This window comes from Marinomonas maritima, from assembly GCF_024435075.2.
Taxonomy (GTDB): Bacteria; Pseudomonadota; Gammaproteobacteria; order Pseudomonadales; family Marinomonadaceae; genus Marinomonas; species Marinomonas maritima.
Genome location: NZ_JAMZEG020000002.1, coordinates 115,343 through 173,013 on the forward strand (window position 1 = coordinate 115,343; position 57,671 = coordinate 173,013).

51 protein-coding genes and 4 pseudogenes (2 of these 55 running past the window's edge) are annotated in these 57,671 nt (G+C 42.6%); 33 read left to right on the forward strand and 22 right to left on the reverse strand.

Annotation, left to right across the window (positions count from 1 at the left end; translation table 11 throughout):
* A protein-coding gene (locus M3I01_RS06615; RefSeq protein WP_255894984.1) for a 5'-nucleotidase, lipoprotein e(P4) family crosses the window boundary here: on the forward strand, window positions 1-280 show its final stretch. The gene continues 548 nt to the left of window position 1, outside the view; the window shows 280 of its 828 coding nt (coding positions 549-828); the start codon falls outside the window, past its left edge; its stop codon occupies window positions 278-280.
* Between the two features lie 143 nt (window positions 281-423).
* Here the strand turns inward: M3I01_RS06615 and argC are convergent, their stop codons facing one another.
* Window positions 424-1,362, reverse strand: a complete 939-nt coding sequence (gene argC / locus M3I01_RS06620; RefSeq protein ID WP_255894987.1) for an N-acetyl-gamma-glutamyl-phosphate reductase — start codon at window positions 1,360-1,362, stop codon at window positions 424-426.
* Window positions 1,363-1,631: 269 nt separating this feature from the next.
* Here argC and M3I01_RS06625 point away from each other — a divergent pair, with 269 nt between their 5' ends.
* Window positions 1,632-2,048 carry a Fis family transcriptional regulator gene (locus M3I01_RS06625; protein ID WP_255894988.1) on the forward strand — a complete coding sequence of 139 codons (417 nt, stop codon included), beginning with the start codon at window positions 1,632-1,634 and terminating at the stop codon, window positions 2,046-2,048.
* Here the strand turns inward: M3I01_RS06625 and M3I01_RS06630 are convergent.
* From M3I01_RS06630 to M3I01_RS06660, 6 genes and pseudogenes are all read right to left on the reverse strand, one after another.
* The gene (locus tag M3I01_RS06630; protein WP_255894990.1) at window positions 2,004-3,878 is read right to left on the reverse strand and encodes a cation:proton antiporter domain-containing protein; all 1,875 of its coding nucleotides are present in this window, start codon (window positions 3,876-3,878) and stop codon (window positions 2,004-2,006) included. The genes M3I01_RS06625 and M3I01_RS06630 overlap by 45 nt on opposite strands.
* Window positions 3,879-3,948: 70 nt before the next feature.
* A complete protein-coding gene (hemG, locus tag M3I01_RS06635; protein ID WP_255894991.1) occupies window positions 3,949-4,479 on the reverse strand; it encodes a menaquinone-dependent protoporphyrinogen IX dehydrogenase in 531 nt (176 codons plus the stop codon).
* Window positions 4,480-4,665: 186 nt separating this feature from the next.
* Window positions 4,666-5,643 carry a GTPase RsgA gene (rsgA, locus tag M3I01_RS06640; RefSeq protein ID WP_255894994.1) on the reverse strand — a complete coding sequence of 326 codons (978 nt, stop codon included), beginning with the start codon at window positions 5,641-5,643 and terminating at the stop codon, window positions 4,666-4,668.
* Between the two features lie 565 nt (window positions 5,644-6,208).
* Window positions 6,209-7,129, reverse strand: a pseudogene (locus M3I01_RS18570) (IS5 family transposase).
* 153 nt (window positions 7,130-7,282) lie between these two features.
* Window positions 7,283-7,735 (reverse strand): hypothetical protein, encoded by a 453-nt coding sequence (locus M3I01_RS06655; protein ID WP_255894997.1) that lies wholly within the window; start codon window positions 7,733-7,735, stop codon window positions 7,283-7,285.
* Window positions 7,725-8,438, reverse strand: a complete 714-nt coding sequence (locus M3I01_RS06660) for a hypothetical protein (RefSeq protein ID WP_255894998.1) — start codon at window positions 8,436-8,438, stop codon at window positions 7,725-7,727. The genes M3I01_RS06655 and M3I01_RS06660 overlap by 11 nt, the downstream gene beginning before the upstream one ends.
* Window positions 8,439-8,629: 191 nt before the next feature.
* On the opposite strand from M3I01_RS06660, the pseudogene M3I01_RS18600 reads away from it, so the two are divergent.
* Window positions 8,630-9,510: pseudogene (locus tag M3I01_RS18600) on the forward strand (IS30 family transposase).
* On the opposite strand, the gene aguA reads toward M3I01_RS18600, so the two are convergent.
* A complete protein-coding gene (gene aguA / locus M3I01_RS06675) occupies window positions 9,490-10,605 on the reverse strand; it encodes an agmatine deiminase (protein WP_275564987.1) in 1,116 nt (371 codons plus the stop codon). The pseudogene M3I01_RS18600 and the gene aguA overlap by 21 nt on opposite strands.
* A gap of 417 nt (window positions 10,606-11,022) precedes the next feature.
* Between aguA and M3I01_RS06680 the strand changes: the two genes are divergently transcribed.
* On the forward strand, window positions 11,023-11,292 hold the full coding sequence (locus M3I01_RS06680; protein ID WP_255894999.1) for a hypothetical protein: 270 nt from the start codon (window positions 11,023-11,025) through the stop codon (window positions 11,290-11,292).
* Window positions 11,293-11,376: 84 nt separating this feature from the next.
* Here M3I01_RS06680 and M3I01_RS06685 read toward each other — a convergent pair whose 3' ends face one another.
* Window positions 11,377-12,726, reverse strand: coding sequence for a sigma-54 interaction domain-containing protein (locus M3I01_RS06685; protein WP_255895001.1), 1,350 nt, complete (start codon window positions 12,724-12,726; stop codon window positions 11,377-11,379).
* 153 nt (window positions 12,727-12,879) lie between these two features.
* Between M3I01_RS06685 and M3I01_RS06690 the strand changes: the two genes are divergently transcribed.
* Window positions 12,880-13,347, forward strand: coding sequence for a hypothetical protein (locus M3I01_RS06690; RefSeq protein ID WP_255895002.1), 468 nt, complete (start codon window positions 12,880-12,882; stop codon window positions 13,345-13,347).
* Window positions 13,348-13,403: 56 nt separating this feature from the next.
* Here M3I01_RS06690 and M3I01_RS06695 read toward each other — a convergent pair whose 3' ends face one another.
* Together M3I01_RS06695 and hisA are read right to left on the reverse strand one after the other, a co-directional pair.
* Entirely contained in the window at window positions 13,404-14,198 is a 795-nt protein-coding gene (locus M3I01_RS06695) for a hypothetical protein (RefSeq protein WP_255895003.1), read from the reverse strand.
* 143 nt (window positions 14,199-14,341) lie between these two features.
* Window positions 14,342-15,103, reverse strand: a complete 762-nt coding sequence (hisA, locus tag M3I01_RS06700) for a phosphoribosylformimino-5-aminoimidazole carboxamide ribotide isomerase (RefSeq protein ID WP_255895005.1) — start codon at window positions 15,101-15,103, stop codon at window positions 14,342-14,344.
* A gap of 142 nt (window positions 15,104-15,245) precedes the next feature.
* Between hisA and arfB the strand changes: the two genes are divergently transcribed.
* The 10 genes from arfB to M3I01_RS06750 all read left to right on the forward strand — a co-directional run bounded on the left by arfB (window position 15,246) and on the right by M3I01_RS06750 (window position 23,470).
* Window positions 15,246-15,659 (forward strand): alternative ribosome rescue aminoacyl-tRNA hydrolase ArfB, encoded by a 414-nt coding sequence (gene arfB, locus M3I01_RS06705; protein ID WP_255895008.1) that lies wholly within the window; start codon window positions 15,246-15,248, stop codon window positions 15,657-15,659.
* A 104-nt stretch (window positions 15,660-15,763) separates the two neighbouring features.
* Entirely contained in the window at window positions 15,764-17,041 is a 1,278-nt protein-coding gene (locus tag M3I01_RS06710; RefSeq protein ID WP_255895009.1) for an O-acetylhomoserine aminocarboxypropyltransferase/cysteine synthase family protein, read from the forward strand.
* Window positions 17,042-17,233: 192 nt separating this feature from the next.
* Window positions 17,234-17,449, forward strand: coding sequence for a DUF1289 domain-containing protein (locus M3I01_RS06715; RefSeq protein WP_255895010.1), 216 nt, complete (start codon window positions 17,234-17,236; stop codon window positions 17,447-17,449).
* A 190-nt stretch (window positions 17,450-17,639) separates the two neighbouring features.
* Window positions 17,640-18,221, forward strand: coding sequence for a DedA family protein (locus M3I01_RS06720; RefSeq protein WP_255895011.1), 582 nt, complete (start codon window positions 17,640-17,642; stop codon window positions 18,219-18,221).
* Window positions 18,218-19,351 carry a D-alanine--D-alanine ligase gene (locus M3I01_RS06725; RefSeq protein ID WP_255895013.1) on the forward strand — a complete coding sequence of 378 codons (1,134 nt, stop codon included), beginning with the start codon at window positions 18,218-18,220 and terminating at the stop codon, window positions 19,349-19,351. Before M3I01_RS06720 ends, M3I01_RS06725 begins: the two co-directional genes overlap by 4 nt.
* Window positions 19,352-19,412: 61 nt before the next feature.
* Complete coding sequence (locus M3I01_RS06730; RefSeq protein WP_255895014.1) at window positions 19,413-19,967, forward strand: hypothetical protein; 555 nt, start codon at window positions 19,413-19,415, stop codon at window positions 19,965-19,967.
* Window positions 19,968-19,969: 2 nt separating this feature from the next.
* Window positions 19,970-20,701 carry an NRDE family protein gene (locus M3I01_RS06735; RefSeq protein ID WP_255895016.1) on the forward strand — a complete coding sequence of 244 codons (732 nt, stop codon included), beginning with the start codon at window positions 19,970-19,972 and terminating at the stop codon, window positions 20,699-20,701.
* A gap of 14 nt (window positions 20,702-20,715) precedes the next feature.
* Complete coding sequence (locus M3I01_RS06740) at window positions 20,716-21,156, forward strand: YHS domain-containing (seleno)protein (RefSeq protein ID WP_255895017.1); 441 nt, start codon at window positions 20,716-20,718, stop codon at window positions 21,154-21,156.
* Window positions 21,157-21,167: 11 nt separating this feature from the next.
* Window positions 21,168-21,632, forward strand: coding sequence for a hypothetical protein (locus M3I01_RS06745; RefSeq protein ID WP_255895018.1), 465 nt, complete (start codon window positions 21,168-21,170; stop codon window positions 21,630-21,632).
* A gap of 2 nt (window positions 21,633-21,634) precedes the next feature.
* Window positions 21,635-23,470, forward strand: a complete 1,836-nt coding sequence (locus M3I01_RS06750) for a lysophospholipid acyltransferase family protein (protein WP_255895019.1) — start codon at window positions 21,635-21,637, stop codon at window positions 23,468-23,470.
* Between the two features lie 45 nt (window positions 23,471-23,515).
* Here the strand turns inward: M3I01_RS06750 and M3I01_RS06755 are convergent, their stop codons facing one another.
* Window positions 23,516-24,421, reverse strand: a complete 906-nt coding sequence (locus M3I01_RS06755; RefSeq protein ID WP_255895020.1) for an alpha/beta fold hydrolase — start codon at window positions 24,419-24,421, stop codon at window positions 23,516-23,518.
* A 363-nt stretch (window positions 24,422-24,784) separates the two neighbouring features.
* Between M3I01_RS06755 and M3I01_RS06760 the strand changes: the two genes are divergently transcribed.
* The 5 genes from M3I01_RS06760 to M3I01_RS06780 are packed head-to-tail and all read left to right on the forward strand — an operon-like array spanning window position 24,785 to window position 31,119.
* Complete coding sequence (locus M3I01_RS06760; protein ID WP_275564988.1) at window positions 24,785-26,359, forward strand: cytochrome ubiquinol oxidase subunit I; 1,575 nt, start codon at window positions 24,785-24,787, stop codon at window positions 26,357-26,359.
* Window position 26,360: 1 nt separating this feature from the next.
* The gene (cydB, locus tag M3I01_RS06765; protein ID WP_255895021.1) at window positions 26,361-27,497 is read left to right on the forward strand and encodes a cytochrome d ubiquinol oxidase subunit II; all 1,137 of its coding nucleotides are present in this window, start codon (window positions 26,361-26,363) and stop codon (window positions 27,495-27,497) included.
* 48 nt (window positions 27,498-27,545) lie between these two features.
* Window positions 27,546-27,656 (forward strand): cytochrome bd-I oxidase subunit CydX, encoded by a 111-nt coding sequence (gene cydX, locus M3I01_RS06770; protein WP_112137726.1) that lies wholly within the window; start codon window positions 27,546-27,548, stop codon window positions 27,654-27,656.
* A gap of 5 nt (window positions 27,657-27,661) precedes the next feature.
* Window positions 27,662-29,440: a thiol reductant ABC exporter subunit CydD gene (gene cydD, locus M3I01_RS06775; RefSeq protein WP_255895024.1), complete on the forward strand. Its 1,779-nt coding sequence runs from the start codon at window positions 27,662-27,664 to the stop codon at window positions 29,438-29,440.
* Window positions 29,437-31,119: an amino acid ABC transporter ATP-binding/permease protein gene (locus M3I01_RS06780; RefSeq protein WP_255895027.1), complete on the forward strand. Its 1,683-nt coding sequence runs from the start codon at window positions 29,437-29,439 to the stop codon at window positions 31,117-31,119. Before cydD ends, M3I01_RS06780 begins: the two co-directional genes overlap by 4 nt.
* A 738-nt stretch (window positions 31,120-31,857) precedes the next feature.
* On the opposite strand, the gene M3I01_RS06785 is transcribed toward M3I01_RS06780, so the two are convergent.
* Entirely contained in the window at window positions 31,858-32,625 is a 768-nt protein-coding gene (locus M3I01_RS06785; protein WP_255895028.1) for an SDR family NAD(P)-dependent oxidoreductase, read from the reverse strand.
* Between the two features lie 146 nt (window positions 32,626-32,771).
* On the opposite strand from M3I01_RS06785, the gene M3I01_RS06790 reads away from it, so the two are divergent.
* The gene (locus M3I01_RS06790; RefSeq protein WP_255895029.1) at window positions 32,772-33,104 is read left to right on the forward strand and encodes a winged helix-turn-helix transcriptional regulator; all 333 of its coding nucleotides are present in this window, start codon (window positions 32,772-32,774) and stop codon (window positions 33,102-33,104) included.
* Window positions 33,105-33,217: 113 nt separating this feature from the next.
* On the opposite strand, the gene M3I01_RS06795 is transcribed toward M3I01_RS06790, so the two are convergent.
* The 3 genes and pseudogenes from M3I01_RS06795 to M3I01_RS06805 form a co-directional block, all read right to left on the reverse strand.
* On the reverse strand, window positions 33,218-33,562 hold the full coding sequence (locus M3I01_RS06795) for a Rossmann-fold NAD(P)-binding domain-containing protein (RefSeq protein WP_255895030.1): 345 nt from the start codon (window positions 33,560-33,562) through the stop codon (window positions 33,218-33,220).
* 169 nt (window positions 33,563-33,731) lie between these two features.
* Window positions 33,732-34,701 (reverse strand): annotated as a pseudogene (locus M3I01_RS06800) (IS5 family transposase); the annotation flags it as partial.
* Between the two features lie 44 nt (window positions 34,702-34,745).
* Window positions 34,746-35,435: a substrate-binding domain-containing protein gene (locus M3I01_RS06805; protein ID WP_255895031.1), complete on the reverse strand. Its 690-nt coding sequence runs from the start codon at window positions 35,433-35,435 to the stop codon at window positions 34,746-34,748.
* A gap of 16 nt (window positions 35,436-35,451) precedes the next feature.
* On the opposite strand from M3I01_RS06805, the pseudogene M3I01_RS06810 reads away from it, so the two are divergent.
* Window positions 35,452-35,868 (forward strand): annotated as a pseudogene (locus M3I01_RS06810) (IS30 family transposase); the annotation flags it as partial.
* Between the two features lie 246 nt (window positions 35,869-36,114).
* On the opposite strand, the gene M3I01_RS06815 reads toward M3I01_RS06810, so the two are convergent.
* From M3I01_RS06815 to M3I01_RS06825, 3 genes are all read right to left on the reverse strand, one after another.
* Window positions 36,115-36,744: a LysE family translocator gene (locus M3I01_RS06815; RefSeq protein ID WP_255895032.1), complete on the reverse strand. Its 630-nt coding sequence runs from the start codon at window positions 36,742-36,744 to the stop codon at window positions 36,115-36,117.
* A 104-nt stretch (window positions 36,745-36,848) separates the two neighbouring features.
* Window positions 36,849-37,643: an AraC family transcriptional regulator gene (locus M3I01_RS06820; RefSeq protein ID WP_255895034.1), complete on the reverse strand. Its 795-nt coding sequence runs from the start codon at window positions 37,641-37,643 to the stop codon at window positions 36,849-36,851.
* Between the two features lie 252 nt (window positions 37,644-37,895).
* Window positions 37,896-39,530 (reverse strand): methyl-accepting chemotaxis protein, encoded by a 1,635-nt coding sequence (locus M3I01_RS06825; RefSeq protein WP_255895035.1) that lies wholly within the window; start codon window positions 39,528-39,530, stop codon window positions 37,896-37,898.
* Between the two features lie 768 nt (window positions 39,531-40,298).
* Between M3I01_RS06825 and M3I01_RS06830 the strand changes: the two genes are divergently transcribed.
* From M3I01_RS06830 to M3I01_RS06880, 11 genes are all read left to right on the forward strand, one after another.
* A complete protein-coding gene (locus M3I01_RS06830) occupies window positions 40,299-40,718 on the forward strand; it encodes a hypothetical protein (RefSeq protein WP_255895036.1) in 420 nt (139 codons plus the stop codon).
* Between the two features lie 70 nt (window positions 40,719-40,788).
* A complete protein-coding gene (locus M3I01_RS06835; protein ID WP_255895037.1) occupies window positions 40,789-42,162 on the forward strand; it encodes a TolC family protein in 1,374 nt (457 codons plus the stop codon).
* On the forward strand, window positions 42,159-43,727 hold the full coding sequence (locus M3I01_RS06840) for an efflux RND transporter periplasmic adaptor subunit (protein ID WP_255895038.1): 1,569 nt from the start codon (window positions 42,159-42,161) through the stop codon (window positions 43,725-43,727). Before M3I01_RS06835 ends, M3I01_RS06840 begins: the two co-directional genes overlap by 4 nt.
* 9 nt (window positions 43,728-43,736) lie before the next feature.
* Window positions 43,737-46,865: an efflux RND transporter permease subunit gene (locus tag M3I01_RS06845; RefSeq protein WP_275564989.1), complete on the forward strand. Its 3,129-nt coding sequence runs from the start codon at window positions 43,737-43,739 to the stop codon at window positions 46,863-46,865.
* Window positions 46,866-46,977: 112 nt separating this feature from the next.
* The gene (locus tag M3I01_RS06850; protein WP_255895039.1) at window positions 46,978-47,325 is read left to right on the forward strand and encodes a copper resistance CopC family protein; all 348 of its coding nucleotides are present in this window, start codon (window positions 46,978-46,980) and stop codon (window positions 47,323-47,325) included.
* A gap of 94 nt (window positions 47,326-47,419) precedes the next feature.
* The gene (locus M3I01_RS06855; protein ID WP_255895040.1) at window positions 47,420-48,313 is read left to right on the forward strand and encodes a copper resistance D family protein; all 894 of its coding nucleotides are present in this window, start codon (window positions 47,420-47,422) and stop codon (window positions 48,311-48,313) included.
* Between the two features lie 55 nt (window positions 48,314-48,368).
* A complete protein-coding gene (locus M3I01_RS06860) occupies window positions 48,369-48,761 on the forward strand; it encodes a hypothetical protein (protein ID WP_255895041.1) in 393 nt (130 codons plus the stop codon).
* A gap of 211 nt (window positions 48,762-48,972) precedes the next feature.
* Window positions 48,973-50,853, forward strand: coding sequence for a copper resistance system multicopper oxidase (locus M3I01_RS06865; protein ID WP_275564990.1), 1,881 nt, complete (start codon window positions 48,973-48,975; stop codon window positions 50,851-50,853).
* 12 nt (window positions 50,854-50,865) lie between these two features.
* Window positions 50,866-51,579, forward strand: a complete 714-nt coding sequence (locus M3I01_RS06870; RefSeq protein ID WP_255895042.1) for a copper resistance protein B — start codon at window positions 50,866-50,868, stop codon at window positions 51,577-51,579.
* Between the two features lie 175 nt (window positions 51,580-51,754).
* Window positions 51,755-52,198, forward strand: coding sequence for a DUF411 domain-containing protein (locus tag M3I01_RS06875; protein WP_255895044.1), 444 nt, complete (start codon window positions 51,755-51,757; stop codon window positions 52,196-52,198).
* 415 nt (window positions 52,199-52,613) lie between these two features.
* The gene (locus M3I01_RS06880) at window positions 52,614-53,576 is read left to right on the forward strand and encodes a sensor domain-containing diguanylate cyclase (RefSeq protein WP_255895045.1); all 963 of its coding nucleotides are present in this window, start codon (window positions 52,614-52,616) and stop codon (window positions 53,574-53,576) included.
* A gap of 96 nt (window positions 53,577-53,672) precedes the next feature.
* On the opposite strand, the gene M3I01_RS06885 is transcribed toward M3I01_RS06880, so the two are convergent.
* The 3 genes from M3I01_RS06885 to M3I01_RS06895 all read right to left on the reverse strand — a co-directional run.
* The gene (locus tag M3I01_RS06885; protein WP_255895047.1) at window positions 53,673-54,548 is read right to left on the reverse strand and encodes a mechanosensitive ion channel family protein; all 876 of its coding nucleotides are present in this window, start codon (window positions 54,546-54,548) and stop codon (window positions 53,673-53,675) included.
* A 199-nt stretch (window positions 54,549-54,747) separates the two neighbouring features.
* Window positions 54,748-56,460 (reverse strand): SulP family inorganic anion transporter, encoded by a 1,713-nt coding sequence (locus tag M3I01_RS06890; protein WP_317133908.1) that lies wholly within the window; start codon window positions 56,458-56,460, stop codon window positions 54,748-54,750.
* A 12-nt stretch (window positions 56,461-56,472) separates the two neighbouring features.
* A protein-coding gene (locus M3I01_RS06895; RefSeq protein ID WP_255895048.1) for a bifunctional protein tyrosine phosphatase family protein/NAD(P)/FAD-dependent oxidoreductase crosses the window boundary here: on the reverse strand, window positions 56,473-57,671 show its 3' portion. Its footprint extends 379 nt past the window's final position; 1,199 of the gene's 1,578 nt are visible here — the last part of the coding sequence; the start codon falls outside the window, past its right edge; its stop codon occupies window positions 56,473-56,475.

A 57,671-nucleotide genomic window follows, 5' to 3' on the forward strand; every position in this document is an offset into this window, starting at 1 on the left:
ACCTCGCCGCGAAGCGATTGCGAAAGATTATGATATCGCCTTGTTTATGGGAGATAACCTAAACGATTTTTCTAATGACTTTAGAACAAAAAGCTTAGCCGCTAGTGATGCCGCCGTTGAAAAAAATAAAGCCTTGTTTGGTACTCAATTTATTATGTTGCCAAATCCTGCTTATGGTGACTGGGAAGGCAAGGTATACGATGGGAATTGGGGCGCATCGGCGGCTGAAAAAGACCAAATGCGTAAATCTAAGTTCCATGTTTGGCAGCCAGCAGAATAACAACTCAATCGATATAACGTATTTGCGTTAACAAAGGAAAAGGTCGCACAGAGAGCTGTGGAAAATTATTTTGGTTACTCATGGGAAAGTTCTAATGGATAAACTCGTGGCCTTTTTTGAAACTAAAAAAGGCCACGTTTTTATTAGTGAAGATTCACTGCAGTCTCTTCAGGAAAACCTAACATGATGTTTAAGTTTTGAACGGCGGCACCCGATGCGCCTTTCCCTAGATTGTCTAGCTTAGCAACCAGAACACCTGATTGGTTGTCTGGTGCGCTGAGCACAGACAATTCTACTTGGTTTGTATTGTCTAGATCATGCGGCGTTAAGAATGGCGCAGCGTTATCGGCAATCACATTAAAGCCATTCACTGTTACAAAGGTGTCGTTTGCATAAACGTCAGCCAGTTTAGCTTGAAGCTGTTCCATGGTGATGCCGCTTTTCAAATGAATCGGCAAAAAGGTCAACATACCTTGGCGGAAATTGCCCACGCTTGGTACGAAAATAGGGGCTTTGTCTAAGCCTGACCAGACTTTCATTTCAGGTAAGTGTTTGTGATTAAACGTTAAACCATAGGCGCCAAAAATAGGCGCCTTGTCTGTGCTTTCATAACGTTCAATTAAGGCATTACCGCCACCACTGTAACCTGAAATAGCATTGATTGAGTAATCCCCATCCGCTGGCAATAAGCCCGCTTCAATTAAGGGTTTTAGCAATAGGATCGCACCAGTTGGGTAGCAACCTGGATTAGACACAAACTGGGCGTCTTTGATTTTTGCGCGTTGCGTCTCATCCAACTCAGGTAAACCATAAACCCAACCTTCTGCAACACGATGTACGGAGCTTGCATCTAGAATACGGCAACCTTCTTCTTTTGCTAAGATCACGCTGTCTATGGCGGCATCGTCTGGCAGGCAAAGTACCGTCACATCGGCTTCTTTCATTAGGCGGCGTTTTTCTTCAATATCGCGCTTTTTAGAAGGATCAATACTGATGACTTCAATGTTTGGGTGGTTAATCAGACGTTCTCTTACTTGAAGGCCTGTTGTGCCAGTTTCGCCATCAATAAATACTTTTTTCACAGCGTGGGGTCCTTAATGGATGTCTTAAATCAAAGTAAAAGCAGGCTATCGGTGTCGGTTGTCTGCTTTCTATCGAGTTCTTTATAGAAGGCAAGAGTGTAATGCATAACGATGGAACTGAATAGTTGAGCGCATTGCTTAATATTGAAAAAAGCGTGTTTCATCTTAGTTCTTGATCTTGTATCGGTGCGAATCGCTTTACTCATTGTGAGAATCTAATGTAATTTAATGGCCCAATGTTTTCACCCTATTATTTGTGTTAAATTTTTATGAAAAAGACCGATAAAAAAATCGACAACGCGCTTCGCGAAGCCCTAACTCACGTATGTGAAACAGCATTAGAGTCTGTAGACGGATTTGTTTGGCTGACTCACTTAGTGAATTACAACGCCTTTCCAAATTCATTGAAAATTATTTGTGTGTTCAAAACCGATCTGGCACTTGCTAGTGCTTATGATGCAAAACAAGACGACTACTTATGCTCACTGATTAACAATGAGCTAAGCGACGCTAATATAAAGCTCAGCAAACCTCGTCAGCAGGTGAGCTTTGATACCGAAGAGGCATGCGAGAGATCTCACGCGGGTAAGTGGAATGAACGACTAAAAAATTCACGTTGCATTAAAGTAAAGCGTGCCTGTTTAGTCTTTTGCTTCGCCTTGTATGCGTTTCATTTCAGCTTGTAGTTGAGGGTTTTTCTCTTCCAGATATTTACGCAGACGCGCAATAAAGGTTTTATTCTCATGGAATGGCACACCAATTTGATGGGCGTCAGCCACTTCTATCATAGAAACCTTATCATGCTGACTGAACACTTCGATCATTTTTCCTGCTTTTTGCTGAGATATTCCTAAGGCTTCAAAAGCAGACCTTCCCATGCGCAAACTGCTGTCGAAGTTTTCCCGAATGATGTCGCGACAACCATACGCCCATAAGTCGTATACGTGATTGTTGTCGAACGCTCGCGCAATGATATGCAAATCTGGGTATTTTTCTTTCACGTATTTAACGAGCTTGGTAGTTTGCTCTGGGTTATCAATGGCGATAATGAAAAGCGATGCTTCATCAATGCCAGCGGCTTCTAATAAGTCTGGGCGTGTTGCATCACCAAAGTAGTTTTTGACGCCAAAGCGTTCCAGTGCTTCCAGTCGTTTTACGCTGAAATCAATCACGGTTGAATGGTAGTTTGCTAGTCGTAAAATGTTGTCAATGGTACTGCCAACTCGGCCTGAACCCGCAATGATAATTTTATTCTCATCGGGGAATTCCTCATGATGGCCAGCGCTTTGATCAGACGCATAGCGAGGCGCAATTATTTGATCGTAGACGATGAATAATATGGGCGTCAGTAACATCGATAGGGCAACGACGAGAAGCAAGGTGTCTGCTATTTCTTGTGATATAACGGCGTTGCTGACGGTAAAAGATAGCAAAACAAACCCAAATTCACCCGCTTGGGCAAGCCCTAGCGCAAACAACCACTTGTTCGAACCGCGAATGTTAAAAATCCATCCCAACAATAATAAGGTAGTGGCTTTCACCATGATTAAACCAATGGTTAATCCGAGAATAGTAGGGAAGTGACTAAACAATAGAGTGAAATTAATGCCGGCACCGACGGTCATAAAGAACAAACCAAGTAACAAACCTTTAAAAGGCGCTATGTCGCTTTCTAATTCATGGCGATAAGGCGAATTGGCCAGAACCACACCGGCCAAAAAAGTTCCTAAGGCAGGCGAAAGCCCAACCAAAGACATAAGTAATGTGGTGCCGATAACAAACATCAGTGCAGTGGCGGTAAAAAGTTCTCTTAATTGTGCGACGGCAATATAACGAAAAATAGGTGTTACCAAAAAGCTGCCGCTTAAGATAACGGTGGCGATGGCGCCAATAGTCACTAGCATTTTTTGCCACGACGCTAAGCCAGCGACTAAAGATACGGTCTCAGAATGATTTCCGGCTTGAGCCATATTAGTGGTGTGACTTAATGACTCTATTAGCTCTGGTGCTGCCAACAGGGGAATAAAAGCGAGCATGGGAATGACGACAATGTCTTGAGTGAGTAAAACGGCGAAGGACGATTGGCCGCCATCTGATTTCATCAGGCCTTTTTCAGTGAGCGTTTGAATGACGATGGCGGTAGAAGAAAGGGCAAGGACTAAACCAACGGCTAAACTGGTTCGCCAGTCTTGGTTGAGTAGCATACCTAATCCCATGATAAACGCGGCGGTCAGGGCGACTTGACCGCCACCTAACCCGAGCAGTTTTGACTTCAATGCCCAAAGCTTTTTAGGGTTGAGCTCTAATCCGACGAGGAAGAGCATCAAAACAACGCCCAACTCAGCAAAGTGTTGGAGGGCGCTGATATCTACATTTAACAGTGCCAGTAATGGGCTAATGATAATGCCCGCTAGCAAATAACCCAAAACAGACCCTAGGCCGAGACGGGAAGCGATAGGAACAGAAATGACTCCAGCCACTAGAAAAACAAAGGTTAATAAGAGTGCGTCGGTCATTGCATTATTTCCTTAGGAATCGGCTTTACATTGTTGGTCTTTAAATCGATGAACCGCTTAATTAAATGCGTTATTTCATTTCGCAGACGGTCAGTGCGAATTTGTCGACACTTGCCCAATCGGTAAATTCCATATTGGTTTTTGGGTCTGTGGGTCCTTTGGTCATCCACATAATGAAGCGAATCATATTACGGTCGATTGGACCGTATTGTTGGTAATTCAGTTTTCCCGCAAAAACACCTCGTAAACTTGGTTTCCACTCTAGTTGAGTTAGAAATTTAATAATGTATGGATTGGTGTCTGGCTGGCATTTTTCAGGCTTTCGAGCAACTAAATTGACCGTGTAAAAAGCACTTGGCTTGCTTTCAAGTTGCGCTTTATGTTGTTCGATGAAATGCGTAACGACTTTTTGATGTTTGCCATAACGAATACTGGCACCAATGACGATGGCGTCGTGGCTAGCTAATGTGTCGGTCGTGACTTCTTCTACGGGCAATAAGGTGACCGCATAGCCTTGCTGTTCGATGACAGCTTGCATTTTAAGGCTAATCTTTTTTGTGTGACCGTCTGTCGTGGAGTAAATGAGCAAAGTATTAGACATGATAATTCAGAAAAGCTGCCTCTGGTTGTTTGGCGAGTAAAAACGAATTGAGAGGGGGGTTGTTATAAACACTCAAGGGCTTGCTGTAAAGGAGACTTGCTTTAACCGCTGTTCTTACTCGAAATTAAATAAAAAAACGGCCTAGAATAAGTAGGCCGTTTTTCTTCACAATACGTCAACAGAATTTTATTCTGCAGCGCTGTGTTTTCTCGCTCGGACGTCGGACTGTGAACTGCGATAGAATTTTTCTTGAGGTTTGGATTTAATTACTTGGTCGTCATAGTTGTTTTCGTTATGAAGTAACAAAAAGTTCGCTGCACGTTGTTCGTCTAAGCGTTTATTTAAAACGGCCGCTTTGATGGCGCAACCGGGCTCGCCTTGATGATGACAGTCACTGAATTTGCATTGTTTTTCTAAGGCGATAATATCAGCAAAATTGGCAATGGCACTGTTATCAAACTCAGTAAGCTGTAACTCACGCATGTCTTCTGTATCGAGCAAAATAGCCCCAGAAGGCATGATTTGTAATGCGCCCGAGTCGCCAATAGTCTTTTTCGTTTTACCGTCTTCAGTGGGCTGCATTAAGGTGTTTATTAACGCCGATTTTCCGGAACCTACGGCACCAAGCAAAGCGATGGTTTTGCCTTTTTTATGAAAAGGCGACAAACAGCGTAAGCTGTTAGCATCCAGTGCGTTCACGGTTTCGACGATAAGTAACGGATCTAACTTTTCTACTTGAGCTCGTTTTTCCGTCGCGTCTTCACAGGTGTCTGCTTTTGTCAGGATGACAACAGCATCGGCTTGGGCATCATGAGTAAGTTCTAAATAGCGTTTGATCAGAGCTAGATTGAAATCTTGATTCAATGCACACATTAAAAATACCGTATCGATATTCGAGGCAATGTCTTTAAATGAAGAACTGGACTCTAACAAGCGCAAAAAATTGTGATCAGTGTCGGTAATAACCCAGTCACCCACGACCATGCTTGGCATGTTTGGATCACTTTCTAAAACAAATAAACCGAATTCACTAACAAGCTCGTAGTGACTGCCTTTTTGAGCGCAGATACGTGCAATACGATTAGATTCTAAATCATCCAATGATAACTGTTGTTGGAAGTAAGCTTGCCAGCCTAAATCCAATAAAGTAAACGTGGAATCCATTACTATTACCCCAAGCGAAATACGCCATCGTAAATAAGAAGCAATGCGCTTCAATTAGTACAGCCGAATAAATTTTTTATTCTAGCCAGAAAGTTACGTAAACACCGGTAGGTTATAAACCATTTACACCGATATTACTCTTGAACCCGAGTATTACGAGATTAGCACAGTGTGAATGCACTACAAACAGAAATATAACGCTTATATAAAAGCGCTTGTTTAGTATATTTATATGAATACATTGAACATTAAATCAGCGTTAAACTATTTTTCGAACTTAGATTTCAACAATCGCCGGTACACTTGGTATAGATAAGGGAGTCAGTTGCCTATAGGCTTCGAGTTCTCACACAATTCACCAAGGTCGTCCAAAGATGAACAACCAATATAAGCAACTGACGCTGAAAGAACGATACCAGATTGAAGGCCTAAATGAACTAGAGAAGCTACGGTCAAGTTAAGTCACTCATCTTTAATTGATGAGAAGCTTGTTAATGGTAATAAGTTTAGTCGTTTAAACACTCTTTTAACCGCCAAACAAGCTGTTTGGCGGTTTTTGAACGGATTAACCCCATACGGATCGTATCATTTGATCGATTCTAAATACGTTTGCAAGCGCAAACAGTATAGCAAGCTTGTTGCCATTTTTAGCCAGATCTCGGTAGAGAACTTTTCTAAAACTAAACTGACATTTGATAATTCGAAAGGGTGTTCAACCTTTGTTTGGGTGCTCGCCTTGATATATTCTGTTTGATTGGCTTATTGGTCGCTTCTTTAGGTTTTTTATTTTACTCGGGGTTTCCGCGATCAACCCGTCTGCTTTGACACTTTTTAGTTCCTCCCGTTTCTGAGCTCCTCGAAAGCCAGAGTCCGCTGAGATAAAATGAAGCAGATTGACCGTCTTATTTAGTCATGCACGTTTGCAGCTGTCGTGCTGAGGCTATGCGTCAGTCCTGTTCTTGCGTCCACACTAATATGCGCTTTCAGACCGAAGAACCACTGCTTTCCTTTCTGAGCTTTATTCTTGGTTGAACTGGCTGCTTCGATATATTGTGGCGTCCACAATAGTACCTTCTTTGAGATAAAATCCTACGTCAGACAGCCATCTATTCACTTCTTTAAAAAGCTGGTGTGAGAGTGTGTTCTTTTCTAATAAATGTCTGAAATTCATGATGGTGGAGTGATCAGGAGTCAGGTTATCTAACGATAAGTCAGAAAACAAGCTATGGAAGTGATCTCATACAAAGCATCCTCAGTTGCTGGATCACTTATGTTGTACCAATGTTGCATGCAGTGAATACGGAACATGATTGATAGCGGGCAAGGTCTTCTGCCATATCCCCAGTTTAGGATAAAACGGCTCAATAAGTACTTCTAATTGATCCCAAGGCTTCAACTTATTCATGCGAGAAAGGAAAATTTCTTTACGTGTTTTACGGCGTTTGTTGTTAAATTCGCTGTCGGCAAAGGTGAGTTGGTGTGACATGGTTGAGACTCGAAGACTTAAAACGCGATTTTCTCATGAGAGGGACTTGTTCGCATGTTCCCTAACGCCCGCTTAGCGGACAAAAAATCATTGGTTATAATGTGGAGCGGAGTGTAACCCAACTAACTTTTTTTGTTCCGTTTAAAGCATTTGTTAGAACTTCTTTAGCTGAAGCCAAGTTCTATTTAGAAAAGTTTTCTTTCTTTTAACTGGGTATTTAAAATTGAAAAATGATATTTTAGGATTGTCAGAAACTGATAGTAACCAATTATCGTCTTTTTCAAAGAAAGAGAACTTTATTGAATCCAATCCAATGATAAGTGGGGTTTTAAAAATTCCTGAAGCATACTCAGCCGAAAGTTCTAATGTGTCTTTTATTCTTAATTGATTATCAATAAGGTAAATATACAGAGCCTCTTCTAATGGATTCCCTTCTGTAATAAATAATAGATAATTATCACCTACAGTGTACTGCGCCTCTAAAACACCACCTATAAGTTGGACCGAATCATTTACTGTTGAGTTATTGAGTCTAATTTTAGGAGTATCATTCCCCGTACTTTCAGCTTTCAATACTTCAAATGTTTTTGTTTCACTAATTTTCATTAAAAAACCATCCAAAAGAAACGTCTGCACCAAGTGCACCTAAAGCTCCACCAACAAAAACTCCAACGGTAACACATACTGGAGCGCCAGGACCACAAGCTAAACCTGCTAGAGCCCCTCCTGCAGCACCACCGGCAAAACCACCACCGATAACTACACCTTCTCGAGCTGTAGCTTTAGCTTTGTCGTCTGCAACAGCAATATTGTAAACTGCTATCCCAAGTGTTACGAACAGTAACCCCCGTCCTAATTTTGTATAGTTCTGCGCGGATGCATTTACGGCAGGTCTTGGCCTGCCTGAACTATCAATAATTTCCAAATATACTTGATTCTTTTGTAAGTTCGATAAATTTAAAAATGGCTTTTCATATTTATTTTGTGAATACTTCTCTGTTAAGTCACTCAGTGTAAGCCCTGTCTTTTTCAAGCTGACAGCCTTCGCTTTCCCTAAATCACTTGTTCGTAAACGCTGGGCTTCAAGTATTTGATTACGTATAACCTGTACTTGCTTAGCTGCATCCTCCGCAGAGATCGCACCAGAATTAATCCTTGTACGATATTCATCGGCTACTTTCTTGGTTTGATTGATATAATTCATTCTTACCTTGCCATCATTGATAAATCTATGAGCAAAATTCATTGCGGCAGATTCCATCTGAGATAAAGATCCTTCTAACATAGATCTATCATAACCTTGATTCATTCAATTACTCCTTTGAAGTCCTAACGCCACGTTAAGCAGCAAATAATAGCTGGCTAAAATGTGAGAGACACGAACAACAGCCAGCTGTTATTTCTTAGAACTCAACAATAGCCGATATACTTGGTATAGATAAGAGAGTCAGTTGCTTATAGGCTTTGAGTTCTCACACAATCCACCAAGGTTGTCCAAAGTTGAGCAACCAATATAAGCAACTGACGCTGAAAGAACGATACCAGATTGAAGGTCTAAATGAACTAGGCTTTTTGGCAAGAACCATCGCAACAAAAATGGAGCGAAGCAATAAAACGATTGCTCGTGAATTCAGACGATGCCCCAATAATAAATACTGTACTAAGACCGCTCACATTTATTCTAGCGCAATTAGAGCAAAGGCTCACTCAAATTGAGCTTCGGTCCAGAGCAGATAGCCACGCTAAAAGTCTGTTGCACTACGGTCTACAGCATTGTGTCAGAGCAAGGGTGGAGACACAAATTGAAAAGAAAAGGAAAGCGCTATAAGCCGCGCAAAGATACTATGGCGGACGCCATCTGATGCCTACCGAGTCGATATCGACCAACGTCCAAAATATATTGATGAGAAACAAGAAGTTGGTCACTGGGAAGGGATACTGTCTATAGTCAAAATGGCTACTTTGTGACGTTAACGGGGCGGGTAACAAAGTTCTTATTGACCTGTCGTGTTAAGAAAAAGATGAATAAGCTGGTATCTAAAGCCATTTTTAAATTATTGAAGCTTTTTTAAGTGCATTTGCCATAGCATTACTTTTGACAACGGAGGCGAGTTTGCAGGCCGTCAAAGTATTGCCAAAGCGCTGAAATGTAAAACCTATTTTGCTAAACCTTATCACTCATGGCAGCGTGGTCTCAATGAAAATACAAATGGTCTGCTGAGGCGTTTTATCCAAAGGGGTTCGCTATAGGCCAGCTCACCGTACAGGAAATTGCGGATACACAAATATTAATCAATTTAAGGTCTAGAAAATCACTGAACTACCTCACTCCAATTGAAGTATTATTAAATAAACGTGTGTCACTTATTGTTGGCATCTAGGGAATACTTCTTAGGCACTTGTTGAGTAATACAATGAATGTTTCCACCGCCTAATAATATATTTCTGGTTGCTACGCCGATGACGCTGTGAGTTGGAAAAGCCCGTTGTAATATCTGTTTAGCTTGGTTGTCGGTTTTTTCATCAAGTAAAGGAAAGACAACACGATTGTTGCTGATTAAAAAATTGGCATAAGAAGCGGCAAGGCGCTCACCAACGTGGCGATTCATGTAAGGGCTTTCAGTCAAATTTTTGGCTTCTTCTTCAGAGACAAAAAGTGGGCCTGGCATTGGTAACTTGATGACTTCCAGCACTCGACCTTTCGCATCGCTTGTTTTGCTTAATACGTTGAACGCATCTTGGCTGATGGCGTATTGAGGATCGCTTGGATCGTCACAATATGTCAGTGCGACTACACCCGGTCGAATCACATGCATTATGTTGTCGATGTGACCATTGGTTTCATCATTATAAAGACCTTGTTTTAGCCAGATGATTTTTGCAACGTTTAAGTACACCTTTAGAAAATCTTCGATGTCTTCTTTGCTTAAGTCTGGATTGCGGCTCGGGTGAAGCAAGCATTCTTCTGTCGTAAACAAAGTACCTTCACCATCCACATGAATAGAGCCGCCTTCAAGAATGAACGGGGCGTTATAGGTGACGTCCCCTGTCACCGCGGCCATTTTTTCGGCGACGGCATTATCTTGTTCCCAAGAATCGTATAAGCCATCGAGTTCGCCACCCCATGCATTGAATCGCCAGTTGTTTGCACGGCGCTCGCCTTTGTCATTGACGATATAGGTTGCACCTATGTCACGCATCCAGCAGTCATCTGAAGGAATTTCAAGAAGGCGGATCTGGCTAGGCAGTGCGAGACGAGCTTGTTCGTAGTGTTGAGCATCGACAATAAAGGTCACGTCGGTCGCTTGAGCGATTGCCGTAGCGACCGCAACAAACTCAGCTTGAGCGTGTTTGCCGTTTTCTCGCCAGTTGTCTTCCCGGGTTGGCCAGGCCATCCACACTTGCTCTTGCTGTTCGTGTTCCGCAGGCATGCGAAAGCCATCTAGTCTTGGTGAAGTATACAATGCAGTGCTCATAACAGTCCTTAATCGTGGCTTTCATATAAGGCAAAGGTTTTGCGCCAATTCTAGGGTAGAGGCGAAAACATTCAAGGGTATTTTTGTCTATTTCGGCGTATTTACTCCGTTTAAGTCACATTTTTTGCGTCTTTACAATTACTCGACGGAAACGTTTACCGAGCTGTTTTGTAAAAAATACCTATAGGTAGGGTAGTCGTCATCATGGGGCTCCAATTTTTTTCATTAAATATTGTTTAATATCAATATGTTATGTGATTTTTCAAAACTTGGCACGGCCTTCGCAATACTCTAAGGGAAATCAACAACAAGTACAGAAGCTCTTTGGTTCAAGTTGTTGAGTTGATCATTTGGGGAAGCAGACGCTAGACGTCAAAACAGTTCCCAAAATATTAAAACTAAATGGAGGTTACCATTATGAATATTAAACGCACTCTACTAAACACGGCTTTGGTACTGGTTACAGCGGCTACACTGGCAGCATGCAGTCAAGATACTGAAGACAAGGTAGAAGACGCGATGTCCAATGCAGGTGATGCTGTTGAGCAAACTATGGACGATGCCGGTGATGCTTTGAATAGTGCTGGTAACTCAATGGAAGACACCATGACGGACGCAGGTAATGCAGTAGAAGATACCTGTGAAGACATTAAAGAAGGCGTGAACGCGAAAGACACTGATTGTTAATAGTTGTCATCGACAGCAAAGGGACTGGTAATACCGGCCCCTTTGCTAGTTTGACTCGGTTATTTTGGTCGCAAGCAAAACGTATTACAAAAAATCCGTATTGTCGTATTTATCGAGTTTGTTGTAGAGGGTTTTGATGCTAATACCAAGTTGTTTAGCGGTGTCTGTTCTATTGCCATCATTTTTTTTGAGCGTTTTTAATATTGCGATTTTTTCTATGTCGTCTAGACGCATGCCAATAGGAATTCCCGCTGATTTATCTGTCTCGGTTTGGTCATTTAAATCATTGGTAACGAGGTGTTCTGGATAAATGACATGATCCGCCAGAATATAAGCTCGTTCAATGGCATGTTTTAGCTCTCGAACATTACCAGGCCAATGGTAGTGGCTGATTTTTTCTAAGCTTTGTGCAGAAAGCTGTTTGTGTTTGCCATCTTGGTTGTTTCGATAAGCTAAAAAATGCTGAGCAAGACCGCAGGCGTCACCTTCTCTGTCTTTTAGTTTAGGCACCATAATAGGGAATTGAGCTAAACGAAAATACAGATCTTCGCGGAAGACTTCATCGCGGATGGCGTCACCGAGTACACGGTTTGTTGCGGCAATAATTCGCACGTTAGCTATTTTTACTTGCTGAGCTCCGACCGGTTTGTACTCGCCACTTTCGAGTACTCTTAATAACTTTACTTGATGTTCGTAAGGCATTTCAGTGACTTCATCTAAGAATAAAGTACCACCTTCTGCTTGTTCGAAAACTCCTTGGTGATCTTTATGTGCTCCTGTGAAAGCGCCTTTTACATGGCCAAATAACTCACTATCGATCAGTTCAGGGCTAAGGGCGCCGCAGTTTATTGCGACGAAAGGGCCTTCTGCTCGTTGGCTAAAAACATGCAGAGTGTTAGCGATTAGTTCTTTACCGGTACCACTTTCTCCCATGATGAAAGCGTTGGCTTTTGTTGCTGCGACTTTTCGAATAGTACGGTATAGCGAGTGCATAGCAGAAGAAGAGCCGACTAATAGGCCGAATTGGTCGAGATAGCTCGTTTGTGTGCTGATAAGTTCTTTGGTGAGATTGAGTTCACAAAAGATTTCTTCTAATGACGATTCAATCAACGTTAAGTTGAACGGGGCTCGGTAGTGGAATCCAGCACCTTTGTGCATTAGCTTATCCAATATTGGATCTGGCATGCCTTGGCTGAAAAATAAAAACTCTGTTTGATATAGCACAGGACTACTAATGAGCTCTTTTAAAGCGGTGTCATGCAATGAATTGATTTCAATAAGGGCAACATCGCATTGTACCGTCGCGAGTTGATCTAGCCAGTTTTCATCTTGATGGCTAATGTTCAATTCATACTGTCGAACGCTTTGAATAGAAAGCAAGTTTGAAGCTAATAATGGATCTTGAACATGCATAAATAGCTTTGGTGAAGACATTATTATTTTCCCTGAGTGAAATGAAAAATCCATATAGTAATGAAATCATAGGGTTGAGGTCTAGCATAGCCATTCTCATTTACTTTGCATTAAACACGGCTTTAATCATCCTTATTTGCACAAAGTCCACCCTTTATTGAAAGGAGGTAGAGAATGCTTGATGGTCATTATTCAGAAAAGATGCCTTATCCTAGTTCAGACTCTCGTATTTTGTGTGACATGTTGTCGATGTGTTTTGATGGTTTTTCCGCCAATTGCACGTTATATGCTCGAGTAAGCAACACATTGGACAAGCACATTTTTAAGAAAGTATCTTCTTTGTATCGACGGCTTGCCGAGCGATTATTGTATGGCATAGGCGTTTTACCAGAAGATACAGGGACGATGAATCCAGAGCCAGGCTATATTGCGGTGGCGTATTTATCAGCTCTAAATGCCCCTGAAAAATATACTTCAAATCGTATAATGTCGGTAAACTGGCAAGTAATAAAACGCATTGGAAAGTTGGTTAGGCTATTAGATGATAAGTTGTTCGCTAATATGATAGTTGACTATCTAGCGTGTATTCAGGTGCTGCTGGACAATGCGCATTACAGACGCAAAGCGGCAAAGCTGATTTAAGATAGATACAGAGCCTAAAACACATCAAGCTAACGTAGTTTAGGCTCTGTGTTTGATTATTTATCAATCACAATACGGTAATCTAACTTACCTACAATAGCGCCTTGATTGTCATGTGTTGAAACGCTAAAACTGGCGCTGTTCTTTTCTTTATGTGGGTTGACCGTGGCGATGGTTTGGTTATTAACCACCAGTTGGTAAGTTTCTGAAAACGTAATATGTAAGTCTTCTGATCTTGGGTTTTCAAATAAAATACTGTCTTTTAAACGAATGACTCGACTTTCGCCTCGCACCCACTGGCCAACAAGTGGCTGTGCTTTGAACTTATTACTATTGTGAGTGACGGTCGCTTCAGATAAGAAAATTCGTATCAGATCACCATCTGCTGCAAGCCTCTGGCGATCATCAACGCGAGCATTTAATACGGCTAGATCCGTATTGGTCTTACTTATATAAGTACGTAATTGCTGAATCGCGGAGTTGATTTCTTTTTTATTTAATTGCTCTATATCCAATAGTCTTGGAAGCGCGGGCGCGTTCCCGATACGGCTTTTGAGTTCTATGAAATTTGTACTGGCAAGTTGTTTTTGTGCCTCAAATTGCTCAATGAGTTGATCATTCTTTTCGACAACCGTAGCGGCTTCAATGGATGTACTTTGCTTCGCTGTGTCGTCTGTAACAGGCGTGACTAGTTCAGTTAGATCATTTTTTGTTGACGTGCTTTTTTCAGTCGTAATGTCCTGAGTTGGTGTTTTCTCAGCTTGAGTCGGTTGGAATTCTTGTAAAATTGGCATCGAGCAAGCGCTGAGTAAAAGCGACGCAAGTAAAAGGCCAGTACGAAATGTAGGCATTGAAAAATCCTAAGATGGAAAAAACAAAAAAATAAGTCATTAAGTATGCGGGATGGCGTGTGGTATGTCGAGCTGAAGAACCTTATTAGTGATGAAGAGAATAGAGTAAGAGACAAGCAAACTACTTGTCTCTTACCTACGGTTTATCTTTGCGATTGATTCCACAGAATACATTCGTCTAGTGTTACACCTCGCCCACCAAATATATCCAGTGCGCTACCAATGGTTAAATCGACTTTGCCATTAGACAATTCGTGAACACGCTTAAGGTCCGAAAGTGACCGAGCGCCGCCTGCATAAGTGACAGCGACAGGGCAACCCTGACCGAGCAAGTGGACTAACTCTTCATCAATACCAGCTTGTAATCCTTCTACGTCTGCGGCATGAATCAAAAATTCATCGCAGTGGTTTGCTAGCTCGATCAAGTTTTCTTGGTTTACTTGTGTCGACGTAATGGTTTGCCAGCGGTCAGTGGTAATATACCAGCCGTTATCGGTGCGACGACAGCTTAAATCCAGTACTAGGCGGTCAGTGCCCGTTTCACGTTTGATTTTATCTAAACGATCCCACGAGAACTCCCCGTTTTTAAACAAATAAGAGGTGACGATAACGTGAGACGCGCCTGCATTTAGGTAGCTTGCGGCATTATTGTGTTTCACACCGCCACCAAATTGTAACCCATCAGGGTAAGCACGTAAGGCGCTGATCGCTTCCTCTTGGTTACCTTTACCTAACGCAATAACATGACCGCCAATTAGACCATGCTCACGATACATTGCGGCGTAATGTTCAGCATTGTATTCACTGATAAAGTTTTCTGTGGCTCCTTTGTCATTCAGGCTGCCCCCCACAATTTGCTTAACCTTGCCTTGGTGTAGATCGATACAAGGACGGAATTGGGTCACAAATAACTCCCTATTTATATAAAAATGTAGAGTACAGATTATAGCGGATTAGTTTCCTATAAACGATGCGCCAAAGCATATACTTCATAAGCCTGTTACAATCGAGAGCCAAATAGACGAATAGATTTATAAAGCAAATAGTATGTTGCAAATTACCCTCGCCGTGGCGATCCCAGACCACGAAATAGAATTGACTGCGATACGGGCCCAAGGGGCTGGCGGTCAGAATGTGAATAAAGTGTCTTCTGCCATCCATCTTAGGTTCAATGTAGCCAATTCCTCATTACCTGAATTTTATAAGGAGCGGCTGCTAGCATTGAGTAATTCACGACTTACCAAAGACGGTGATATTGTTCTTAAGGCACAACAGCATCGAACGCAAGAGCTCAACCGCGAAGACGCATTAATACGTTTGAAGGCGCTAATCCTTGAAGCGGTGCGCGTACAGAAAGCCCGTCGTCCGACAAAACCGTCTCGCTCTTCCCAAAGGAAGGGGATGGAACAAAAGAAACAAAAAGGTCAAATTAAAAGTTTGAGACGCAGTAACTGGGATTAGAATTTTACGCAACATGATGAATAATACTTGTTTTTCCAATTAGTCATACCCTTGTAGTATGGTGACATTACTTTTTTGGAATAATAAAAATAGGTTTGTTTACCATGAAATTAGAATCTCTTGCACTGCATCACGGTTATACATCTGAAGCGACGACCAAAGCGGCGGCTGTGCCTATCTACCAAACGACGTCTTATACTTTTGATGACACTCAGCATGGCGCTGATTTGTTTGATCTAAAGGTAAAGGGCAATATTTACACTCGAATCATGAACCCAACCACCGATGTGTTAGAGCAGCGAGTGGCGGCGATGGAAGGCGGAATTGCCGCCTTAGCGGTAGCATCTGGTATGGCCGCCATTACATACGCGATAGAATGTATATGTGAAGTTGGCTCTAATATTGTTAGCACTAGTCAACTTTATGGTGGCACTTACAATTTATTTGCTCATAGCTTTCCACGACAAGGCATTGAAACCCGTATGGTTTCAGCGGATGATTTTGCGGGTTTTGAAGCGGCAATAGATGACAATACCCGCGCTATTTTCTGTGAATCGATCGGAAACCCTGCCGGTAATATTGTTGATATCGAAGCGTTAGCAGCCATCGCGAATAAGCATGGAATCCCTCTTATTGTTGATAATACGGTAGCGACACCATTCCTATGTCGTCCTTTCGAACTCGGTGCGCATATTGTTGTGCATTCTTTGACAAAATACATTGGCGGTCATGGCACGACTGTTGGCGGTATTATTGTGGATTCCGGTAAGTTTGATTGGGTGGCCAACAAAAAGCGCTTTGCGATGCTGAACGAACCAGATCCGTCTTATCATGATGTTGTTTACACCGAAGCGTTAGGCGCAGCGGCGTATATTGGTCGTTGTCGAGTGGTTCCATTACGCAACACAGGGGCTGCGTTGTCGCCGCACAGTGCTTTCTTGATAATGCAAGGTTTGGAAACACTGGGTCTAAGAATGGAGCGTCATTGCTCTAATGCTGAGGCATTGGCTGTTTTTCTTCAGAACCATAAGAAAGTGAGTTGGGTCAATTACGCCGCGTTGCCAGAAAACAAATATAATGAAATGAGTCAACGTATTACCAGCGGTAAAGCATCTGGTGTATTGAGCTTTGGTATTAAAGGTGGCATTGCAGCGGGTACACAATTCATTGACGCATTAGAGATGGTATTACGTCTTGTAAACATTGGTGATGCTAAATCGTTAGCCTGTCACCCAGCGTCAACAACACACCGTCAATTAAACGATGAGGAATTGGCGAAAGCGGGCGTTAGCCGAGATCTTGTTCGTATTTCAGTAGGAATTGAAAACATCGAAGATATTATTGCCGATATCTCTCAGGCACTCGATAAAGTAACGGTTTAAGAGTAAATATGGATAGAAGGGTAGGGTTGCCACTGGGCGATCCTACTTTTTATGACAATGAAGTAATCGTGACATATTTAAAAATGTTTTTATTATGGCCAGCTATGATACGTTTAAGCCATTACGTGAGTTTACTTTCTGGGATTGTTTTCTAAGGGGATTGGTTAAATAATCGTCGACTTGGGGATTGAAATGGAAAAAATAACAGCGATGGCAAATGGTAATGACGCCGATCAGGATATAAAGAGTCCTTGTATCCGGCAGTGCTGCCTTGATACTGATGACGTCTGTGTTGGTTGCTATCGTACCATCACAGAAATTATGGACTGGCATCAATCAACCCAAAATCAAAAAAAAGACATATTAACCCGTTGTTTATTACGTAAAAAGCAACGTCCCCATTCATAATATCGACTCTTTTCACTCCCTTCTTCTAGTGCAAGACTCTTTCTTCGCAAGCTGTATTTAAGTTCTTTTTGAGTTTTTTTTATTCCCACTGTAATAAATCGATTTTCATCAACGTCTAACCTATAGTTACAGAATGAGAGTGCTTGGGATTTTACCAAGTTTGGGATGAAGTTTGTGGGTGCCTTTAACGTTGATTTTAGAATTTCAGACATGGCTAGTATCGGGTTCGGCGTCTTTTGCGTTGTTAAGTATTGGTATTGTATTACTGTCTTACTTACTTGAAGACCTTGCCATTGCAACGGCGGCCATCTTATCTGCTCAAGGGTCATTGCCTCCTAGTTTTGCCTTGCTAGCGATTTTTATTGGCATTGTCACGGGAGATCTTGGATTGTACATTTTGGGCAGTTATACCCGAAGAATACGGTGGTTACGTTATCGAGCGTTAACCAATGTGTCTTATAAACGGGTTAAGCGTAATTTGCAGCAAAGAGCCTTCCTAAATCTTTTTATTATTCGTTTTATCCCTGGATTACGTACCATAGGGTTTACGTTAAGTGGTTTTCTTCCTGTTCCACTTCCTCTCTTTTTAAGTGCCGTCCTTCTCGCTTCTTCGATTTGGACACTGTTGGTATTCACACTTATTTATCTCTTAGGAAGCCATGTATTGATGTTGTTATCAGAATTTAAATGGGGGCTTATTCCTGTGGCATTTGCTTTTTTGTTTTTTATAAACCGTTTTCTTAATAAGTCTTTTTCAAGAGGTTTGTCATGAGCTCTATGCTAGGAGGGCAGTTTATCGAGCCCAATAAAATCAACGCAGGTATGCCACTACTCCAAGTCGATGAAAAGGCCAGTATTTCGCCTTATGAGTTTATGCCCAGTTGGTTCTTTTATGCTCCTGTTGTTGTGCAAAGCTTGTTACTTGGCCTTCGTCATGGCGATGTATGTTTGCCGCTCATTGCGAACCCAAGTATTAAACTGAGCGGGATGGTGGGCGAATCTAAAACTGATATCTTAAACTTGGCCGGCCCCATAGCAAAACAATGGATTGAACCTTTTATTACGCTTACAAAAAGCGAAGAGGATTTAGTGAGTCAGTTAGACGTGGCATTGCAAGCGATGGACTCGGCAGCCTTGTCTTTTCCCATTGTTGCTAAGCCTGATTTGGGCTGCAGAGGTGTAGGCGTTAAATTGCTGCAATCTAAAATGCAGCTTCATGATTATATTCAAGATTTTCCTTCATCTGCTCGGTTTTTATTACAGCGAAAAGCGCCTTACCAAGCTGAAGCTGGTGTGTTTTATGTGCGCTACCCAGGTCGAAAAGAAGGTGAAATTATTTCCATTACTTTAAAGTACACACCGAGTGTAGTTGGCGATGGAACGCACAGTTTGAGACAACTAATCGAACGTTGCCCTCGTGCTGGTCAATTAACACATTTGTATTTTCCTCGTCATACCCAAAAGCTGGATTGGATACCTGAAGCCGGAACCGAATACCCGCTCGCTTTTGCCGGCAGTCATAGTCGCGGCTCTATTTTCCGCAATGGTAATCAATACATTACCCCTGCGCTGACTCGTAAATTGGATGACATCCTAGCGGACGTTGATGGCTACTATTATGGCCGTTTGGACATTAAGTTCGCTGACATAGAATCCTTTATGGCGGGGGAGAATTTTTCCATTTTAGAAATGAACGGTGCGAGTAGCGAAGCTACCCATATATGGGACAGACATACCAAGCTTTTGGATATTTTTAGTACCTTATTAAAACAGTATCGAATCCTGTTTGATATTGGCGCGTTACAGAAAAAACGCGGAATTAAAACACCCACTATTCGTGCGTTATTAAAGGCATGGAGAGAGGAAAAAGCGTTGATACAACACTACCCAAGTACAGATTGATATCGTGAGCTCACGTTGACCCTCTCAATGAATTATCTCAAGAATAGTAAAGGCAATCATTATGCATTCGGTGTTAAAGAAGACAGAGAACCAAGCGACGAGTAACGCTGTTCATTCGTCAGCGATTGAGGGCTGCCTAGAAGTACTTACTCAAGCGTCTCGATGTCTGGATATGCTGGATGATGAGGATTATAAAGCGTCAGTGAAGCCATATGTTACCAGTTCTATAGGAGAGCACTTTCGTCATTGGTTAGATGTTTTTCAGGCAATATATCAAGCGGATATGGTGATTGACTATAACAAACGACGTCGAGGTCATGCGGTAGAAACATCACGGTTAATTGCTCAGTCTGAAATTGTAGAGTTAACGGATTGGCTAATGGGCTTATCTGAAAAAGAGCTTAAAAAAAGCGTAAACCTAGTGACAGAGGTCGCGTTATCGCATACGCAGACATGTTTTATGTCGTCTACGTTAGAGCGTGAAATTACCTTTGCTGCGCTTCATGCTAATCATCACTTTGCGATGGTGAAAGTCACGGCGAATTTGATGAATAAGCCCATTGAGGCTGACTTTGGTATCGCACCAGCCACTGCTTCTTTTTTACGAGGCCAATAACGATGTGTTCCGTTTCTTGGTGTATTGACGATTCAGGCTACCAAATATTTTTCAATCGAGACGAGCAAAAAACACGTGCTCCCGCATTGGCACCACAATCTTTTTTTCAACAAGATACACACGTTTTGATGCCAATTGACCCAGTTGGACAAGGAAGCTGGATTAGCTTGAATGAATACGGGTTGTCTTTGTGCTTGTTAAATAATTATCAGGGTACAAAACCAGAAGGTGAGCTCATTAGTCGGGGGCAATTGCTCAAACGGTTATCGAGTGAAGCGGGTTTAGCACAGGTTGAAGCGCATTTTGGCACGCTTACCCTTGAACAGTTTGCGCCTTTTACCTTACTGGCGTTTGAGTTGGAGAATAGCAAGGTGCGGTCGTTTGAATGGGATGGAAAGCAGGCTTGCATTAGCAATGCTGTATCGCCGCATTTTTCTTCTGCGGTGGCGTTAGACAGCGTATCAGAGTATCGGCAATCGGCTTACGAACGTGAGTCAATAAAAAACACCGAGGCGTTATTGATGTTTCATTCTCAGCATCATCCAAAGCATTCGCATATGTCGGTTTGTATGCATCGAGACGATGCTCAAACCGTTAGTTTTACGCGTATTCAAGTATCCAAAGACAGTATGCAAATGAATTATGTACCGGGGTCACCTTGTACTCATTTGTCACCGCAAACGATGGCCGCCTTGGCGTACCATTTACCCAACACCATTTCTTTAGTGAGTTAAAACTAGGAGCTGATATGACACGTATATTTGTTTTTATGACTTTTTTCTTGAGCAGTATTGCTTATGCACAAGATGCTATTTACACCGGTTTTTTTAGCAGCAAAGCACTTAATGGCTACGATACGGTGGCGTATTTTACTGATAACCATCCTGTCGAAGGGAATGCAAAGTTTGTAACGGAATATAAAAATGCGGATTGGTATTTTGTTTCGCAACAACATTTAGATATGTTTTTGACGGAACCGGAAAAATACGCACCACAATACGGTGGGTATTGTGCTTGGGCTATTTCAGCACAAAATGACTTTGCTTCTTCAGATCCGACTCAGTGGGCAATTGTCGACGGTAAGCTCTATTTGAATTACGACCGTGACGTTAAAGAAAAGTGGGATAGGGATCCGGCTTTACACATCAAACAAGCAGATACCAACTGGCCAGCGTTGATTAACAAATAAGGTTAAGAAGAATGAAAAAGTCATTATTAAAATATGTACCGACAGTATTTATTGCTTTTGTTTTTGTGCAGTCATTGTTTTTTAAATTCACCGGTTCTTATGAAACGACTCATATTTTTGGTGTATTAGGAGACTGGTCTGGATTGGCTTTTTTCGGTGAATATGGGGGTTATATCATTGGGACAGCAGAACTGATTGCTGTGATTTTATTGTTTACTCGTGTTCATGGTCTTGGCGCTTTGATGAGTTTGGGGATTATGTCTGGCGCGATTATTTTCCATTTATTCACGCCACTTGGCATCGTCATGCCGGAATTTAACGAAGTAGGTGACATTGTTGGTAACGATGGTGGTTTGTTGTTTGGTATGGCGTGTTTGGTTTGGTTGAGCGCGGCTTTTTTATCAATCCGCGATCTAACAAACCGTCAGGGCACCTTATATAAAATCGCTGATAAAATAGTCAACCAAGGGGCTTAGTCATGCTAAACAGCTCTTTTCGTTTGCCCAGTCCTTTTCGTTTACCAAGAGTGACGCCATTTGGCGTCGGGGAATCTATTGTTGAATGGGCAACAGGGCTTGCTAAATTGGATCGATTGTACCAACAAAGGCCCAGTAGACAGACCAGTTTTGAGTTTATGCGTTACACCCTTGACGCGTTGAATATTGATTATTCCATTGCTAAAGGCAGCGTTGAAAATATTCCGCAAGATGGTCCTGTGGTGATTGTGGCAAATCATCCGCTTGGTGCTATTGAAGGTGTTGTACTGGCCGACTTGGTTGGACGAGTGCGTCAAGACGTCAAAGTATTGGCCAATGAATTGCTTAAGCGCTTGCCCGAAATCAGTGACTTGTTCATTGGCGTGGATGTCTTTGGCGGAAAGTCAGCGCAACGAACCAATGGTCAAGCGATTCGTGATGCACATCGACACCTTGCTAACGGTGGCGTATTGATTGTTTTTCCTGCAGGGGAAGTGTCGACTTACCCTAAGCGAACTTCTTTTAAAAAAGAGCGAACCTTGGCTGACATAGAATGGAGCCAGTCGGTGGCTAATTTTCTAAAGCGAAGCCAAGCCGTCACGGTTCCCATTTTTATTAACGGACAAAACAGTGCTTTGTTTTATCAAGCCGGCCGTGTTCATCCTTTGTTACGCACGGCCTTGTTGGGCAGAGAGTTATTGAATAAAAAAGCGTCGCGGATCGATATTTCTATTGGTAGTGCGATTCCTTTTTCAGAATTGAGTCAATTTGAGAGTAGCCAAAATCTAGTGAGTTATCTGCGTTTAAATACCTACTTGATGAGCCCACAGCAAATTCACACAACCGCAAAACGCAACGAAAATACTGATTTACCGATTATTGCGCCTATCGCCCCAACCATATTAGACGAAGAAATTGCTAACTTGCCCGCTGACATGTTGTTGTTGGAGCAAGGTGAGTTCCGTGTGTATTGTGCGCCAACGCAATCTATTCCTCAGTTAATACAGGAAATCGGTCGTATTCGAGAAGAAAACTTTCGAGCGGTGGGAGAAGGCAGCGGTTTGGCCTGCGATTTAGACGAATACGATCTTTATTATCATCAACTTTTTGTTTGGCATAAGAGTAACAAAGAGGTTGTCGGTGCGTATCGTATGGGAATGGTGGATAAGCTCATCGCTGAACACGGCTTAGAGGGGTTGTATTCACGCAGCTTATTTCATTATGACCAAGCTTTTATCGATACCTTGGATTATAGCCTTGAAATGGGGCGTTCTGTGGTCGCTGCCAAATACCAGCGTAATTTAAATTCGTTGCTGATGCTTTGGAAAGGCATTGCGACGTTTGCTCATCGAAACCCAAAATACACGCATTTATTTGGCCCTGTGAGTATCAGTAATGACTATAGTCATGTATCTCGTCAATTAATTGCGGCTACCTTGTCTATTCATCATTACGATAAAGAAAAAGCGGGGTTGGTGAAAGCTTCTACTCCGCTAAAAAGCAGCAGTGATATTTTCTGGAAACCTAACCTGTTAGCGGCATTGACGACTGTCACCTTGTTGTCGAAAATATTGTCAAGAATGGAGCAGGGCAAAGGATTGCCTGTGTTGATTCGTCAGTATTTAAAAATGAATGGGAAATTGGTGTGTTTCAATGTAGACCCTGCTTTTCATGACTCACTGGATGGCTTAATTGTGGTCAATTTAAAAGACGTTCCCGTGTCGATTTTGGCCAAATACATGGGCCGCCCAGAGGCGGAAGCCTATTTAACCGATGCCAATTTGGCAGTCCCTACCCTAGTAGGAGACAGTCCAGAAGATGAACACTCTGTACCGTAAGTTGGCGCATCAAGATACATAATCACATAAAGCCATAAGGGACGTTTATTTCGAACTGCGTGTGTTCATGCCTCGAATGGCTTTTATGACTTTATCTGGGTGTTGTAGATTAATAATGTGACCAGCCCCTTCAATCATTTCAATGTGTAGCTCGCTGTTTTCAAACAAATGGGTGGCGTATTCTGCATTTTTAGGGTCGACTAAAGTGTCTTGCGTGCCTTGTAAAAGGCTAATTGGAGTGGTTAGTTTAACGAATTTAGGTTGAGCCAATTCCAAGCTGTTGGTTAACCCTAATACTTCTATGTTGGAGTTATTCCATAGGTCAGGAATGACCAAACTAGGCGTCCAATCCAATAGAGTATTATACCAACGAGCCTGTGCTAGAGATGGTTCTAAATCCCCTGCCAAAATGACCACGCCACGTACAAATTCCGGATAATCAGCGGCCAAGATCGGTACCAATGAACCGCCTAAAGAATGCCCCACCAGAATGATTTTTTGGTTCCCATTATGTTGCCAAATATTTTTTAGCATCGGGCCGATCATATCTGATTGAGTTTGTAATGCCGCTGGGAAGTTTCCTGAATGAATCGATTTGCCCCAACCAGGTCGATCTATCGCGATGATACGAAAATTGCCTTTAAACGCATCGTTTTGGAAGTAACGAGCAAAAGAGGACCAGTCACCAGGCGTGCCATGCACAAATACGACCGTATCTCTGGGTGTATTGGTCGGGTCGCTGTTCACATAGTGAAGTTTAAATTCACCTTTTGGACCTTTCATATACAGAATATGATTCTGAATGGTGTTTGGTGTATTCATAACCTGTTGAGCAATCTCTTTATTTTCTTCGATGTCTTTTGGCATCGAACAAGCGGTTAATGCCATCGCAAAAAAACCGATTAGGCAAAGTGTCAGGTTGGAATGCGCGGTGTTCAAAATCAATTTCACGGATTAGGCTCCAAAATGTAAAAATGGCCATTTTAAAGATGGCTAGTGTATGGGGTAGCGTAATGTATTTGCGAATGATTATACCTTTTATAGGCACAAACAAGTGCTTATCATTTTAACGGATGGCTAGGCGTCTATTGTATTCACGCGTGATCGGGCGTCTTTTTACCTACTTATTTCTTTCACTCTCTTTATATTGATCTAAAGCAATGTTTTAAAGCGAAACTGCACTCATAATATTACCTTATAGTAAGTCTCAAATCGTTTGGGGCTTCGGTGGGCGTTAGATAATAAGAACACTCCGTAAGGAATACGTGTCTGCAAACGTCTTTTTTTTCAGTCAAATGAATGGGTTTAAGTCATATGATTAACGAAGCTGTAGTGGAATTATCGCGGTTTCAGTTTGCTCTCACTGTTATGTACCATTATTTATTTGTCCCTTTGACACTAGGGATGGCTTTTTTATTGGCAATCATGGAATCGGTTTACGTGATTACCGGCAAGCAAGTCTATAAAGACATGGTGAAGTTTTGGGGTAAATTGTTTGGTATTAACTTTGCGTTAGGTGTGACAACAGGTTTGACGATGGAGTTCCAGTTCGGGACAAACTGGTCTTACTATTCTCACTATGTTGGTGACATTTTTGGTGCGCCTTTGGCCATCGAAGGTCTAATGGCTTTCTTCCTTGAATCCACATTGGTGGGCTTATTCTTCTTTGGTTGGGAACGTCTGAGCAAAGTAAAGCATTTAATGGTGACGTGGGGCGTCGCGTTAGGTTCTAACTTATCGGCATTGTGGATTTTGATTGCCAATGGTTGGATGCAAAATCCAGTCGGTTCAGAATTCAATTATGAAACCATGCGAATGGAACTAGTGGATTTTGGCGCCTTGATATTAAACCCAGTGGCGCAGGTGAAATTTGTTCACACGGTCTCCGCGGGTTACACCACAGGCGCGATGTTCGTTCTTGTTATTTCAAGCTACTACTTATTGAAGGGCCGTGATCTTGCGTTTGCTCGCCGCTCTTTTGCCATCGCGGCTGCGTTTGGTTTGGCGTCTATCTTGAGTGTTATCCTTTTGGGTGATGAATCAGGTTACGAGCTAGGCGAAGTTCAGAAAGTGAAATTGGCAGCGATAGAAGCAGAATGGGAAACTCAGGAAGCCCCTGCAGATTTCACCTTGATAGGCTTTCCAAATCAAGAGCTTGAAGAAACCGAATATGCAATCAAGATTCCCGGGTTAATGGGGCTCATTGCAACGCGTTCTCTCGACACTGAAGTGGAAGGTATCAAGGAGCTGAAAGCGCATAACCGTCAACGTATTATCAATGGCATTTATGCAAATCAATTGCTTGAAAAATTACGCAGCGGTTCGACCGATCCACTGGTGAAAGAGAACTTTGAGAAAGTAAAAGGCGATCTTGGTTACGGTTTGTTAGTCACGGCGTTTAATGAAGATATGAATAAAGTATCGTCAGAAGATATCGACATGGCGGTGGAATACTCTATCCCAAACGTTGCGCCACTGTTCTTCGCTTTCCGTATCATGGTGGGTTGTGGTTTTGTGATGCTCTTCGTATTTGCGGCGGCTTTCTATCAAAATGCACGTCGACGTATTGGTCAAAATCCTCTTTTCTTGAAATTCATTATGGTGTGCTTGCCGCTGCCTTGGATCGCGAATGAAGCAGGTTGGTTCGTTGCCGAATATGGTCGTCAACCGTGGGCCATTGGTGAAATATTACCGGTTCATGTGGCCGTGTCTAGTTTAACAGCCACCGAAATTTGGATCACCATTGCAGGCTTCACAATCTTATACACCGTGTTCTTGATTGCCGAGATGTATTTGATGATTCGCTTTGCGAAGCAAGGGCCTTCTAGTTTGCACACAGGTCGTTATGCACTTGAACAAGAAACTGCTCAGTTAAAGCAGGAGGTATAAGATGGATTACGAACTATTAAAAGTCATTTGGTGGGTATTGATCGGTGTTCTACTGATTGGTTTCGCCGTGACTGACGGCTTTGATATGGGTGTCGGTAGCTTATTGAAAGTGATCGGCGGTACAGACTCTGAGCGTCGTATCATGATCAACTCGATTGCGCCACATTGGGATGGCAACCAAGTATGGTTTATCACAGCCGGTGGTGCGTTATTCGCCGCTTGGCCTGTGGTTTACGCGACGTCTTTCTCTGGTTTCTATTTTGCGATGATGTTGGTGTTGGCGGCGTTGTTTTTTCGTCCAATTGGCTTTGACTACCGTTCTAAGTTAGAAAACTCAAAATGGCGTAATAGCTGGGACTGGGGCATTGTATTTGGCTCTGCTGTTCCACCTATCATTTTCGGTGTGGCGTTTGGTAACCTGTTACAAGGTGTACCGTTTGAATTTGATCAATACTTGCGTTCAACCTACACCGGTTCTTTCTTTGGCTTATTGAACCCATTCGGCATTCTTTGTGGGCTGGTTAGCTTGATGATGCTGATGACACAAGGCGGCGCTTGGTTGCAAATGAAGACAGACGCGGAGCTACATCGTAAAGCGTCTATGGCAACCGCAGTAACAGGAACTTTGGCCGCGGTCTTGTTCATTGTCGCTGGCATATGGTTGGCTTACGGCATCGATGGTTATGTGCTTACCAGTGTTATTGATGGTAACAAAGCCATGACACCCTTGATGAAAACCGCCGAAGTACAGCCGGGCGCATGGTTAGCAAACTATGACAAATTCCCCGCACTTATCTTGGCTCCACTTATTGGTATTGTTGGTATGCTATGTGCGGCATTGACCGCAGTGATGAAGAAGGGTGCCTTGTCTTTCTTGAGTTCATCTCTGGGTATTGCGGGTATTATCGTCACAGCGGGCGGTTCTATGTTCCCGTTCTTGATGCCTTCATCAAGCAATCCAAACATGAGTTTGACTATGTGGGACGCAACATCAAGTGAAAATACCATGATGATTATGTTTGTGGTGGCTTGTATCTTCGTTCCTATCGTTTTGCTTTATACCTTGTGGAGTTATTTCGTGATGTATGGTCGTTTGACCAAGAAGCACGTAGAAGAAAACACGCATTCTCTGTATTGATGATTAGTTAGGTAGGGCTCGTTGAGCTCTACCTTAGAGGAATAAAATATGTGGTATTTTGCTTGGGTTCTAGGTGTTTTATTAGCCTGTTCTTTCGGTATTATTAACGCCGTTTGGTTAGAGTTTAGTGGTTATGACGGTGAAGAGGAGCAAAAGTAAACTCAATGAGAAAGAACAAGGAAGCAAAAAAAGCAGGTCGAGCGGGTCGAGTTAAAACCCCTGAAGCGATATTTTTAGGGGAATTAGCGAACCAGCAGTCATCAAAATATCGACTTGCTCAAGGCTTTGGTGTGTTGTTCGCGGTGTCGTTAGTGCTTCAAGCGTGGGCATTGGCGAATGTGTTTTCGGACATGGCTCTGCACCAGTCTTTTTCCTTGTCTCTTTTAATCGTAGGTTTATTTGCTTTGTTACTGCGGGCTCTGGCCAACTTTGGCCGAGAACGCATTTGCACCAGCGCAAGCCGTGACATTCGTTACGGCTTGCGTCGTAAATTGGTGTCGCATCTTACTGAGTTGGGTCCCGCCCGCTTAAGAATAGAAGAAGATGCGGCGCTGTCTACACGCGTTTATGAGCAAGTTGATGCGTTAGACGATTTTTTTAGTCGCTATAAACCACAAGTGTTTATGGTGACCTTGATTCCCTGTGTCATTCTACTGTCTGTTGTTTCTGTGTCTTGGGTCGCTTTTTTCGTTTTTATGATGACCGCGCCGTTAGTAATTCTTTTTATGATTTTTGTGGGTCACAAAGCCGCTCAGGCTAATCGACGTCAATTCAGTGTACTGGCTATGTTATCAAATCAGTTTATGGATTTGAGTCAGGGCTTATCCGAATTAAAGCGCCTTAATCGTACCAGTGAAGCCAGAACTCGATTGTCAGAGAGTGCTGCGGCGTACCAAAAAACGACGATGAGCGTATTAGTGTTGGCCTTTTTATCCACGGCGACATTAGAGCTTTTTGCGTCGCTCTCGATTGCGATGATCGCTTTGTATCTTGGCTTAGGTCTGTTAGAAATATTGCCGTGGCAAGTGGGGGAGTCTCCCGTTACTTTGACCCAAGCCATGTTTTTGTTATTGCTCGCACCAGAATTTTATTTGCCGTTGCGCCAGTTAGGGAATGACTACCACGCGAAGCAAAAAGCGGAAGCCGCCGCGACGGATTTATTGGAAATATTAAACACCGCAGTGGCGAGGCCCAATACGGCTAAATCGACGGTTTCTAGTGCCTATTCATCTGCTTCTGAAACAACGATTAATAAAATATCGAACGAGAATCCACCTATCTTTATACGTTTCCAAAACCTAAGCTGGTGCGAAGAAGGGCGTTATCGATTAGCGCCGATCACTGCGAATATCAACAAAGGTGAGCGCGTCTGGATGAGCGGTGAATCTGGCGTCGGAAAATCCAGTTTATTGCATCTTTTACTGGGTTTTGAAGAAGACTATCAAGGCCAGTTTTTGATCAAAGGAAACCCTTTTCATACTGTTAGTTTGCCCGAGTGGCGAGCTAAATTAGCTTGGTTGCCGCAAATCCCCGAATGGGTGAATGGCAGTATCCGCCGTAATTTGCTTTTAGGTCTTGGAAGCAGAGAGGGCATCGAAGCACCGAGTGAAGAAGAATTACAAGCTGCTTTGATGAAAAGCCAATGTGATGAATTTATTCACGCTTTGCCAGCAGGATTAGAAACAAAGCTGACAGAGCTTGGTGCGGGATTATCTGGCGGGCAAATGCAGCGCCTTTCTATCGCACGGGCGCTATTGTCGAAAGCGGATATTTGGTTGCTCGACGAGCCATGCTCAGGTTTAGACAAAGAGACCGCGCAAGCAGTATTAGAGACTCTAGATCACGTATCAAAAGGAAAAACCTTACTGATCGTTAGTCATGACACGCACCCGATAGTATGGGCAGACAAACATTGGGCGCTGACTAAAGAAGGTTTTGCATGAGTATTTGCGTAAAGAAAACCTCGATGCTATCGCTTAAAAAACTGTTACTGGCAAATCCTTGGGGCTTTGTTATTCCCGTTATTTTGGGCGTGGTTGCCAGCTTGGCAGGAGTGGCTTTATTGGGTATTTCTGGCTGGTTTATTTCGGCGGCGGGTTTAGCGACAACGATGGGCGTTGGTCTGATTTTTAATTATTTAACCCCCGGCGCGATTGTTCGTTTTATGGCGATACTTCGCACCTCCGGACGTTATGGCGAACAAGTCACAGCGCACAATCATTTACTGGGTTTACTGCGTATCTTACGCCTTTGGGTGTGGGATCAGCGTGTCGCGAAAGACCCAGCCAATCTACATGAGCAAAGCCGAGGTGATTTATTACAGCGCCTCGTCAGCGACCTTGACCAAATTATTCGATGGCCGTTGGTGGTGTTTTTACCTTGGGTTTATGCGTTATTGAGTTATGTTGCGGTGTCGGTTTTGGCCTATTTTATTTTACCTACATTACTGTGGCCATTAGCGATTGCAGCCGTATTTCATGTCTTCATTGTGCCGTATGTGTGTGGGTATTTTGCCAGCCACGCCGTGCACGTAGGACAGATTCTTGGTGTTCATCGTCGTAGTCGTTTTGTTAGCTTATTTTCCGCGTTGATTACCTTAACCATTCGTGGTCATTGGAAAGATTATGCCCACCGCCTTGGGCAACTAGACGAACGCCAAAGACAGACGGAAATTCGTATCCAGCAAGCAGTCAGTACAGGGCGATTATTGGCCTATATAGTGACGATTCTATTGTTCATTAGCTGCTTTTATTTACTCAGTGATTATCAAGAAGACCTTAACCTAGAAAATACAGGTCGTTGGGTGCTGGTGGACGGTGTGCAGGGTACTTGGGTCATTGGCTTCATGTTGTCTTTATTAGCGGTCAATGAATTGGTTTTACCATTAGTGCAATCCTTCGTGGCGCAAGGGCAGTCACAAGTCGGTTTGCGCCGCTTGAATCAACTTCATCAAGAACCCAACCACCAATCTAATATTAAGATTAATACAATCCAACGGATGAAATTTACCCACTGGCGCGGTTTTCATGCGTCTAGCGGCATGGGCAACCAGGCTATTGATTTCCAAGTAGAAGCGGGCGACACGGTTTGGATACGAGGCGCGAGCGGGTCAGGTAAATCGACGTTATTGGCATCTGTCGCCGGTGATTGTTTGTCCTCTGGCGAGTCGTTAATAAACAGTGAAAAATGCGATGTCTACAGCAATTCGTTCTATCAATCGCAATTGAGCTATCTGCCTCAATCACCGTATATCTTCCAACAAAGCATTGCCGCCAATCTACTGCTTGGCGACCCTAACGCGACGGACACTCAGTTATGGTCGGTATTAAAAGCAGTTGCCCTAGCTGAATGGGCAAAAAGCCTACCAAACGGATTGGAAACCTTACTCAGCTCCCAAGGACGAAACTTATCCGGAGGCCAACGTAAACGCCTCGCGTTAGCACGCTTATTGCTCAGACAGTCTTCCGTCTTGCTGCTTGATGAACCATTCGACGGCTTGGACAAAGCCACCATAGAAACGATTTGTCATTCACTACAGAACGGCTACAAACCGGATATCTTAATCCTAGTTAGCCATGTGAGTAACCGCATTGGCGACAACGCGAGAGTCATAAAGCTCTAGTTCTTATTCCCTCCCCTTATGTCTTCCAAGGGGAGGGGTTGTTTCTTTGGGTCTTCAAATGTATTTGCTTCCATTCAAACGCTTTGTATTCTCGACCTTTTTTCCGCTCTGCTGAGCGGGTAACTTTTGCCAAACGACGCAAAAGTAACCAAAAGGTCTCTTTAAGATCTTTAATGCCTGATTTTTTTCATCGAGAAATAGCTTTTGCGACGCTCTGGGGCAGTAAGGCATAGATTGGTTGTGTTGTGTGAGTGAACCTTTCTGTTAATGACTCTGAAACGCCATAAAGTCGCGCAACTTCGTTGCGTCGAACTAACTTCTAGAGCGGAAAAAAGATTGAGACACGTCATTCCCGCGAAGGCGGGAATCAATCTCTTATGATCTATGGTAAGTCGTGGTTTTAGCCCGACGCGGAATTTTTGATATACGATTTATTTTGTATTTATCAGCGTTCTCTGAAAATAATCACAGTCTTTCGCGTTGGTGCTGGTAGGGAATAAGAAAGTCTTTTAGTATTAATAGATGATTTATAGCGCAGAAATAACGCTCTGTGGATAAAATAAATAGCACGCATGCTCGTTTTTCCAGTTTTGAATTTCGTTAATGTCCTTATAGAATCTTTATTATTCATATGGTTATAAGGATATTTTGAGGTTTTAGAAATTGTCTAAACGAGCGTGCGCACTATTAAAATTTTATGTACCAAGGCCAGCTTAAGCTAACCCTGCCATATAAAGTTTAATTTCTACCTGACATAACTCCGCCATCTACATCCCAGACAGCACCTGTCACCCATGAACTTTCGTCCAGCAACAGAAACTTAATTACACTAGCAACATCTTTTGGTTCTCCAATTCGACCAATAGGATGCAACCCGTTGAATGATTGAAGTGTAGAATCAATATTTTCTATTGGAATAAAGCTTTCATATACAGCTGTTCGAACAACGGCAGGTGATACGGCATTAACACGTATATTACATTCTGAAAGCTCCATTGCTAGGTGCTGAGTTAATGAGTGAATACCTGCTTTTGCCATTGAATAAGCTGAGGATGGTGTAGCTTTTATTGCCTGTTTAGCCCACATAGAGCCTATGTTTACGATAGCCCCAGATTCATTTGTTTTCATGTTTTTAACTATTGATTGCGTAATATAAAATAGCGCCTTATTAATATTATGATATGTATCAAAGTCTTCTAATGTATGATCTAGGAAGCTTTTTGGAGTGAAACAGCCAGCAGCATTTACTAGATACTTTACATGTCGTGATTCACATTCAATTTTTTCAGCCAAAGCCTTCACGTCATCTATTAAGTATAGATCTGCTTTATAAATTTCTAGGTTTCCAAAATTTTCTAGTTCTTTTTTAGCTAATTCAATATGGGTTGAATTTCGTCCTGTGATACAAACATCAATGCCACTCTCTAATAATAACTTTGCTGTTTCCATACCTATTCCGCTTGTACCACCGATCACATAGGCAATTTCATTTGTTTTGTTAATCATATTTTACTCCAATAGCTATAATTTTGGCTTGTTTCAATATTGCAAATACTGCACTATTGTTCTTGGAGTCATAATATATAAACTTACTTCCTTATTGAAAAGTAGGCACTTTTTTGTAGGGTAGGTACTTTTAGGTAGTAATTAGTATGAATCAAAATGTCAAGCTTCAGAGAAAAATTTCCCCTGTGAAAACCGGCGGGCTAATTGAGTCTATTTTCCGTTGTAAATGGTCTCTTACGGTACTTGATCTCATTTCAAATAAAATCAACCGTCCGGGTGAAATGGTTAGCTGTGTTGAGGGATTAAGTACTAAGGTTTTAAATGATTGTTTAAGAGCTAATATAAAATTTGGTATATTAAAAAAGAATTCTTTTCCTGAAATACCACCAAGGGTAGAGTACGAACTAACAGAATTTGGTAGTAGATTTGTAGAAATAATTGATCAAATACAAGTACTAGAAGATGAAAAATCTAAATAAAAATTAACAAGGACACCTAACAGTTGGCTACACAATTTAAGCCAACTATTACTTAGCCTGTTATATTGCCTATCATCTTAGTATCCATTTTATTCAGTTGTATCCGTTGCCGGCTATATATTCATTCCATTAATAATTACTTCAAGCGAAATATTTCCCTGACGACGGTCAATATTTGAATTATTAAAGGTAATATGTCCAGAATTAAGCCCTTGAGTCATTTCGATAAAGCCTGTAATAGCGGCTGTTGAAAAACCTTGTCCAGAAATTGATTGCAACCAATTTGACTCAGGTATTGATATGGGATTTATAGTTTTTCCGAGCGCTTGACTTAAATACATTGCAACTTCATTTGGGGAATACATAGCAGGGCCTTCTAATTCAATTATTCTTGTTCCATCCCAATTTTCACATAAGGATTCGGCAGCAATACGACCAACATCTTCAGTGGCTACCATATGAAATTTTTGGTTAAGTGGGGCAAGAAAGCTAGGGAACATGCGATCAAGTCGAGTAGCATGACTTAATTTTCTGAAAAGCCCAATAGCAGCCAGTAATGTGTCTGGTTTATCACTTTTCTACCACTAAACAAGATAATTAAACCTTGTTTAGTGGTTTGTAAACGGATTAACCCCTTGCAGCTTGTATCATTTGATCAACTCGAAATACATTGGCAAGAGAAAACAGCATGGCGAGTTTACTGTCATTTTTAGCCAACCCACGATAAATAGCTTTTCTAAAACCAAACTAACACTTGTTGATTCTAAAGGATGCTCGTCTTTTGCTCGAATACTGGCTTTGATATATTTCGTTTGGATCGGCTGTTTATTTTTAATAGGGTGCTTTTTTAAGATTCTTATTTTGCTTGGAATCTCTGCAATCAACCAGTCTGCTTTGACGCCTTTTAACTCTTCTCTCTTTTGAGCGCCACGATAGCCAGAATCTGCCGAGACAAAATACTCTTCACCATGAAGCAGATTCGTGGTTTCCGTAATGTCGTGCACATTTGCTGCATTCGTACTTAGACTATGTGTCAGCCCCGTTCTTGCATCCACACCAATGTGCGCTTTTAGACCAAAGAACCACTGCTTTCCTTTCTGAGTTTGATGCATTTCAGGGTCTCTTTCTTTGGCTTTATTCTTCGTTGAGCTGGCCGCTTCAATAATGGTTGCATCCACGATAGTACCTTCTTTGAGGTAAATACCTGCGTCTGACAAGCAACTATTATTCACTTCTTTAAAAAGCTGGCGTGAGAGTTTTGTTTCTCTAATAAGTGTCTAAAGCTCATGATGGTAGATAGATCAACTATCTAAACAAGTAATAGGACTATCTAACAATATGTCAGAAAACAAATGCATTGATGCAGCTTCAATACAGAGCATCCTGCATCTCAGCATCACTTATGTTGCATACAGTGAATACGGACATCGTTGACAGTGGTGGATAAGGCCGTCTGCCATTTCCCGGCTTAGGGTGGAACGGATCAGTAAGTGCTTCAAGTTGATCCCAAGGTATCAACTTATTTATGCGTGCGAGGGCAATTTTTTTTACGAGTTTTACTACGCTTGTCATTGAATTCGCTTTCGGCGAAGGTAAGTTAATGTGACATGGCCAGACTCGAAAACTTAAAACACGATTGTCTCATGACGGTTCACTAACCAGTGGTTGCGATATGTGCGCGGCTAATAAATCAAAGACTTTACGAACCCTTAAACTGGTGTGCAGTTCTCTGTGACAAACCAGCCAAAGCGGTATTTGAATCACAGGACCAAATGATGGAAATGCACGTTTGAGTTCTGGAATAGAGTCTCCATATACTTCTGTAAATACGCCGACTCCTAGATGTTGCTTGACCAATTCAATTTGAAAAAGCTGATTGTCAGTGAAAAGAGAAAAACTTTTCCTGTTAACCGGATAACCTTTTTCAATTAAAAATTTTTGAAATGGTTCGACATGGTCAGAGCGATTAAAACTAATAAACTCTATCCCTTCAAGATCCGAAGGTTTTTGTGGTTCTTTAAATCGATCTAGATATGTTTGTGTTGCATAAAGATAGACATTTTCATCTTTTAATTTTCGTGCGATAAAATCCGCTTGTGTTGGGCGGAAATTACGTATGGCAATATCTGCCTCACGACTTTTTAAATCGCTTACGTTGTTGGTGACAATAATGTCTACTTCGATGCCGGGCTCTTGTTTTCTTAATTGATTCAGTATCTTGGGCAAATATACCATAGCATCAAGTTCACCCACACTAATGCTAACGGAACCATCTATTTGCTGAGATTGACCAGATGCACCGATGGACAAATCACTTGCTGCTTTTCCCATTGAACGGACATGATCAACAAGTTCTATCGTCACCTTGTTAGAAAGAAAGACGCGCTTTTACCTCATAAAGAAAGTGGATTCGAAATCAGCTAAAGATGTGACTCAAGCGACTATAGAGTTATTGATGCCGTTTAAAGATCATGTACACACGATCACAGCCGATAATGGCCGAGAGTTTGCCTACCATGCTGAGATAGCTGAAGCATTAAATACGAAAGTGTATTTTGCTCATCCATATAGCTCTTGGGAGCGTGGCGCTAATGAAAATAGCAACGGACTTTTAAGGCAGTATGTACCCAAAGGCACTGATTTAAGAGAAGTTACAGAAGAGAGAATACACTTCGCGATGAGACGAATAAACTATCGTCCAAAAAAGTGTCTAGGGTTCAAGCAACCAGCGATGGTTTTTAAAGAAATGTGCTTAGTTGCTTGAAATAAAAAGTGTCGCACTTCGGACTTGAATTCGGGCATAACTTAGTGTTAATCCAATGAAACACCGATACCTCGCCCCTTGGGGCGGGGTGGTTCATTTTCATTTTTCGATAGAGAGCTTAGCCACATGCGAAATACGTCTTAATCACATGGATGCTGATACTAGAACGGAATGAACTCATCACCTTTTAGTATTGGCCTTTTTGGAGCTGTTAAGAGCTACATCGTATTAGCTCTTAACAGGTCATTAAGTACGAGAAATAAACTCAATCACCATAGGATTTTCAATAATCAGCCAAATGGCAACCAATGCTAGACAACCTGCGTAGAAGAAATTTAGCGCTTTTTCATAGACTTTACTGCTCGACACTCTGGACAGTAACTCACCGATTGAAATCCAAATGAAATGCATCGATATATTTAGAATCGCAAGCCAGACAATCAAGATGATAATGCCATTCTGACCAAATGTTTCCTGTGATTGCTCTGTAAACAAAGTAAACATGAGGAACACCATTAGCCAGCCTTTACTATTTAAAACCTGCACCAACATACCATCAACAAAGCCCAGTGTTTCTGTTGTTCCTTCGAGTTTTGTGGCGTGTGAAGAAATGAATGTAATGGCCAAATAAAGCAAATACGCCGAGCCAAGAAGTTGTATGGTGTTCATCAGTGTTGGCTGAGAACGAACCACTTCTCCCAGTCCAAAACCGACAATAATAGATTTGACAATAAAGACGCTATCAACCCCCGCGAGCAAAGGAATGGAACGTTTCACACCTACTTTTGCACCTGACATGGCAAATACGATATTGGCAGGGCCAGGGCTAAAAACCAGAGGAAACATCACTCCTAACCAAATAATAAACAAACTCATAGTCACTTCCTTTTTAAATGTAAGAGGTGAGGTTAGCGAGCAACGTATTGCCTGTCTTGTATGAAATTGATCGTAAATGGTTTTTTAGTATTAAAAAAACAGGTTCAAAGATAATTTGAAGGAGATACACCAAAGGCTCTTTTAAAATTGCGATTGAAATGACTCTGATCGTAAAAGCCGCATGCCAAAGATACATCGACACAACTCATTCCTTGCGCTAAAAAAAGTTTGGCTTTTTGGACTTTAACCAAGAGCAGATACTGGTGAGGCGTCACTCCAAACAGTAAATTAAAGTGCTTAATGAGTTGGAACCTCGAACAATTTGATAGGCTTTCTAGATCAGCAAGCGAAGGGTTGGAGTCAAAATTATCATTTATGAAGTCTCGTGCTTCATAGCTGCTCTTCATATCTATAGGCTTAGATGCCTCCAGTTTGGCCGAACCATAGCGTGTAAATAACGTTTCTAACGCCAAAGTAAATAAGGACTCTTTTGTTAGCGCAAAAGAAGCGTGTTCTAATGCCAAATGCAAATTCAATAACGCAGTAAACAAGTCTTCATCGTATATGACTGGCCGATTGATAATAGGGTCTATTGGTAAGTCACGTGTCTTAAATTGTTCGGCTAAGGCATTTAGGTCAAAATAAAACATTCTGTAGCGCCAGCCATTTTCTGTCCCTGAAAACCCAGTGTGAACTTCTGCAGGATTGATCGCGACAATATGCTTCTTTGGAACCAAGAGGTTATTGCCTCGATATAGTAAGCCTTCCGCACCTTCTTCAATAATCCCAATCGCTAACTCATCATGCCAATGCTTCGAAAACTCAAACTTGGTGTAACTGGCAGATAGAAGCTCTACACCAGAAAAGGCATCATTCGTCCATATTTTAGATGTTTCCAATGCCTAATCCTTAGAAGAAGAGTTGGAAGTAGCGTAAAAAACAGTCTCAATTATTGTTTTTTTAAATACAGCTTACATTTAGACAAAGAATACAGTATTCACGGATTACTTGGCGGAATAAAACTCAATTTTATACGGATAGATTTTAACGTTAACAGGTGTCTATTAAAGATAGGGGGAGTCTACTAGTGGTGACGACGTCATTATAGTTTAAACCGTAACAGTCTTAACACTGTTACGGTTTAAATAACATTAGGTTTTAAATTTACTTACTTGGTCGTTGAGCTCTGAAGCTAAGGTCATTAATTGATCACTGGCGCTGGATAGCTGTTCTGCACCATCTGCTGAGTCTTGGGCTGAACCACTTATTCTGACAAGAGAGGCATTAATTTCTTCCGACACAGAACATTGCTGATCACTCGCTAAGGCAATGTGAGTATTCATTTCTGTGCAGGTTCCAATCAATTGCATGATATCGGTGAAGCTTAGGCTCGCTTCTACCGCTTTAGAGCCAACTTGCTCGGCTTCTTGTCGACTTTTCTGTACGGCATCAACGGCAGTGCGCGTTCCTTGTTGTAGTTTTTCGATGGTATTTTGTATCTCAGTGGTGGATGTTTGTGTTCTTTGAGCCAACGTTCTAACTTCATCTGCGACTACTGCAAAACCTCGACCCTGTTCACCTGCTCGCGCGGCTTCAATTGCGGCATTAAGAGCAAGTAAGTTGGTTTGTTCCGCGATATCATTAATTACATTGACAACGGAATCTATGCTAACAGTATCTTCATCAACGGTTTTGATTTGGTTTGTAACATTCACCATATTGTCCAGCAATACATTAGCTGCAAGGACCGTATTCTTCATGACAGTATTGCCTTCGTTAGCTTGGTCTTGCATTAGTTTAGCATTTTGATTGGCTTGTTCTGCATGGCCTGCCACATCCTGTGAGGTAGACACCATCTCGTTCATTGCACTGGCTACTTGCTCTATTTCTACTTTTTGGCTATTGATGTTTTTCCCCGCAAGAATACTAATAGAGGACATTTTAGAGGCAGCGCTAGATAACTGTTGAATCGCAATACTGATTCCTGAAATCAACTTGCGTTGCTGGTCTTGCATTTTATTGAAGTTCTGCGTCATTTTAGCCAGTTCATCTTTACCTTTACTTTCTATGTTCAGTGTCAGGTCTGACTCAGTGGCAACCTTGTACATCGCATTATTAAGGGCGGCAAGCGGAACATTAATGGACTTATTAATCAAATAGCTCACAATCAGAAGAATGGTGATCATAGCCGCTGTGAGTGACCATATAAGAAGTTGTTGGATTTTGTAATCCTCCCTAATGCGTTCTCTTTCTTCCTTAGCTACATTTAATTGTAATACCACAAGTTCTGTTATTTTTTCACTGATAGGATCAATGGTTTTATAAAGGGGGCCATTAAATGCGTCTAGTTTATTGGTTAAGTCAGTTTGTTTTGCACCCTTCAAAGCAACTTCTAATTTATCTAAGGCGCGGTTTGCATCGGCAAACATGACTTCTGCTTCTTTGGCTAATTTGGCTTCGTCTTTTGTGAGTGTTGTCATCCTATATTTTTGCCATTTCTGCGCAATTTCTTGTCGAGCTTGTTGAACACCTTTAAGTGCTTCTGGGGCTGTCATAATGCCAACATTGGCTTTGTTGACCGCATCAATCACAAACACTGCGTAATTATCTGCGATGCTTTTTAAATCTTCTAAAGGTACAACTCTGTCCTCATAGATCCGACCGACACCCTCATCTGCTTTTTTTAAGCCCGATAAGGATACAAATATGATGAGTGCAATACCTAGTAAAGGCAATATTGAGTTAAGGATTAGTTTTGTTCGAATATTTAGGTTGTTAAGCAGCATGTTTGCCTCCCAAAGAATAAATTTTATAAAATAATATATAACGAATTTTATCGTTTTTTTTATTGAGAAAATAATAACTTTATGATTGTTTAAGTGATATACAGAATGTATTTTATGGATTTATTCTAGGTTCTATTAGAAATTTGATATGCATCGCCTTTTTATGCTAAGTAGTGAATTTAATATAATAATTTTCATTTTCAACTATTGCCTTTAAACACTAATGCGTATCGCCAAACTAGTCCTAATTATAAGTTTAAATTCAGCGGCAGGGTTATATTAAGAACACAATATATATTTAATATAGGAAATTCTAAGTGTTTTTTCTAATCATAGCAATGTATGTATTGTTATGAATGTGTGTGGGATTTGCTATTTTTTGTAGACATTTTATAGTCATATAATTATAGGTAATAATTAGGCTCATTATGAGTGGAGGAAGCGCTATATCAAAGCGTTCAGGATCGAAGTTGTTAAGCAAATTACCGAGCTCGGTTGCAGAGTAGTGGAAGTGAGGCGGTATGGAGTTTAAAGATTATTACGCAAGCAAGGTACTCGTAGATCCGACGAAGGCTCTCATCAGTCAGGTGATTTTCGGCGTTGTGTGGGCGAGATCTACATTACAAAATCGCGTTGTTTCTTGAAGAAACGTATCAAGTTTCTGAGTAAAGAATAGGTCGCTACGCGGTTAGCTTTATTGAATTCTACGTTGCTTTTGGTCATTTACTTGCATATAGTTTGGCTGATATAACATTGAGAATCTTGTACATGTCACCATTTGTTTTAAATAACGTCAGTCTTTCAGCGAGAAAACACGGTATTCTGTGTTTATTGTTGTTTGTGCTATCGCTATTTTCTACTGTATTGGCAAGCAATAGCATGATGTTCTCGGCTTCTAATATGGTTTCTATGGAAACACATCAAATGTCGGACATGTCGACCCATGACATGTCTTCCAAGAGTGGTTCTAGTTGTATGTCATCCGCGGCGAGTGATTGTGGTGGTTTGTCATCTGATCACAATCATCAAGACTGCATGGATAACCATTGCAGCAATTTTTCTAGTTTGCTTTCCAGTTACCATTCAGATTCTGTGAATCTGTCTTCTATTCAGACTATTCTAGCGTCTGAATCCTACGTTTCTACCTACCCCAATACGCCTTATTTCCCTCCGATAGTCATTTCTTAAATTCGCTGTTTCACTCATCGCTGTTATTCGCGTTGAGATCTTATGAATTTAAAAATGAGTACTCTAGCCAATGGCCAAAAACAATTTTTTGGCATTCTGTCATGTGTTACAGAGTGTCTATTGCCGTCAAGTTTTAATCGGTAAAACGCATCGTATTGCCTCCGTTTCTTTACTGTCGTTATTGCCGCTTGTTGCGAATGCAGAAGCGTTAAGCCTTCAGCAAGCGGTAGACAAAGCCGTTTCTCAAGATGATTGGTTGGTTTCCAGTCAGCAAAAAGAAAACGCCATGCGTGTGTTAAGCCAAGGCATGACGGCATTGCCTGATCCAAAAATCAATGTTGGCTTATTGAATATGCCAACCGACAGTTTTGATTTTAACCAAGAAGCGATGACGCAATTTAACGTGTCGGTATCGCAAATGTTTCCGGCGGGCGATACCTTGCGTTTAGCGGGGGAAAAGTACGCTGCGCAAGGTGATCAAATGCCATTGATGCGAGACAATCGTCGTGCGATATTAGCAATGGAGGTATCGAACCTTTGGCTAACGGCATACAGTTACGAAGAGAGCATCAAGCTCGTAAAACAAAATAGAACCCTGTTTGAACAGCTTCATGAGGTTGTGGAAAGTAGTTATAGCTCGGCGTACGGGCGAGCCAAGCAGCAAGATTTAGTGCGCTCTGAACTGGAGTTGATTAAGTTAGATCATCGCCTTACACAGCTTCGCCAAGCGAAAGAAAACTCACTGCAAAAACTGTCTCAATATATTCTTCCGGTAATAACTGATCACAACACATCAGATCAAGACATCACGTTGAAAACAACGGGTGTACCCATCGCGTTAACCTCGTCGAATACTCTTGCATCGGATTCATTAGCGGCTCGTTTAAGCCAGCATCCATTGGTTCGCATCGTAGACGTTCAATCCCATACCGCGCAGATAGACAAAGCGATTGCCGAGCAAAAATACAAACCAGAATGGGGCGTTACCTTGGGTTACGGTTATCGCGGCGATGATCTGAGTGGCAAGGACCGAGCTGATCTGGCGTCGATTGCCGTGAGTGTCAGCGTACCGATCTTTTCGTCTCGTCGACAGGATGCTCAGGTGAAAGCCGCGTCCTTGCAAGTTGAATCCTTTCTTTCGGAAAAGCAATTAGTACTCAATGAGCTCATGGCCAAATATCGTGTACTGACGTCTGATATCCGTCTGTTGGATCAACGCATCCGTCTTTATCAAACCAAGTTAATTCCCAGTTATCGTGAAAGTGCGCAAGCTATGTTGAATGCGTATACCAGCAACGATGGCGGTTTTTCGAATGTGGTTCAGGCGCGTATCGCGACGCTGAATGCGCACATTGAATTGTTGACTATTCGCATCGAGCGCTTCAAGCGTTTGGCAGAATTGAATTATGTGATGACACAAGGTGAAGAGGTGAAGCTCAAATGAAAGTAATCGGATATATCGGTGTATTTGTATTAGGTGGTGTTCTTTCGGCTACGGGTTATCACTTTGGTCTTCAAGCATTCAATACACTGAATGGCGAGATGAACTCAGGCACGACTAACGCGATGGCGACAGATGAAAAATTACCTTTGTATTGGGTGGCACCAATGGACCCAAATTATCGTCGCGACAAACCTGGTCAATCGCCAATGGGCATGGATCTCATCCCTTTTTATGGAGCAGCTCAGGGTTCTGATAATGCTGGCGTTGGCACGGTAAGTATTTCGTCTGAAGTGGTTAATAACCTTGGCGTGCGAACAGGAAAAGTGTTTGAAGGCATGCTGAAACCAGAGATTCGAACGGTAGGCTATTTGGCTTACAACGAAGACAAGATCGTTCATATTCATCCTCGCGTCGAAGGCTGGATTGAAAAGAGTTTTATAAAATCCAATGGCGACTCGGTTGAAAAAGGCCAACCTTTGTTTGATTTATATTCGCCGACTTTGGTGAATGCGCAGGAAGAATTTGTCTTTGCGTTAGCGCGAAAAGACAAGCGCATGATCAACGCGGGTGAAGAGAGACTAAAAGCCTTGCAGGTGCCGAGTGATTTTATCCAAACGTTAAGAGCGAAGCGCAAAGTGTCTCAAACGGTGCGATTCTTTGCGCCACAAAGTGGTGTGATTGACAACCTTGGGATTCAAGATGGTTTCTACATTAAACCAGGTACAACCTTGATGTCGATCGCGGATCTGAGTGAAGTGTGGCTGGATGCCGAAGTATTTGAACGCCAAGCGCATCGCGTCGCGGTAGGCCAACCAGTTGAAGCTGTCATGGACTTTTTGCCGGGGAAAACGTTCGCCAGTAACGTGGACTTTATTTATCCAACGCTGAATGCAAAAAACCGTACTTTGCGCGTTCGCATTCGTTTGGATAACCCAGATCAATTATTGAAGCCAGATATGTTTGCCCATGTGCGTATTGAGACCACGGAACCGGGCCAAAGACGATTGATTCCGAAAGAAGCCTTAATACGTGGAGGCGAACAAAACCGTGTGGTACTGGCACTAGGTGAAGGGCGTTATAAATCGATTGCTGTCGAAACTGGCGCGTTCGGTGATGACTACGTAGAAATCTTAGACGGCTTGGTATTGGGCGATAACGTGGTGACGTCAGCGCAGTTCTTGTTGGATTCTGAGTCCAGTAAAAGCTCTGATTTCAAGCGCATGAATGTAGACAGTACCCAGACGCCAATGCCTACCAGTGCTTTGTCTGCCAGCGATATGTCGGACAATAAAATGTCAGGCCAAGCAGAGCCAGTAGCAGAACCCGCCAACAATGTTTGGGTGGCGGCACGCATTAATCGTATTGATGCGACAACGCGCATGGTGAATGTGAATCACGAAGCGATCTCGGATTGGAGTTGGCCAAAAATGACGATGGATTTTGTGCTAGCCGATTGGTTGGAGTTGGATGAGTTGCCAATAGGTAAAAACATTCAGCTTGAGATTACCCGTGAAAGTAGCACCAAGTTTGCTGTTACTGATTTTTTTGATGCTGACGCAGAGTAGGGGAATATCATGATTGAAGCGATTATCCGCTGGTCTATTCATAATCGGCTTATGGTGCTATTGGCCAGTATTATTCTTGTTGGCGCCGGTTTGTATTCGTTAAAGAATACGCCTGTTGACGCGATTCCTGACTTGTCAGATGTTCAAGTCATCATTAAAACCAGCTATCCAGGGCAAGCGCCGCAAGTAGTGGAAGACCAAGTGACGTATCCAATGACGACGGCGATGTTGTCTGTACCGGGTGCTCAAACCGTGCGTGGTTATTCGTTCTTTGGGGATTCTTATGTCTATGTGATTTTCGATGAAGACACCGACATGTATTGGGCGCGAAGCCGAGTGTTGGAGTATTTAAGTCAAGTCGCACCTTCATTACCGAGCAACGCGAGGGCGCAATTAGGGCCAGATGCAACAGGCGTTGGCTGGGTGTATTTGTATGCATTAGTTGATAAAACCGGTCAAAACGATTTAAGCCAACTGCGTTCACTGCAAGATTGGTTCTTGAAATATGAATTGCAAACAGTAGCTGGTGTGTCTGAAGTAGCGCCGATTGGCGGTATGGTTAAACAGTATCAAGTGAGTGTTAACCCCGATAAATTACGTGCGCTGAATATGCCATTGAGCCACATTCAAAATGCGATTAAACGCGGTAACCAAGAAGTCGGTGCGTCGGTCATCGAAATGGCAGAAGCCGAATACATGGTTCGAGCGTCTGGTTATATACAAAGTGTTGAAGACATTGAAATGATTCCGCTTGGCGTCAGTGAAAGTGGTACACCACTGACGATCAAAGACGTGGCTGAGGTGGGTATTGGACCACAAATGCGGCGCGGTTTAGCAGAGCTAAATGGAGAAGGTGAAGTGGTTGGTGGCGTGGTTGTCATGCGTTTTGGTGAAAATGCCCAAAAAACCATTGAAGGCGTCAAAGCAAAACTAGAAACACTTAAGTCCAGTCTGCCAAAAGGGGTTGAAGTCGTTACCGTCTATGATCGCTCTGGATTGATTGATCGCGCGGTTGAGAATTTATGGACGAAGCTGCTGGAAGAGTTTCTTGTGGTGGCGCTGGTCTGTGTGGTGTTTCTTTTCCATATACGCTCTTCTTTGGTGGCGATTATCAGTTTGCCGGTTGGTATCTTGACGGCTTTCATTGTCATGCATTGGCAAGGTATTAATGCCAACATTATGTCGCTTGGTGGTATTGCGATTGCTATTGGCGCCATGATCGACGGCGCCATCGTGATGATTGAAAACCTTCATAAGCACATGGAAAAAGTCGAAATGACTAAGGAAAACCGCTGGCAAATTGTCGCCACGGCGGCGACTGAAGTTGGGCCGGCTTTATTTTTTAGCTTGTTGATCATCACCGTTAGTTTTGTGCCTGTGTTTACTTTGGAGTCTCAAGAAGGTCGAATGTTTGGCCCCTTGGCGTATACCAAAACCTACGCTATGGCGGCATCAGCAGCGCTGGCCATTACCTTAGTGCCTGTATTGATGGGGTACTTTGTACGAGGCAAGGTATTACCAGAACATAAAAACCCGATTAATCGTGCCTTAGTTGCGATCTATATGCCGGCGTTAAAAACGGTGTTGAGTTTTCCGAAAACAACGATTGTGGTGGCGATTGCTATTTTTGCTATTGGGATGTGGCCTCTCAATAAGCTGGGCAGTGAGTTTATTCCCAGCCTAGACGAAGGCGATTTAATGTACATGCCAACGGCCTATCCGGGAATTTCCATCGGACAAGCGCGTCAGGTATTGCAGCAAACCAATAAGTTGATAGCGACCGTCCCTGAGGTGAAAACTGTCTTTGGTAAAGTAGGTCGCGCGGAAACAGCAACTGACCCTGCGCCGCTGACCATGATAGAAAGCTTCATACAATTCAAGCCTAAGTCTGAATGGCGAGACGGTATGACCAGCGACAAAATCAAACAAGAGTTAGATCAGTTAATTAAGATTCCGGGCATTACAAACGCGTGGGTCATGCCGATCAAAACGCGCATCGATATGTTGGCAACGGGTATTAAAACGCCAGTGGGTATTAAGGTTGCTGGGCCTGATCTAAAGGTCATTCAAGACATCGGTTTACAGTTAGAGAAAATATTGAAACCAGTGGAAGGCACAGCATCAGTTTATTCTGAGCGCGTGGCGGGCGGTCGTTATGTCAAGATTGATATTGATCGAGCAAAAGCCTCTCGCTATGGAATGAACATTCAAGATGTTCAAGAGTTGATCTCGTCAGCGGTGGGTGGCATGAATGTCACCAATACCATTGAAGGGCTGGAGCGCTATCCGATTAACGTGCGTTATCCGCAGGAATATCGAGATTCACCAGAGCAGTTAGCCCTTTTGCCGATTGTGACGCCGAATGGTTTACGAATCGCTCTGGGAGATATTGCGGATGTGTATGTGGAAGAAGGGCCGCCGGGGCTAAAAAGTGAAAATGCCCGTTTGAATGGCTGGACCTTTGTGGACATTGAAGGCGTGGATATTGGTCGTTATGTCGAAAACGCACAGAAAATCGTGGCGGATCAGGTGACGTTACCTGCTGGGTACTCGTTAAATTGGTCTGGTCAATACGAATACATGCAACGGGCGAAAGAAAAGCTGACGTATGTGGTGCCGCTGACATTGGTCATTATTATTGTTCTCTTGTACATCAATTTTCGTAATTTTTCTGAGGTCGCCATCATTATGGGCACATTGCCTTTTGCCATGGTGGGCAGTATTTGGCTGATGTATTTGTCTGGCTTCAACTTCTCAGTTGCGGTGGGTGTTGGCTTTATTGCGCTGGCTGGGGTGGCGGTGGAAATCGGCGTCATTATGCTGGTGTATTTGAATCAAGCGTGGGCTGAGACTCAGCGTAAATGCGCTGAAAAGGGCGTTTCGCCGCGTGTGGATACGCTTTATCACGCGGTGCTTCATGGTGCGGGTATGCGAGTTCGCCCTGTGATGATGACCGCGGCGGCTATCATTATCGGATTGCTGCCTATTTTGTATGGTACTGGAACAGGGTCTGAGGTGATGAGTCGAATCGCCGCGCCCATGGTCGGCGGTATGGTGAGCGCGGTTGTGCTGACGTTATTGGTGCTGCCAGCGGTGTATTTTCTATGGAAAAAATCGTCATTGAAACAGACGCCTTAATTTAATCAGTATTAAAAAAGTATTCTTTCGGAACTTTTGGAGATCGTGGATACAAAGAGCGTCCTTCTTTGTATCCGTTTAAAAAATTATTAATAACGCAAAAGGTAATAGCATGAAAAATATGAAATTGGCACTTTCTACATTGGCTTTGGTGGCCTCCGTTAACGTATTTGCACACGGTATGATGACCATGACATACCCTAAAGACGGTGCCATGCTAATGGCTCAGGCAGAACGTGTAGAGCTTAATTTTCAGAACCCAATGAAAGTCGTAAGTCTCAAAGTAGTAGGATCCCAAGGCAAGCCTGTGTCGGTTCGTTTTGATCGTAATGCAGATACCACTAAGAGCTTTCAAACTATGTTACCTATGTTAGCGCCGGACAGTTATACGGTTCATTGGAAAGCAATGGGCGAAGATGGGCACATGATGAAAGGGTCTTATGGTTTTATGCAGCACTAAATAGGTCCTTTAAGTTTTTTAGTGAAACGGTCTAATTAGATTTTATTTTTTAGGCTTTTATTTCAAACTTTTCATTTTAGGAAAAGGAGACTGCATGACGTTAACGAACTGGGAAATCGCGCAATTACTGACACGTTGGTTGTTGTATTTTGGTATATCAAGCGTTGTGGGTGGGCTATTTGCGTTTTGTTTGTTGCGTCATCAGTCTGCTTTATTGAGTCGTATAAAAGGGTATGTACGAGGAGGTGCGCTGGTTGGTGTGGTCGCGACGATAGCGTATTTCTTTATCCTTGTCGGTGGGACGATGGAAGAGGGTCTATGGCTCATGTTCGACCCTATGATGGTCTCTATCTATTGGGATTCGCCAGCGGGCAGTACCTTGATCGCTAATGTGATTGGTTATTGCTTGGTGATCATAGCGTCATTTACCCTTGGGTCGGATCGTGCCTTCAGTCTGTGGCCATTTTCTCGCCTGTCATTAATGGTCGCTTCCTTGGGCATAGCCAGTTTGATTTATTCGTTTTCACTCACGGGTCACGCGACGGCGCAAGCTTGGTATTATCAGATTATTTTCTTTGCTCATATTTTAATCGCTGCTTGGTGGTTAGGGCTTTTGTTTCCTTTGTGGTTAGTCATACGAAGTGCAACGGCAGAAGAGTCAAACAAGGTGTTGGAGCATTTCGGTAAACTTGCTGCCTACGCGGTGTTGGTTTTGATTGTGTGTGGTGCATGGATGAGTTTCATATTGACAGGGTGGCAGGGCTTGTTTTCGACAGATTATGGCTTTTGGTTGCTGGTGAAGCTTGCTCTGGTCGTGGCAATTCTTGCGATGGCGGCCTATCACAAGTTGCATCTTGTACCGTTAATATTAGAGCGTGGTAATACAACGCTTATACAAAAATCTATTTTAATGGAAAAAATGATCGCTTCTTCAATCTTGGTGGTCACGGCGATATTTACGACGTTTGTTGGCCCTCCAGTGCATTAATTGGAGGTGTATTTAGTGATGTTGTTTAGGTTGAAAGTTGATTGGAGGAGGAAGAATGAGACAAAATAAAATCGTTATCATTATGTTTGTTCTGCTTGTGTTTGTTAGCCAGACACTTGCCTCTGTGGCTGTTCCAATGACACATCAATCGGTGCCATTTTCCTCTGCTGTTTTTACCTCGCCGGTCGGCCATAAAGCGTCGTTGGAGAATAGGTCTGTTGGGAAATCCACTCATCAGCATCTTCAAACATTGCTGGTTACGAATACGTTAGATTGTTGCAAAGATACACACCCATGTCCTATGAGCTTTTGCATGTCGATGGCAGCCATTATAGATCACCAATGGATTCATCATGGCTCTCAACTGAGTCAGGGGATTACTAACCTAATTCAACAAGAGCGGCCACCGCGTGGTTCCTCTTTATATCGCCCTCCGATATCTGCCTAATTATTGGATGAGTCCGTCGTTTTGTCGGGCGCTCTAAGGTCACTAAACGTTATTTTCTATTATTAACCTTTCATCCACTACAGGGATAATGCCTGTTCTGGATGCTCTAAAGAATTTCATTGGAGACAATTATGTCTTTTATTCATTGCGCAATTGGGTTGCACCTGCAAGTGGGTGTTGTTGGTTTAATACAAGTAAAGGAAGTTAGGTTATGACAATATCCAAACCTTCACACGAAAAGCTGAATAAATCATCGAGCGGTACAGTGCTTAGCCGTCGTCAGTTTGTATTTGGTGCTTCTGCCATGCTGGCTTTAACGACCATTCCTTTTTCAAAAAATGCATTTGCAAGTGCAATTAGCCAATCTTTAACTCAGTTATCTGGGAAAGTCTTTGATTTAAGCATTGATTATAAAACCGTTAATTTTACGGGAACACCTGCTAGAGCAACGGTCATTAATCAGCTGTTTCCCGGACCCTTGTTACGCTGGAAAGAAGGTGAAACGGTCACGCTAAGAGTAAAAAACAATCTTGATCATGACAGCTCTTTGCACTGGCATGGGATGATTTTACCGACAGAAATGGATGGCGTTCCAGGTCTTAGTTTTGCGGGCATCAAACCGGGAGACACGTTCGAATATACATTTCCTATTAAGCAAAGTGGTACTTATTGGTATCACAGTCATTCAGGTTTTCAAGAGCAAACGGGAGCGTATGGCGCCATTGTTATAGACCCTAAAGAAGCAGACCCTGTCGTGTTTGATCGTGAGCATGTCATCATGCTGTCGGACTGGTCGGATGAGGCGCCGGAAACAATATATGCGAATTTGAAGAAGCAATCAGACTATTACAATTACAGTGAAAGAACGACGTCTGATTTGTTTTCTGATATCAAAAAGCAAGGGTTGGTGAACACTTGGAGAGCGCGCTCCATGTGGAATCAGGAGCGTATGAGTGACCGAGATATTTCTGATGTCACGGGCGCCACCTATACGTATTTAATGAATGGGAACTCACCGGCACAACCTTGGCAAGCGCTCTTTAAACAAGGAGAAAAAGTTCGTCTTCGCTTTATTAATAGCTCCGCGATGACGATATTTGATGTGCGAATTCCAGGTTTGAAAATGACCGTGGTAGCGAGTGATGGACAAAATGTTCAGCCTATTACCATCGACGAATTTCGCATGGGTGTTGCAGAAACTTACGATGTGATAGTCGAGCCGAAGATGGAGGATGCTTACTGTATTTTCGTTCAGAGCATTGACCGTTCTGGTTATACCCTTGGTAATTTCACGTCAGATGAAATGTTCACAGCCAAAATCCCTGATATGGACCCTATGCCGATCTTAGGGCATGGCGATATGGGTATGAATATGGAGGGTATGGACCACAGTAAAATGGCAATGGGTTCAGATTCCATGTCGGGCATGGAAGGCATGGACCACAGTCAAATGGCAATGGGTTCAGGCTCAATGGCTGGCATGGAAGGCATGGAAGGCATGGATCACAGTCAGTCAAATACAGTCATCCCTACTTTAGGTTTAGCTGGTTATGGCAGTAACAATGAGATTAAGCATCTAGAGTCAGAAAATGGTCCTCAAGTAGACATGCAATCAGGTATGCCTCAAAGCGGCCTTAACGACCCAGGTATTGGCTTAAGGGATCACCAAGCGAACTATAACCGTAAAGTACTGACCTACGCAGACCTAAAAGGCTTGCATCCTACTCATGATAAACGTCAACCCACTCGAGAAATCCAGCTGCATCTAACGGGCAATATGAATCGTTATATGTGGTCAATTAATGGAATCAATTTTGCTGATTCCGCTCCACTTGAATTGGCGTATAACGAAAGAGTGCGAATTACCTTGGTGAACGACACCATGATGATTCATCCCATGCACCTGCATGGTGTATGGAGCGAGTTAGAAACGGGAGATCCTGATTACATTCCACGTAAGCATACCGTGATGGTTCAGCCTGGTTCAAAAATCAGCTATTTGGTCACCGCAGACGCCTTAGGGCAATGGGCATATCACTGTCATTTGCTGTACCACATGCCTGGTATGTTTAGAAAAGTGGTCATCAAATAAGGAGAGTAATAAATGAAAAATTTTAATTCACTAGGCTTTACGTTAGCGATGGCAATGGCTTCTGCTATGAGCTCTTTGTCTTATGCCGGTGCGGAAGATGACCCTTTATTAAGTTATGTCGCCATCGATCAATTAGAAAAAGGCCTTGAGTCAGATGATCCAACCAGCTTTAGTGTTCAAGCATGGGTTGGTTATGATATGGACAAAATCTGGCTTAAAACGTCAGGCGAATACCAGAATAGTGACGAGCAAGACCTAGAAGTACAGGCTTTATACAGTCATGCCGTAGCGCCGTATTGGGATATGCAGATGGGCTTAAGGCGAGACATTAAACCGTCCCCATCTCGTGATTGGTTGGTGCTTGGTTTCCAAGGTCTGGCGCCGTATTTTTTCGACATTGACGGTACTTTCTTTGTGGGAGAAAAAGGACAAACCGCCATTCGTTTGGGCATCGAACAGGAATGGTTAATCACTCAAAAGCTGATATTAACGCCTGAATTTGAAGTGAACGCCTATGGTAAGAGCGATGACGAATTAAATATGGGTTCTGGTCTTACTGATATCAATGCAGGGCTTCGACTAAAGTATGAAATAACACGTAAATTTGCACCTTACATAGGAATCGATTGGAGTAAAAAATTCGGTGCTACCGCGGATATTGCCCGTCATGATGGAGGGAGTGTTAGCAATTCTCAGTTTGTCATGGGCGTGACGGCTTGGTTTTAAATTTTTTAACAAGAAGTAAAAGGGGTGGGCGGTGAGATGAAAGATAAAAGTCTCACTCACATCACCATTAATTTCTACGATAAATAAGAAAGGAGAATGCCACAATGCTGCGTACGGTGAAGCTATCAGGCGACTAAATTAATATCCAATAGCTAATTTTGAAAGAGGCAAAAATATGAAGGTAATAAATAAAATCATTGCAACGTCAATCTTAACGTTAGTAAGTGCTAGCGTGTTGGCACAACCTATAATAGATCTCTATAAGTCTCCGACATGTGGGTGTTGCGTTAAATGGGGTGAGATAATGGAGGCAGAGGGTTATACCGTCAATTATCATCACAAAGAAAACTGGTCTTCTTTAAAGAAAGAGGCGGGTATGCCCATGGAACTACAATCATGTCACACCGCGTTGATCGACGGTTACTTAATTGAAGGGCATGTACCAGAGCAAGATGTGGCGCGTTTAATACTAGAAAAGCCTGAAAATATATCAGGCTTGGCTGTGCCTGGAATGCCAAGATATTCTCCTGGCATGGCAGCGAAAGGTCAGGGATACCGAGATTTTAATGTGGTTCAGTTTAGCCAACAAGGAGCGATGACAGTTTATAAAAAATATTGATAAACGATTAATCTATCGAATCCAACTGGTTAGTTAGCTGATGCAATAGGAGCTCGCTAACCAGCTTCGATAATAGGCTCAAAACTCACATTTGGTACTCGCTATGTTATACAAGATAGCTGGTTTGCTTCTTCCTTAGCTCTTGGGTACGTTTTATAAGTTTAATACGATCAAGTCATTTGTATGAGATTTTGGTGTACTTTCCTGCTTCTATGTTTGTCAAATATGCCAGTTTTTGTTGGAATTTAAGCACGGTCTCTTGATCAAAAAATCCAGCGAATCAGTAATAACCGAACGTATCAATAAACGCTTTGATAGCCCTATAAAATAAATTTATGCATCTGTTTTTTTTAAGTTTATAGTTTTTAATTTACGGCTACAATTTAAACGGACATTTAATAGTAAGAGGATCCTTATGATTAAACCTGAAACTCCCCAGAATGAAGCTGAGCGATTGCATGCATTGAGAACGTTAAAAATTCTCGATACGTCACATGAAGAGCGATTTGATCGTGTGACGCGTATGGCTAAGCGAATGTTTGACGTATCCATCTCGCTCGTCAGTTTAGTTGACGAAGACCGTCAATGGTTTAAATCCAAGCAGGGGCTTGATGCGACCGAAACGCCCCGTGATATATCATTTTGTGGGCATGCTATTAATCAAAACGGATTATTCATCATTCCAGATGCGTCTGTCGATGAGCGTTTTTCGGATAACCCTCTCGTTACTGATGCTCCCAACATTCGTTTTTATGCTGGTTATCCTCTAAAGCTTAGGCAAGGCATTTATATAGGTACTTTGTGCCTTATCGATAGCAGGCCTAAAGGCCTTGATGAAGAAGATCAGCAGTTGCTTAGAGACTTGGGCGCTATGATTGAGCAAGAAATCCAATCCATTCAACTCGCTACGTTGGATGAATTAACCTTAATTTCCAATCGACGTGGTTTTTTGACGCTGGTTGAGCAGAGCTTTAAATCGTGTCAACGTAATGAAAAATCCATGTCATTTATATTGTTTGACCTAAACAAATTTAAGGCCATCAATGATGACTATGGTCACCATGAAGGTGACTTCGTATTGACGACCTTTGCACAAATAATGCTGGACTCATTTCGCGATTGCGATGTGATTGGTCGACTCGGTGGAGATGAGTTCGTTGCGATGCTAAGCGACTCTGATGAAGGGGAAGCTGATGTTGTTTTAGAGCGATTTGCTACCGCCGTCGAAAAGGTAAATGAAACCTTAAATAAACCATACAAAATTGAGTACAGTGCTGGTGTTATGCACTTTAAACACGATACGGAGAAATCAATAGAAGAAATGATCCAAGATGCGGATGCAGCGATGTATGAGCAAAAGAAAGGTAAGGCTCGATAGCGATTTGATTGATGCTTTATAATCACTATAAAGCATCAATCTTTCTTTAGGCGCTATTAGCGGAAGGCGTTAGATTTTTTATACTACTGGGTATGGTTAATCAGACTCATCGTTCTTAAGCAGTTTTAGACTACCGTCAATGTGGATGTCTCGTTGTGGAAACGCAATGACAATATTGTGCTCTGCGAGTAATTCATCAAGACGAAAACGAACATTACTTTTTGCCACTCGCAAGCCACCTTCCATATTAGATTGTATCCAGAAATTTACTTCAAAAATAAGCGCGTTGTCGCCAAAGTCTTCAAAGATAACTTGTGGTTTAGGTGTGCTTAGAACGCTTTCTTGTTCTTCGGCGGCTTGTAGGATCAATGCAGCCACTTTCTTTGCCGGAGAGCCATAGGCGACGCCTATTTTGACTGAGGTTCGCATCAGTTTGTCTACTAATGTCCAGTTCACAATCGTATTTTCTAGTAACTTACTATTAGGGATAAGCATGTGGACACCATCTACTCGTCTGAATCGAGTCGAGCGAGTATTAATTTCTTCAACAATGCCTTTGGCGTTTTCAACTTCTAAAAAATCGCCGATGCGGATGGGCTTTTCCCACATCAAAATCCAGCCACTGATAAAGTTGTTAATGATATTTTGTGCGCCGAAACCAAAGCCAATGGCAATCGCGCCGGATAAAAAGGCAAACGCGGTGATAGGGACATTAATAATGTCTAAAACTGTGATCGCTATAATGCTAATGGCGAGTGCGTACAGAAGTCGACGGACTAGATGTATGATATTCGGATCGGCGTTTCTGGTCGTTAATTTCGACGTTAACAGGCGGACCAAATATTTGGTCGCCCAAAATCCGACAAGCGCTAAAATTGGAATCAGCAATACACCGCCTATCGTGATGGAATGATCTGCGACGCTAAAGAATTTATAGCTCAATATGCTGTATACGTTATCTATGTCTAGCAAAGGTATTACTCCCACAATTTGTGTAGAGTATTAAACACTATTTCAATGGCAAAATATCTAGGGAGCGCACGAATAATCTTCTCTTAAGATAATCCATTTTTGGCTTTCGTGTCTGAGCATAACGTGTTGCTCATCTTACTAAATGGCCTCTCTAAAAAGAGTAGGCTAAGAATGCTTTTTTGCATCTTCTTTATCAGTGTTAATTTTTTTGAACGATATCCTTAAACGCCTGATATTGAGATAAATACACATGACCACTTAAATGTTGTAAAAATCCGCTGCACTCTAAATGATCCATGACAGGCCCTTTTACTTCGGACAGTGATAGCTTGATTCCAAGGATTAACAATTGGTTATTTAACGATTCGAGCATTTCCAACGCACTAAAATCAATGTCATTCACGGCGCTGCATTGAATGACTATGTGAGTAATGTCTTGGCGCTTATTGATGCTGTCTATTATGTAATCTTCTAGAAAGGCCGCATTCACAAAGAACAAGCTCTCATCAGGTCGTAAACACAGTAGATTAGGGGACGTTTTTACTTCATAGCGTTTCACATTACGAAAATGCTCGGTGCCTTCAATCAACCCAACTTCCGCCACGTGTGGTCTGGATGTGCGAGATAAGTGCAGTAGAATCGATAAACCGACGCCAGATGCAACGCCCACTTCTACGCCGAGTAATAGCGTAACGATAATTGTTGCCAGTACGGCATAAAAATCACTACGAGAGAAGACCCACGTTTTTTTCAAAATAGAAAAGTCGATCAAGGTGGTGACGGCCACAATAATGGTTGCCGCCAGTGTCGCTTTAGGTAGGAAGTACAAAACAGGTGTCAAAACGAGAGACGCAATCATAATACCAATCGCTGTCATCACACCGGCCAGTTGCGTGACGGCGCCCGCATCAAAATTGACAACGGAGCGCGAAAATCCGCCCGTCACAGGAAAACCACCAGACACGCCAGACGCGATGTTTGCTGCCCCTAAACCGATGAGTTCTTGGTTGGGGTTTACCTTTTCTCGTCTTTTTGCCCCCAATGTTTTACCGACAGATATGGATTCTACATAGCCAATGATGGAAATCATTAAAGCGGGTAACACTAAGCTTTTGATCAATTCAAGCGAAGGTAAGGATAAACTCAAATGAGGCAAACCAGCAGGAATAGTTCCCGTAATAGCGACCCCATGAGCCTGTAGGTCAAAAGCATAAACAATGCCTAGACTGGATAAAACACCAATAATAGGGGGTGTTTTCGCCAAGGAAGCGGCGGAGGCTTCTGGTACTTTTAGCATGACGAAAAAGCGTTTGGCATAACGTCGTGCTAACAACAAAAACAAGACAATAGACACGCCAACCACAAAAGTAACGGGTTTAAAGTCACCAATGCTCTCTAGCATGCTGAATATCTGCGTCACCACATTATCACCATGGGCTTGAATGCCTAAAATATGCTTAAGCTGACTCAGGGCGATAATGATACCCGAGGCAGAGATAAAACCAGATATCACAGAGTGAGACAAAAGATTGGTCACCATACCAAGCTTCATCACGCCCATGATGATCAGCATGACACCAGACAATAAGGCGAGGGTAATCGCCCCCGTCAAATAGCTCGCGCTACCTTGTTCAGCAATGGCGGCCAGAGACGTCGCGGTCATTAAAGACGCGACGGCAACAGGTCCAACGGACAACGACGTGCTGGTTCCAAATAAAGCATAAAGTACTAATGGCAGAATGCTCGAATACAAACCTACTTCTGGTGGCACCCCAGCCAACATGGCATACGCCAAGGACTGAGGGATCAACAGCATGGTAACAATAAAGGCCGCTGTAGCATCTTGGCTAAATTGCACACGGTTATAATTTCTTAGCCAAGACAACGCAGGAAATAAGCGTTCAAGCATCATGTTAGACTCTCGTTATTTGCGCATTTTAGGTGAGACAAACCACTCATAACCTTTCAACATGCCGTGCCAATAGAAGGGAGGCAACAGGTCTTCTTTGAGTATCCACGCTAATCTTGTCGCTTTCGTGCCGTTATTAAGCCAGTTGGGAAAGGTGGGCATTAATGTTCCACCATAGCCAAATTCTGCTAAGACGATTTTGCCTCTTTCAACAGTCAGTGGGCATGAGCCATAACCATCGTAAATGGCTCTAACCTTACGACCTTGTATTGTGTCGGCAATATTTTGCGCAACAACAGGTGCTTGTTTACGAACCGCCGCCATGGTTTTTGCATTCGGCGTATTGGCCACGTCACCCAATGACCAAATGTTGTTAAAGGTAGTATGTTGCAAGGTCTCTTTATCGACATTAACCCAGCCAGCATCATCGACTAAAGGGCTGTTGCGGATGAAATCTGGTGCGCTTTGTGGCGGACAAACGTGCAGCATATCGAACTCGGCTTCGACAACTGTTGGCTGGCCGTTTTCATCTTTTGCCGCGAAATAAGCGCGCTTGTTTGGGCCGTCTACTTTAACGAGGTTGTGGTTGAAATTCGTAGTGATCTGATATTTTTCGATGTAGCTTTGAAGGGCAGGTACATACTCGGATACTCCAAATAACACGCCGCCAGCATTGTAAAAAGAGACATCAATATTGTTAAGCATGTCTTGCTTAAACCAGTGATCGCAAGATAAGTACATCGCTTTTTGTGGCGCACCGGCGCATTTAATGGGCATCGGTGGTTGAGTGAAAATCGCTTTTCCGCTTTTAAGGTTCTGTGATAGTTCCCACGTGTAAGGCGCTAAATCGTATCGATAGTTAGATGTGACGCCATTGCGACCTAATGTTTCGGACAAGCCTTCAATGGCGTCCCAGTTCAGCTTAATACCAGCCGCTACCACTAAATATTGATAACCTATGTGGTGGCCATTCTCAAGCGTCACTTTGTTGTCGTTGGGGTGAAACGTTTTGACGGATTCCTTAAGCCATTTGGTTCCTTTAGGAATAACATCGGACATGTTTCTTCGTGTGCTTTCTGCTTTAAAAACCCCACCACCAACGAGTGTCCAGCCAGGTTGATAAAAATGATTGGCCGCGGGGTCTATTAAGCAAATGCTCAAATCTGGCTTACGTTTCAATAAGCTGGCCGCGGTGGATATGCCTGCTGTGCCAG

Coding starts and splice junctions, on each gene's coding strand:
- M3I01_RS06805 (WP_255895031.1), bottom strand. CDS start 35,435: ATGGGAAAAGCAGCAAGTGATTTGTCCATCGGTGCATCTGGTCAATCT.
- M3I01_RS06835 (WP_255895037.1), top strand. CDS start 40,789: ATGGCCAAAAACAATTTTTTGGCATTCTGTCATGTGTTACAGAGTGTC.
- M3I01_RS06730 (WP_255895014.1), top strand. CDS start 19,413: ATGCATTCGGTGTTAAAGAAGACAGAGAACCAAGCGACGAGTAACGCT.
- rsgA (WP_255894994.1), bottom strand. CDS start 5,643: ATGGATTCCACGTTTACTTTATTGGATTTAGGCTGGCAAGCTTACTTC.
- M3I01_RS06745 (WP_255895018.1), top strand. CDS start 21,168: ATGAAAAAGTCATTATTAAAATATGTACCGACAGTATTTATTGCTTTT.
- M3I01_RS06780 (WP_255895027.1), top strand. CDS start 29,437: ATGAGTATTTGCGTAAAGAAAACCTCGATGCTATCGCTTAAAAAACTG.
- M3I01_RS06655 (WP_255894997.1), bottom strand. CDS start 7,735: ATGAAAATTAGTGAAACAAAAACATTTGAAGTATTGAAAGCTGAAAGT.
- M3I01_RS06715 (WP_255895010.1), top strand. CDS start 17,234: ATGGAAAAAATAACAGCGATGGCAAATGGTAATGACGCCGATCAGGAT.
- M3I01_RS06825 (WP_255895035.1), bottom strand. CDS start 39,530: ATGCTGCTTAACAACCTAAATATTCGAACAAAACTAATCCTTAACTCA.
- M3I01_RS06865 (WP_275564990.1), top strand. CDS start 48,973: ATGACAATATCCAAACCTTCACACGAAAAGCTGAATAAATCATCGAGC.
- M3I01_RS06710 (WP_255895009.1), top strand. CDS start 15,764: ATGAAATTAGAATCTCTTGCACTGCATCACGGTTATACATCTGAAGCG.
- M3I01_RS06890 (WP_317133908.1), bottom strand. CDS start 56,460: ATGATGCTTGAACGCTTATTTCCTGCGTTGTCTTGGCTAAGAAATTAT.
- M3I01_RS06785 (WP_255895028.1), bottom strand. CDS start 32,625: ATGATTAACAAAACAAATGAAATTGCCTATGTGATCGGTGGTACAAGC.
- M3I01_RS06795 (WP_255895030.1), bottom strand. CDS start 33,562: ATGGTAGCCACTGAAGATGTTGGTCGTATTGCTGCCGAATCCTTATGT.
- M3I01_RS06690 (WP_255895002.1), top strand. CDS start 12,880: ATGCTTGATGGTCATTATTCAGAAAAGATGCCTTATCCTAGTTCAGAC.
- M3I01_RS06680 (WP_255894999.1), top strand. CDS start 11,023: ATGAATATTAAACGCACTCTACTAAACACGGCTTTGGTACTGGTTACA.
- M3I01_RS06870 (WP_255895042.1), top strand. CDS start 50,866: ATGAAAAATTTTAATTCACTAGGCTTTACGTTAGCGATGGCAATGGCT.
- cydX (WP_112137726.1), top strand. CDS start 27,546: ATGTGGTATTTTGCTTGGGTTCTAGGTGTTTTATTAGCCTGTTCTTTC.
- M3I01_RS06845 (WP_275564989.1), top strand. CDS start 43,737: ATGATTGAAGCGATTATCCGCTGGTCTATTCATAATCGGCTTATGGTG.
- M3I01_RS06830 (WP_255895036.1), top strand. CDS start 40,299: ATGTCACCATTTGTTTTAAATAACGTCAGTCTTTCAGCGAGAAAACAC.
- hemG (WP_255894991.1), bottom strand. CDS start 4,479: ATGTCTAATACTTTGCTCATTTACTCCACGACAGACGGTCACACAAAA.
- aguA (WP_275564987.1), bottom strand. CDS start 10,605: ATGAGCACTGCATTGTATACTTCACCAAGACTAGATGGCTTTCGCATG.
- M3I01_RS06860 (WP_255895041.1), top strand. CDS start 48,369: ATGAGACAAAATAAAATCGTTATCATTATGTTTGTTCTGCTTGTGTTT.
- arfB (WP_255895008.1), top strand. CDS start 15,246: ATGTTGCAAATTACCCTCGCCGTGGCGATCCCAGACCACGAAATAGAA.
- M3I01_RS06695 (WP_255895003.1), bottom strand. CDS start 14,198: ATGCCTACATTTCGTACTGGCCTTTTACTTGCGTCGCTTTTACTCAGC.
- M3I01_RS06760 (WP_275564988.1), top strand. CDS start 24,785: ATGATTAACGAAGCTGTAGTGGAATTATCGCGGTTTCAGTTTGCTCTC.
- M3I01_RS06625 (WP_255894988.1), top strand. CDS start 1,632: ATGAAAAAGACCGATAAAAAAATCGACAACGCGCTTCGCGAAGCCCTA.
- M3I01_RS06880 (WP_255895045.1), top strand. CDS start 52,614: ATGATTAAACCTGAAACTCCCCAGAATGAAGCTGAGCGATTGCATGCA.
- M3I01_RS06850 (WP_255895039.1), top strand. CDS start 46,978: ATGAAAAATATGAAATTGGCACTTTCTACATTGGCTTTGGTGGCCTCC.
- M3I01_RS06630 (WP_255894990.1), bottom strand. CDS start 3,878: ATGACCGACGCACTCTTATTAACCTTTGTTTTTCTAGTGGCTGGAGTC.
- M3I01_RS06790 (WP_255895029.1), top strand. CDS start 32,772: ATGAATCAAAATGTCAAGCTTCAGAGAAAAATTTCCCCTGTGAAAACC.
- cydD (WP_255895024.1), top strand. CDS start 27,662: ATGAGAAAGAACAAGGAAGCAAAAAAAGCAGGTCGAGCGGGTCGAGTT.
- M3I01_RS06750 (WP_255895019.1), top strand. CDS start 21,635: ATGCTAAACAGCTCTTTTCGTTTGCCCAGTCCTTTTCGTTTACCAAGA.
- M3I01_RS06660 (WP_255894998.1), bottom strand. CDS start 8,438: ATGAATCAAGGTTATGATAGATCTATGTTAGAAGGATCTTTATCTCAG.
- M3I01_RS06685 (WP_255895001.1), bottom strand. CDS start 12,726: ATGTCTTCACCAAAGCTATTTATGCATGTTCAAGATCCATTATTAGCT.
- M3I01_RS06740 (WP_255895017.1), top strand. CDS start 20,716: ATGACACGTATATTTGTTTTTATGACTTTTTTCTTGAGCAGTATTGCT.
- M3I01_RS06815 (WP_255895032.1), bottom strand. CDS start 36,744: ATGAGTTTGTTTATTATTTGGTTAGGAGTGATGTTTCCTCTGGTTTTT.
- M3I01_RS06840 (WP_255895038.1), top strand. CDS start 42,159: ATGAAAGTAATCGGATATATCGGTGTATTTGTATTAGGTGGTGTTCTT.
- M3I01_RS06725 (WP_255895013.1), top strand. CDS start 18,218: ATGAGCTCTATGCTAGGAGGGCAGTTTATCGAGCCCAATAAAATCAAC.
- M3I01_RS06735 (WP_255895016.1), top strand. CDS start 19,970: ATGTGTTCCGTTTCTTGGTGTATTGACGATTCAGGCTACCAAATATTT.
- M3I01_RS06855 (WP_255895040.1), top strand. CDS start 47,420: ATGACGTTAACGAACTGGGAAATCGCGCAATTACTGACACGTTGGTTG.
- M3I01_RS06875 (WP_255895044.1), top strand. CDS start 51,755: ATGAAGGTAATAAATAAAATCATTGCAACGTCAATCTTAACGTTAGTA.
- cydB (WP_255895021.1), top strand. CDS start 26,361: ATGGATTACGAACTATTAAAAGTCATTTGGTGGGTATTGATCGGTGTT.